We start from the raw sequence: 57,671 nt of genomic DNA on the forward strand, positions 1-57,671 counted from the left end.
CGGGGGTACGTCGCCGATATTACCCGAACCTATCCGGTCAATGGCCGTTTTAGTGATGCGCAAAAAGCAGTGTATGAAATTGTCCTGGCGGCGCAGGCGGCAGCAATGGAGCAGGTTTGTGTCGGCAACCACTGGGATCAGCCCCATGGTGCCAGTGTTGAGGTAATCACACGCGGCTTGCTGGACTTGGGGCTGTTGCAAGGAGACTTTCGTGAACTGATCGATTCGGGTGCCTATCAGCGTTTTTATATGCACCGTGTTGGGCACTGGTTGGGTATGGATGTCCACGATGTGGGCGACTATCGGGTACAGGGCGCTTGGCGGCAGTTGGAAGCGGGCATGGTGATGACTATAGAGCCCGGTATTTATATTCCGGCAAACGATGATCGCATACCTCTGGAATTTCGCGGTATGGGGATTCGTATTGAAGACGATGTCGCGCTCACTGCCGAAGGTGTGAGGGTTTTGTCTGAGGGTGCTCCAAAAGCCGTGGCAGACATTGAGTACACCATGCGCCATGGGCGGGATTTACTGACCCGCTAATTTAATTTGAGATTTTATTATTCAGTGGGCAGAGCTATTTAGACCACTGGGTAAGGGAGGTTTCCATGAATGAGCCGCTAGAGCGGGTAGATGTGGCCATTGTTGGTGGTGGTATGGCCGGTGCCAGTCTGGCACTGATGCTGGCACATTTCTGTCCTCACCTCAGCGTCCAGTTATTGGAGCAGAGGGCTCTGCCCAATGCCTCAGCGAGTGTGCAATTGCCCAGCTTTGATACCCGCGCCACAGCGATTGCTGCCGGCAGTCTGCAGCTGTTTGAGCAGCTGGGTCTCTGGCCGGCACTGCGGGAGTACAGTGCTCCAATCAAACGTATCCAGGTGAGTGATCGCGGCCATGCCTTTGGCGCGGCCCTCTCTGCAGGCGCACAGAAGCAGGCCAGTTTTGCTGGAATGCTGGGAGCAGTCATCGAAAATGCGGCGCTGGGGCCCATCCTGCACAATGCTCTAAATGACACTGCGGTCAGGCTAATCTCCCCAGCTCGGGTAACTTCGGTGCGCATGGATAGTGAGGGCGCTAACTTGCGTTGGACAGCCGTGGATGGCGGTTCGGAACAGGTATTGAAATGTGACCTGTTGGTTGTTGCTGACGGTGTCGATTCACCGCTGTGCAAGCAGCTGGGCATGGAAATTGACACAGTAAAGTACCAACAGAGGGCGTTGGTCACTACTGTTGCTCTACAACGGGACCACGATGGCGTTGCCTATGAGCGCTTCACTGCATCCGGCCCCATGGCGCTGTTGCCTCTACCTCGTCGTGAGGGAGTACACCGCGCCGCTGTGGTTTGGGCCTGTGCCGAAGAGGAGGCCGACGTAGTTTGTGCGCTGCCAGAGCAGCAGCGCTTGCAGCGCTTGCAACAGCAATTTGGGTGGCGAGCCGGTCGATTTATCAGAGCTGGGGCCCTACAAGGGTATCCTCTCAGTCTTTCTCTGGCTCGTGAGCAGTGGCGTCGCAACCTGGTTTTGTTGGGTAATTGTGCCCACTTCTTGCACCCGGTGGCGGGTCAGGGGTTTAACCTGACCCTGCGCGATTGTTATGCCCTGGCCCAGTCACTGGCGCGGTCGCAAGTGCAGAGTGGCGCAGTGGGGCAGCTGGAGTGGCTGGCGGCCTATGGGGAAAACCGAAGGCTCGACCAGCAGTTAACCGTAGGTTTCAGTGACCGAATCCCGGCATTGTTTTCCTCGGCTAACCCTTTCCAACAAGTAGTACGCCAACTGGGGATGCTTGGCCTTACACTGGTACCGCCACTGCGGCAGCAGTTTGCCGGGCAGGCGGCAGGATTTGGGCTTTAACCCCAAGCCAAAATGGCGGGGTTTCAAGCGTTGCACCGCGATGGGCGTTAAATTTGGCACAACAGTGGAATTGGCTAGATATGAATAGACACCGTTTGGACTTTGCCATTGTCGGCGCGGGAATGGTGGGTATGGCTCAGGCAGCACTGCTCGCTGTGCGCCACCCAAATATGCGCTTGGCGCTGTTGGAGGCTTCTCCAGAGACCACTGTGCAGCAATCCGATAGCTACGAGCCGCGGGTTGTGGCGCTTACCCAGGCGTCACGTGAGTTGCTCGAAGAGGTTGGAGCCTGGGAGGATATCTCCGCGCAACGGGCCTGCCCCTACGTGGAGATGCGCGTTTGGGATGCTGATGGCACTGGCTCGGTGCGCTTTAACAGCCGCGATGTGCAATTGCCCAATCTGGGGCATATCGTCGAGAACAATATTATCGTCGCCGCTTTACGCGCGCGGCTAGAGGCCCTGCCCAACGTTGAGCTGGTTAATGGCTTCCGCTTGGAGAGCTGGTGGCGCGACTGTGGACTCTGGCATTTACAGCCGCGGGGCGAGCAGTCTGATGATGGGGTCGAAGGTTTGCGCGAGCAGGCTGAGATAGTGCAAACACGCCTGCTGATCGGCGCTGATGGCGCTCGTTCCAAGGTCCGTGATTTATTGCGCATCCGCTGCCAGGAAACCGATTACCACCAGACCGCTCTGGTCTGTGTAGCCCGCTGTGAGAAATCCCACCGACACACCGCCTGGCAACGCTTCATGCAAAGCGGCCCCTTGGCCTTCTTGCCGATGGCCGGCCTCGGAGACGACAACCACTGTGCCGTGGTTTGGTCGGCGGATGATTCTCTCGCGCGTGAATTACTGATGCTGGATGATCAGGCGTTTGCCCTCAATCTTGAAAAGGCCATTGAGAGCCGCCTCGGTAAAGTGGAATCCGTCAGTGAGCGTTTCTCTTTCCCCCTGCGCGCGCGCCATGCAGAGCGCTACCACGGACCCGGTGCGGTGCTGGTTGGGGATGCCGCTCACAGTATTCACCCACTTGCGGGGCAGGGGGTTAACCTGGGCTTCCAGGACGTACGCGTACTCACCGATGAAATAGATCGCGCTTTGTCACGCGGCCTGGAGCCGGCACATACCTCGGTATTGGCGCGCTATGAACGCCGCCGCCGTGGAGATAATGCCTCGACATTAAAGGCTATGAGCGCCTTTAAATCCCTGTTTGGTGCTGGAGATTTGCACTGGCGCTGGCTGCGTAATACCGGCTTGAGTATGGTGGACGCCAGTCCCATGCTAAAGAAGCGTATTATCTTGCGGGCTATGGCGGTTTAAATCGGATCTGTCTTAAATTACCCATCGGCCAGACCAAAGCTGGCCGATGGGTATATCAATAAAACCGTTAGAGCAGCCTGCCTGCCAGCTGATAATTTACCTCCGTAGCACAAGCCGGAATTAAGGGTTTCCCGAATTGAGTCAGTGGATTTTTGTTTACAGTTTCCCCCTCTCCAAGGATCTTGGTGCGCTGGCGCGGTTTATCCAGCGCCACCAGTTACCTTTGCGTATCACCGAGGAAAAAAATCAGCAGTTACTACTCTGCCCGGATGCTGGTTTGGCAGAAATGCTTAAGCCTCTACTGCAGCGTTGGGATTCTGGTGAGCTGGATCTCGATCAGGTACAAATGCAGAGGGCAGAGGAGCGAGAGTCTGGCAGTGAAGAGGGGCAAACCTCTGCGGCTGAAACTGACAGCCAGCTTGGAAATACAGGGGATAATCCCGGTAAAAAACACAGTGATGCGGTCTCTGTCCTGCCAAGTTTTCCGTTGGACAGGACTCCACTCAGCCTTTTATTAATTGCGCTGTGTTTTTTTGGCTGGTTTTTACAGGTTAATAATTTATCCAGTGGCTTATTAATTTACCCCGATCCAAATGCTGCGGACTCTTTTTCACAATCCTCACTGGCCTGGCATTTGGAGCGGGGGCAGTGGTGGAGAATATTCACACCAGCAGTTGTGCACTTCTCTCTGCCCCACGCACTGTTTAATGCCCTGGGGATCTGGATTCTGGGCAGGCCAATAGAGGCCCGTGGTGGCAGTATTTTATTTGTTGTATTGGTGCTGCTCGGCGCCGCCACCTCCAATCTGGCCCAGTATTTTTGGCAGCCTGGGATTCTTTTTGGCGGTATGTCTGGCGTCGTTTATGCCTTGGTCGGTTTCGCCTTGGTTTTACAGCGTTTTCAGCCTTTGTGGCGGGATATACCTGCAGGAATTCTCACTGTAGCCCTGGTGTGGCTGCTATTGTGCGCTCTGGGTGTTGTGACTCTATTAACTGGCGTTGGGGTGGCTAACGCCGCTCATATCGGTGGGTTACTCAGTGGCTTAATAATTGCTCTTGTGTACAGCGCATTAAGAGGTCCGCGAAGATTTGCCTCCGTGTAGAGAGTTTAAATATAGGGAGGATGATAAGCCATTATCGCGTAGTGCGATCTCTTATGGTTATCGAAATGTCTTATAGGGATCGTTAATGTTTATCTGAATTCAGGCTCAGGATGGAAAAATTAACAAAAAGTACCCGATCTTTGTTCCAATGAATTGGTCTGATTCAGCCTTTATTTCCTTATTGATTGAGACGAGCTGAGTGGCCTGAGAGCTGGTCGGAATAGTGGGCCAGTGGATAATTGCGTACTCTATCTTCCCCAGGGTGCGTTTGACACAAAAGGCATAAAATATCTCTCTGCATTGTTACTCAGCATTAGGCATGGACTGTTAATGTTGAGATTAGGAGTCGGTATTTTCTCTCTCTCCGCCTTGTCCTAAGCGTTTCCCCGTATACCTCCGAAAATATCAATAAATCCAGGAAGGAACTCTTATGAGATGTATTTTCGTACTGATATCCTCGCTCTTACTAACAATGGCTGCTGGAGCTGAAGAGGCTCAGCGCTTGTCAGCCGAAGTGCTTTGGAAAATAAAGCGCGTGGGCACTCCAGTGATTTCTCCCTCTGGTAAACAGGTAGTAGCCCCTGTGACAACTTTTGATCTTGAAAAGGATAAGGGGGAAACCCGCCTGTGGTTGCTCTCTACTGATGGTGGTATCCAGAGGCCATTAACGGCTGTTGGGCTCAGTGTTTCGGAGCCGGTATTTTCCCCAGATGGTAAACATTTGGCTTTTATTGGCAAACGAAGTGATGACGATATCAAGCAAATTTTGATATTGCCTATGGCTGCTCCCGGAGAGGCGGTGCGTTTGAGTGAGGTACCGACTGGTGTCTCATCGATAAAGTGGGTGGGGGACCACCTTTATTTTATCTCGCGTATTTGGCCGGATAAAGCGCCGGAAGAAATGGCTGGCCGAGTTAAGGAAGAAAAAGAGAAAAAGGTGTCTGCCTATGTCTGGAATGCATTGCCTTTTTCTTTTTGGGATAACTGGATAGATGAGCAGCGGCAGGCGCATGTATTCCGAATCCCAGCCAAAGGCGGTGCGGTAGAAAATCTGACTTTGAGGACGGGTTTAAAGCTTCCCAACTGGATCCAGGGGGCAGAAAGTTATGACGTATCGCCCGACGAGTCACACCTCGCTATTGTGGCCGATTCCAAGAAAAGTGGTACTCGCCCAGACTTCGATGTGTTCCTGCTGGAGCCAGGTTCCCCTAAAGCCAGAAATTTGACCTTGGCCAATGAGGCGCCAGACTTCAATCCAAAGTTTTCACCGGATGGCCGTTTGTTAGCCTTTAATCGCCAGCTTATATCGGGTTTTTATGGTGATACGCGCCGCCTGGTGGTACACAGGTTGCGCTCTAGGCAGAACACTGTTTTACATGAGGAATGGGATAGATCCACGGATGGTATGGTTTGGGCACCCAGTGGGGGTGGTCTCTATGCCGCAGTCGACGACCAGGGCTCTCGGCGAATTTACTATCTGCCCGTCGGTAATGGCGACCCAAGAGTAATCACCGATTCGACCGACTTTAGTAATTTGTCTGTTGCCAGTGATGGCACTCTGGTAGGTATTAATCAGAGCTTTCTCTATCCGCCAAGGGTGGTCAGTATTGATGCAAGAAATGGGGGAGTGGAGCGGCTGGATAGCTTTAATGATGATTTATTTGCCAATGTCGATCTGGGAACTTACGAGTCGGTGACATTTACCGGAGCGGAAGGTGCCGATATACAGATGTGGGTGCATTATCCACCGGGCTTTGATCGGAATCAGAAGTATCCATTAATGCTGTTACTCCACGGTGGGCCACACAATGCCGTCACCGATACCTTTCATTTTCGCTGGAATGCGCAAACCTTTGCCTCTTGGGGCTATGTTACCGCCTGGTTTAATTTCCATGGCTCCTCCGGGTTTGGTCAGGCATTTGCAGATTCCATCAATCCAGACTGGCTCAGTCGGCCGTATACCGACACCATTGCTGCAGCCGATTGGTTTAAATCGCAGAGTTGGATAGACAAGGATCAATTAGTGGCAGCGGGAGGCAGTTACGGTGGCTATTTGGCGAGTATTCTATTGGGTCGCGAACATCCATTTAATGCCCTGGTAATTCATGCTCCGGTGTATAACCTCTACTCCATGCTGGCAGCAGATTATTCGGTACACGGGATTCGCTTTGGCGAATATTGGCAGAGCCCGGAGATTTACCCCTCAATTTCACCGCATACTTATGCGGCTCAATTCAAGACGCCGAGCTTGGTTATTCACGGTCAAAACGATCTAAGAGTGCCGGTTGGCCAATCCTTCGAGTTGTTTCGCACTTTGCAAGAGCGCGGTGTTGAATCGCGCCTGATTTACTATCCCGATGAAAACCATTGGGTACTAAAACCGAATAATTCGTTGCACTGGTACGGACAGGTGCGTGAGTGGGTTGAGCGCTTTGCCGCACCTAATAGGGGCACCGAAGCCTCTGCCAGTGTAACGAAGTAAAGCTCGTTGGCAACTGGAGAGAGTTGGCTTTCTCTCCACTTGGTTTGTCCTGGAGCCTCTGTCGGTAACGGCATGAGGCTCCAGGTATACGCAATAAGTCCTGGATAAAACGCTTTTCTGGCCAATGCCTTACTCTCAACGGAAGATTGGCCGGTTAAATTCATTTTTATTGCGGCTTTGATGCTTTCTGGGCTTGTTGTGTCACGGACAGTGCGCAAGAATTCAGCTCTAATTCTGCTGTAATCAGGGATATATGTTTCTCTTAATTACCTATATTTTTATCGCTCTCGGCTTTTCCTTTTTGTGCTCGATTGCCGAGTCGGTCATTCTCAGCGTCACCACGCCCTATGTGAGACTTCTTGAGAGGGAAGGGCACAAAGCGGGGCCTCTGTTGCGCAAGTTGAAAGGGGATATCAATGCGCCCCTGGCCGCGATCCTTACCCTGAACACTATTGCCCATACTGCTGGTGCCGCTGGTGCTGGTGCCCAGGCTGCAGCGGTTTTTGGCAACCAGTACCTGGGTATTGCCTCCGCAATCCTCACCTTGTTGATTCTGGTGTTCTCGGAAATTATTCCTAAAACCCTAGGGGCGGTTTACTGGCGTCAGCTGGCTCCATTTACTGCCTACGCGTTGCGCGGACTGGTGTGGTTGCTCTACCCCTTTGTGAAAATGTCCGAGTGGCTCACACGGGGCTTATCGCACGGACCCACCCTTACGGGCTTCAGCCGCGATGAGTTTGCGATTATGGCGGAGATCGGGGAGGCCGAGGGCCAGCTGGAGCAGCGTGAGTCCAGTATTCTGCGTAACCTGTTTTTTACCCTGCGCGACCATTCTGTACGCGAGGTGATGACGCCGCGCACTGTGGTATTTTCCCTGCCCGAGGACGCCACTCTGGCTGAGGTCTACGAGGAGGTGGAAAGGGGGCGCTTCTCCCGTATCCCGGTATATGAAAACCGCGATCAGGACTGTGTGGTGGGGTTTGTACTTAAACAGGAACTACTGCTCGCCTATGCCAAGGGTGAGGGCGAACGTAAATTGTCCGAGTTCCGCCGCGAAATGTTGATGCTGCCGGAAACCGCCACTATATATCAGGCCTTCCAGAAAATGCTGTCGCGCCGGGTGCAGATCAGTGCGGTATTGGATGAATACGGCAGCCTGGAAGGGGTGGTTACCCTTGAAGATCTTCTCGAGACTCTGCTCGGTGAAGAGATTGTCGATGAAGCGGATAAAACTCCGGATCGCCAGGAGCTGGCCAAGCGCCTGTGGCGCTGGCGCTCAAAGAGACACGGTCTCAAGGTGGATGAATCTGCGCAGCAGGAGCAGGATACTGAGGAGGCTGGTGAGGGTCGTGATGGCCGAGAGGGGCGCGATAGCTAATTTCTACATCTGATAGCTTGTGCTTTCCCTGCCGGTGGCCCCGACGGAATCTTTGACGGCCTCCGGCGGGCTCTACAGGTTTTGATTCCGATGGCTGCTAGGCTTCTGTGCAGATATGTCGCAGGCCATTGCCTGCTGGCAAGGTCTGTACCCAAGCCGCTAGAATACGCCGCTTCGGAACCTGACGGACTGAGATTTTAAAATGGGAAACAGAACGCCTCTGTATGACACACATGTCGCTATGGGCGGCAAAATAGTGGATTTCGGTGGATGGGATATGCCGCTGCACTACGGTTCGCAGTTGGATGAGCACAACAAGGTGCGCACCGATGCGGGAATGTTTGATGTCTCCCACATGACCGTGGTCGATGTCGATGGCGCTGACGCCCGCGACTACTTGCGCTACCTGCTGGCCAACGATGTGGCCAAGCTCGATGGCAATCCCGGCAAGGCACTTTACACCGGCATGCTGAATGAGAAGGGCGGCGTGATTGACGACCTGATCGTCTACCTGCGCGACCCCGGTTATCGCGTGGTGGTAAACTGCGCAACCCGCGAAAAAGACCTGGCTTGGATGAACAAGCAGGCGGAATCTTTTGAGGTCACTCTCACTGAGAGACCTCAGCTGGCGATGATCGCCATTCAGGGCCCTAACGCTCTCAGCAAGACGAAAGAAGTTTTGGGTATCGACTGGACTGCGGCGATTGATGCGCTGAAAGTGTTCCAGAGCGTGGCCCGCGGCGAGTGGTTTGTGGCGCGTACCGGCTATACCGGTGAAGATGGCCTGGAAATCATGCTGCCCGGCGAAGATGCCAGTGGTTTCTGGCGTGCTTTGGCCGAGGCTGGCGTTGCCCCCTGTGGCTTGGGTGCGCGGGATACTCTGCGCCTCGAAGCGGGTATGAACCTGTATGGCCATGAAATGGATGAGGAAACCTCTCCACTGATCGCCAATATGTCCTGGACCGTCGCCTGGGCGCCGGAGAGCCGCAATTTTATCGGCCGCGCAGTGCTGGAAGAGGAAAAGGCTAAGGGCATCGAACACAAGCTGGTCGGGCTGGTTCTCGAGGAACGCGGTGTTCTGCGTGGGGGTCAGTATGTGATGGTGGACGGTAGCGAAGAGCGCGGTATCATCACCAGCGGAACCTTCTCGCCTACCCTGGGTTACTCCATCGCCCTGGCGCGGGTGCCGGCCAGCGTCGGCGATACCGCTGAAGTGGAAATCCGCAAGAAACTGCAGCCGGTCAAGGTGGTTAAGCCCTGCTTTGTGCGCAACGGCAAATCGGTTATTTAAGCGCGGCACCACAGGTGTCAGCGCCATTCAGACAATATATACAGATGCTTAATCAAGGGATCACAGCATGAGCGAAATCCGCAATGAATTAAAATACCTCTCCAGCCATGAGTGGGCGCGATTGGAAGAGGATGGCACAGTTACTATCGGCATCAGTGACCATGCCCAGGACGCTCTGGGTGATGTGGTATATGTTGAAACCCCCGAAGTGGGCAGCACTCTGGCTGCCGGCGACGAGGCCGGTGTAGTTGAGTCTGTTAAGGCCGCTAGTGATATCTACTCTCCGGTATCCGGTGAGGTAGTAGAGGTGAATGAAACTCTGGAAGAGTCCCCGGAGACCGTAAACTCCTCTCCTTACGATGACGGTTGGTTTTTCCGTATCAAGCCCAGTGATGTGAAAGAGCTGGACAATATGCTGGATGCCGATACCTATCGCTCGGAGTCTGAGGACTAATTCCTCACGCTCACTGAGTGCAAAAACCGCTGCTATTGGCAGCGGTTTTTTGTTTATAGATGGTGTTTATTCGGTACTTGCCGGGTGAAGGATACCTTTCAGACCTATTTTATGTAGGAATGCGCCGACGGTGTGCTCGATTTCCTCAGCACAATCCATTTGGATCACTTGTTGCAGTAGTAACTTGGTATCTGCTTGGCGTACCGCGCGCAGAGTTGCCTTTACTCGCGGTAGATTGGTGGCGTTCATCGACAGCATGTCGTAGCCCATGGCCACCAACAATAGGGCGCCCCCGGGTTCTCCTGCTAATTCTCCGCAGATGCCGACTCTGGTGCCCTCAGCGTGCGCGGTGCTGACAATCTCTTGCAGAGCACGCAGCACTGCGGGGTGTAGGGCGTGGTAGATATTGGCAACGCGACTGTTATTGCGATCCACAGCCAGTAAGTACTGAGTCAGATCATTGCTGCCCACTGAGATGAAATCAGCGCGCTCGGCTAATTCGCGAATCTGATAGATCGCCGAGGGCACCTCCACCATGACCCCGAGCGGCGGCATCTCAATTTCATAATCTTCTTCCAGAAGTTCCCGGTAGGCTCGTTCGATCAGTTTGCGTGCGGCTTCGAGTTCATTGAGCCCACTGATCATGGGCAGCATGATACGCAGGTTGTTGAGCCCTTGGCTGGCCTTCATCATGGCGCGCACCTGCGCCAGGAAAATTTCCGGGTGGTCGAGGGTTACGCGAATGCCGCGCCACCCCAGGAATGGGTTGGTTTCTTCAATGGGAAAGTAGGCCAGTGCTTTGTCGCCGCCTACATCGAGGGTGCGCATGGTTACCGGCATGGGGGCAAAGGCTTCGAGTTGTTCCCGGTAGATTTCCCGCTGTTCCTCCTCGGAGGGAAAGCGGTCGCGCAGAAGGAAGGGGACCTCGGTGCGGAACAGGCCGACACCCTCGGCCCCGCGCTCTAGGGAGCGAGTGACATCAGCCATCAGGCCGGTGTTGACCAGCAAGTGAACCCGGTGTCCATCGGCAGTTTCAGCAGGTAGTTCTGCCAGGTGATCCAGACTGTGGGCGAGCTGTTGCTCTTCGGCGACGATCTCGTCGTAACGGCGTTTGAGCTCTACGCCAGGATGAATGTGCAGGTCGCCGCGGTAGCCATCCACCACCATATCCACATCGTCGATAGTTTCGTAGGGCAGGTCTTGCACGCCCATAATCGCCGGCAGCCCCATAGCGCGGGCAATGATGGCCATATGGCTGTTGGAGGAGCCTTTTACGGAAACAGCACCGATCAGCTTCTCCCGCGGCACTTCGGCCAGCACCGCGGCAGTGAGCTCTTCCCCAACCAGAATGGTGTTGTCTGGATAATCGCGCTCGCTCTGCTGTTGCTGGTGTAAGTGGGTGAGGACACGGGCTCCCAAGTCTCGCACGTCGGCGGCACGGTCGCGGAAATAGGAGTCGGACATGGCCTCAAAACGGCGCACGTGTTCGAGCATGACTTCGGCCCAGGCCCTGGGGGCGCTCAGCTGCTGTTGAATACGATCGCAAACCTCTACGGCGAGAGAATCGTCGTCGAGCATACTGATATAGGCATCGAAAAGTGCGCGCTCTTCGCGGTTGAGTTCGTCTTTGAGACGCTCTCCCACTTCGCGAATCTCCTCTCTGGCGGAGGTGAGCGCTTGCCGGAACAAAATTAATTCCTCTTCGATGTCCAGGCACAGGGAGTAGGGCACGGTGGCCAAGTTGGCCCTGGGGGTGACAATATGGGCACGACCTATGGCGACACCTGGCGAGGCGGGAATACCGGAGAAGTGGGTTTCCTGGCGCTGTCGGCGGATGGTAGCCAACATGCCAGTGGCTTCGGCGTGAGCAATCACTCCGGCAAGCTGGGCAGAGAGGGTGACGAGAAAAGCTTCTTCACCTTCATCGAAACGGCGCTGCTCTTCCTGCTGGACAACTAGGACACCGAGCACTGCGCGGTGGTGGATTATCGGTGTGCCCAGGAAAGCGCTAAATCGCTCCTCACCGGTCGAGGGAAAATATTGGTAGGCGGGATGTGCCTCGGCCTTTTCTAGATTGATGGGCTCTTCGCGGGTGACCACATTACCAACCAGGCCCTCATCGGGTGCTAATTGCACCTGGCCCACGGCACTTGGTAGCAGGCCATCGGTGGCCATCAGGACATAGTTGCCGGTTTCTTTGTCGCGAAGGTAAACAGAGCAGACACGGGTGTGCATCACTTCGCGCACTCGCCGCACAATGATTTCAAGCACTGCCGGCAGGTCCCTGGCGGAGTTAACTTCCTGAACGATACTGCGCAAAGATCCGAGCAATGGCCTTTCCTCGCCAGTCAACGGAGAATGAATTAGGCCCAGGAGAGCCTGGGCTTGGTGGTGCTGGAGTGCAGCTGATGCTGCGGAATTACTCGCCCCGCTCGCGCAACCAGCGCCTTTCCAGCTGAATTTGTTGTGGGGCCAGTTCGGCCAGCGCGCGCCGATAAACCTCGCGCTTGAAGGTCACCACTTTACTGAGTGGGTGCCAGTAGCTCACCCAGCGCCAGTGGTCAAATTCGGGCTTATAGCCGTTGTCGAAGCTGATGCAAGACTCTTCGGCTTCTAACTTCAGTAAGAACCACTTTTGTTTCTGGCCAATGCACAGGGGTTCAGAGCGCCGGCGGATCAGGCGCTGCGGCAGGCGATAGCGCAGCCAGCCGCGGGTGCAGGTGATAAGACTGACCTGATCGCGTGTAAGCCCTACTTCTTCGTATAGCTCCCTATATAGTGCCTGTTCGGGAGTTTCGCCCGGATTTATACCGCCCTGGGGAAATTGCCAGGCGTCCTTGCCACCTACCCGCCGAGCCCACAGTGCCTGACCGCGGGCATTCAGCACAATGATACCGACATTGGGGCGAAAGCCCTCTGAGTCTATATTGCTGCTGTTGTCGCCACCCTGTCCCCGGTTGCGATTGTTGCTACTGGGGTTGTCGCTGCGATTTGACTGCTTGGCAGGCTTACGGCGGTTTCTTCGCCCGGCAGGTGCCGGTTTGCCGTCGCCCAAAATACCGTCCTCAATACTTTTGTGTGCGGCCGTGCGCTGCACTTACTTGTCCCGCATTGTTCCACAGAGGTGGGTTTACAGCAATTCAGTGACGCAGTCCGTGTGATAGGGGCGAGTGCGCGGTAAAATCGACCGCCACTCTAGTGGTGGTTGCTTTACCCTGGCGGTGAAATAGCCTTTGCGAATCTATAGTTTACGGGGGAGTTGGCGATGCACTTGGCAATTTTTGATCTCGACAACACGCTGATCGGCGGAGACAGCGATCACGCCTGGGGTGAGTTTCTGGTGGAGCGCGAGCATGTGGATAGCGAACGCTATCGTTTGAGCAACGATCGCTTCTATCAGGACTACCAGCGGGGTGAGTTGGATATCTTTGCCTACCTGGAGTTTGCCTTGGAGCCGCTGTCACAAATTTCTCGGGGTCAACTGGAGAATCTGCAAAGTGAATTTATGCAGGAGGTGATCAGTGAGTTGTGGCTACCGGCAGCGCAAGAGCTAATCGGTGAACATCGTCGCAAAGGACACCACATCATGATTATTACCGCCACTAACCGCTTTGTGGTGGAGCCGATTGCCGCCCGCCTGGGGGTGGATACCCTGTTGGCGACTGAGCCTGAAGAGCACGAGGGTCACTTCACCGGCCGTGTCGTGGGAGAGCCCTGTTATCAGGCTGGCAAGGTGTTGCGCCTGCGCCAATGGCTGGCGCAAAACCCTGAATACGCGGGTAGGGAGAAATGGTTCTACAGCGATTCCATCAACGATTTGCCTCTGCTCACGGAAGTGGAGCATCCGGTGGCGGTTGACCCAGATGCCCAACTGCGAGCAGAGGCGCAAGTGCGTGGATGGCCAATTATTAGCTTGCGCGATCAGGGCTAAATGGCGATTTTGGCCAAGAGAAAAGTGCGGCCTTGGAAAACATGAAAAGAGGAAGTGAGTGAACGGATATTGCCTTCGGTCTCTGGCCACAGCCCTATTGCTGGGAGTACTGGTTATCGTAGTTGGCTGCGAACAGCGAACCTCTCAGCCTTTAAAGGAACAGAAGCGTGCCCCAGAGGCCCAACAGGTTGATGAAAAGGTGGCCTCGGATCTCTCGCTGGCAATCTGGCAGGCGGGACAGGCTCAGGTATTGCACGCTCATGCCTCCGTGGAAACGTTGCGGAGAGCTGTCGATGCCTTGCTTGCCCAGCCCGATGAGGAGCAATTGGAGGAGGCCAGGCTGGCCTGGCTGGATGCGCACCGCGAGTTTGCGGCAACTTTGCCCTATATCCAACTGGCTTTTTCGCCCTCGGACCTGCGCAGTCAAGGGCGCAAGCTCTTATTGGCACTCGATAGCTGGCCCGCCCAGCCCGGTTATCTGGATACTGTGCCGGGTTATTCCGATAGCGGCATCGTCAACGACACCGCTATCGAACTGACTTTGACAAACCTGCGCAAACAACATCGCCTCACAGCACACGAAGAGGCGAGCACCGGCTTTCACGCACTTGAGGTGATGCTCTGGGGCCCCACAAGTGAGCGCATGGCGGAAGACTTTGTGGCAGTTAGCGAAGGAGAGAGGCCGGAGGCTTTGGCGGTCAATCGTCGCCGTGAACTAACCAGTCTGATTGCCAAGGGGATTGAAGAAGATATGGCCGGGCTGGCACGTCGCTGGCCCACTTCGGCCAATAACCTATCCCGTGAGTACCTAGCCCTAGGACCGGTAGCGCGATTGCAGCAGATTCGCGCAGCACATACCCAGGTGATTGATGAGCAGCTTTTGCGCCGTCTCCCCGAGGGCTCGGAGAGTGATGTAGAAAGTGGCCGCGCGGCAGACTCGAAGCAGGCGCTACTGGCAATTATGGCGACCTTGCAGTCTAACTGGATCCCCTCCGGAGGTGGTGGTCTGGCCGAGGTGCTTCTTGACCGCCATCAGGTCAATGCTTTGGAGGAGGCCTTTTCAGATTTTGAGGCCCTATTGTTAAAGATGGAGGATCCATTCGAGTTGGCAGAGCTTGGGCAGCTGGCCAAAGCGCGCAAGTTGTTGGAGCGGATGGCAGGTTTGATGACTGGTACCACAGAGGTGCCAGTATCGGAGAAGGATGTGATGCCAGTGTCTTTACCGGCCGTTGAGGGCTAAAGGAAATAAAAACCCCCGGCAATAGCCGGGGTTTTTTGTGAGATGTCTATAAGCTTACCAGCGACGTACAGGGCCTGTGTCCACGTGCACGAAGTTACTCTTCGGGTAATAGCCGACACCACCTGCCTTTAGGTTCAGCGCCGCCTGCCTCAGTTTTGACAGGGGTACACCGGGCATGCGGATATCTAAGGCCATACCGCGGGTATGGTAGCTGCGCTTGGCCACGCCCCGACCCGCAGCGCGTAACTTCGCATTGGTCTTGGGCGAACGGTACCCGGAGATAATCTCGATGGTACCGGTGTAATTGAACTTTTCCTTCAGCTTATACACGATATCAAATAGTTTCGGGTCCATGCGGGTCACTTCGTTAGCTCGGTGGTCCCGCAGCAGCTTATTGAACTGTTTCAAACCACCGTTGCTGTAGTTTCCGTTGCTCCAGTAGGCGGCCTCCAGCTTCTCCCCTGTGTGCAGGTTGCGCATCTTCAGGGTGCGGGAGCTACCTACTTTCGCGAAAGTCGGTCCGGCGCTGACCGCCGCCGCAGTTGCGCAGGTCACTGCCAGGAATCGACGTCTGGATGGATTCTTCATAATTCCGCCTCGTCGTTAAATCTCTTCGGGGTGCCCTTGATTGAGCACATCCGGGTACGGCGGAAAATGTACAAAAAATAACCATTTGTTACAAATTGTGACCTGCTAATTAGGAAATATTTGAAGGCTTTCGTTGGTAAATTTTTTTACGGATGCTACTCCCTTTGCGTTCTCGTAGCTGCTGGCGGGGGAATTAGCATTAGAAACAGGAGACAGCGTTGTCATTCAGTGGGCAAGCTTAAAAAATCATTTTTTTTGCGACTATTTAGTTTTTTTCCTAAAGCAGGGGCACTTTTTGGGGGGCGCCTGGGGCATTGTCCTATTTATCCCTGTGATAAATATCCCGGCGGAATTGAGGGCGCCCTTCGGCGTCTATCCAAGCTGTCATATAAACGATAAAGAGTTTAGGGGCGGGTTTGATGGCTACTTTTAGAGGTTCGTCCCCGGTTGCAGCCTCGGCGATGCGGGTCCTGTCCCACCCCTGGGTTTCTAGCAGGTTATAGGCCAATTCCTCGGGTTGATGCAGGCGCACACAGCCGTGACTAAAAGCTCTATGGTGCTCTGTGAACAGGCTTTGCGCCTGGGTGTCGTGTAGGAATATGGCCTGCTTATTGGGAATAACGAACTTCACTTTACCTAGGGTGTTATCTGGCCCGCTGACCTGGCGCATGGTGGCGTGGCCACCTGCGGCCCTCTCCAAGCTCTCATCGGTGATCGGGGAAGTTTTGCCACCGCGATACTGGATGACCCGATAACCGCGGCGGTGCATGGCTGCAGGGTTGTGCCGTGCTTTGGGGAGTAACTCTGTGATGAGGATACTGCGCGGCACTGTCCAGGTGGGGTTGAATACCACACTGGTAATGCGGGTGTGTAAATTGGGTGTGCGGCTGCTGTTCTTGCCCACCACGGTTTTCATATCCAGCTTGATACGTCCATCTTCCACCAATTGCAGGCGGTAGTTGGGCACATTTACCAGCACATAGCGCCCTTCTTTCTGAGAGGGAAGCTTGTCCCAGCGTTGTGCATTTCTAACCATCTGTTCAGCTCTCTCGATGGGAGAAACCGACAGGGCCGTGAGGGTTTCTCCCTCGGCAACACCACTTGGCACCAAGCCGTGGCGGCGCTGGAAGCGCTCAAGTGCCGACTGCAATGCGCTGTCGAAGCGCATAGGGTCCTTCTGTGGAGATGATACCGGGCCGGGTTGTCCACGATAATCGCCGTATAGTTCGAGCAGTTTGCGCAATTGCAGCACCCTCTCGTTCTTATCTCCGGCTTGCAGGGGGCCACCCTGGGGTATAGGGCGCCAATGTTTGGCTAGGTTTCTGTAATGCAGGGCTTCGCTGCGCAGCTGGTCTCCCATAAGGGCAATATCCAGAGCTGCAGCACCCTTGGAAGACTGGCCGCCGCTTATCGAGGCAGCCGAGGCAATGGCCACTGTCAGGAGAGCAGCTAACCCTAGATGGCGGGGATACCAAGCCATAGTGAACTCCCACCAGATTGATGATACTCAGCCACGACTGGCTCCTTTTCCGGCTTTGTCCCGTTGATAGATATCCGGGCGGAACTGCAGTTGGCCGTTTTCATCCACCCAGGCAGTCCAGTAGGCGATGTATACCGGTAAAGGGTTTTTCAGCGCTACGCCATGGGTACGACCGCTCATCAGCGCTCGCTCAATGCGGGCGTTGTTCCAGCGATTTTGTTGGGCGAGCATCATGCGAGCAAACTTCAGGGGTTTTTCCAGGCGTATGCAGCCGTGGCTGAAAGCGCGTTGAGATTTCTTGAACAGGTGTTTGCTGTTGGTATCGTGAAGGTAAATGGCGTGACGGTTGGGTATCACAAATTTGACCCGTCCCAGCGCATTTCCCGGTCCTCCTTTTTGCTGCAGGGTTACCTGGCCCCGGCGCACTGCGGCGACATTTCCACGGGTGAAAGGTACCGCCCGGCCGCGATGATTGATTAAGCGGTAGCCCTTGGCACTCAGTGCCGAGCTGCCCTTTGGCAGAAGCTCCCGTAAGGCGATATTGGGGGGGACTCGCCAAACTGGATTAAATTCCAGGCGTGTCATGCGCGTGGTAAGTTGTGGGGTCTTGTGCTTGGGCTTGCCCACCACCACTTTCATACGGAATTGCTCGCGCTCGTCGTCGATCAAGCGCAAGTTGAACTCGGGAACATTAACGACGATATAACGGGGCCCTAAATCCTTTGGGAGGTTTTCCCAGCGTTTAATATTGGCTGCCAGAATCCGAACCAGCTTATCCGGGTTAGTGTTGAGGCGACTGCGGGTGCGCTCATCCACCAGGGCATCCCCTTTTAGGCCGTGGCGGCGCTGGAATCGGCGCACAGCCTCTTGGAGGGGCTTGTCGTAGACGTCACCTGTAAGTGTTTCTTTGGAGCCTTTGCTGGGAAAATCCCTGGGGCGGAAATCGCCGTAGAGCATTAACAAGCTGCGCAACTGAGCTACTCTCGGTCCCCGGCTTCCCGGAGTAATTGGCTGTCCGCCATCCAGCGGTTGCCAATGATCCCCCTCGGCCAATGTCTGGTAGCGAGCCAGCTCCTCACTGAGGAGAGTGTACTGTCTGCCATAGGGGGAAAAGGGATCTCTCCCTGGCACAGGCAGATCAAGGTCTGCCCCTGCGCTCGCCAAGGACGGGGAGCTATCAACCCCCAGCACAAGGGCCAATATAAAAGCCATGGTGCCACTGTGGATTGATTTGCTCTGCAAGGAGGAGAGATAGCCAGCACCCATAAGTCACCCCAGTAAGCGAAATCGGATCAGAGAGACTGATCACCCTGCTCACATTGGTAACTTGTGACTCCTGAGCCCTAAATAATTTTGAGGAATGGAACGGGGCTATGCGCCGAGGAAAAAGACTATGGGGGGTTATTATTGGAGGCTAAGGGACGGCCCCGAAGGCCGCCCCATACTTGCTCAAAATTGATTGTCGCTCAAACCATCCTTGCGATAGATATCGGGGCGAAAATTCAGCCGGCCCTTTCCGTCCACCCAGGCAGTCCAGTAGGTGATATAGACCTTAACCAAGCGGACTAAGTCGACCTCGGTGGTCTTCTCTCCGACAGTGAGCTGGTCGATGCGCCACTGGTCCCAGTCACCCTGAGGGCGCAGAAGGGCCTCAGCCAGGTGGCGGGGTTTTTCCAGGCGGATACAGCCGTGGCTGTAATCCCTGTCTGTGAGAGAGAAGAGAGTGCGGGCGCGAGTATCGTGCAGGTAAATATCGTGTTTATTGGGAATTTCGAATTTCACTCGCCCCAAAATATTTTCCTCTCCACCCATCTGGCGCATAAGGAAAGACCCAGCACCGGCGGCTGACAAGTTACTAGCGGTCAGCGGCAGGTGTTCCCCTCTGCCATTGACGACTCGGTAACCCATGTTCTCCATGCCCGCAGGGTTCTTGCGTGCCTTGGGCAGAATTTCATTCACCAGGATACTGCGTGGCACTGTCCAGGTGGGGTTGAATACCACCTTGCTGACCCGGGTGGTGATCTCGGGAGTAGCGTGTTTCTTCTTGCCCACGACCACATTCATGGCCAGTTTTACCCGGTTGTTCTCCACATACTGGAGGCGGTACGCGGGTATATTCACCTGGATAAAGCGATCCCCAAGGCTGGCAGGAAGCTCTTCCCTGCGCAGGATATTCATCTCAACAATTTTTGCTCGCGCTGAGGGTGATAAGTTGAGTCGCTTGCGTGTGCCGCGGCCCACAATTCCGTCTGGCTTGAGGCCGTGGCGCTTCTGGAAGCGCAATAGCGCTTCATGCAGGCCCCGGTCAAAGCGGTTGGGGTCCCCTCCGCCATAGCTATAGCGGCTCTGATAGTCCCCGTAGAGGGTGAGCAATTCTCTCAGGCGGGCCACATGGGGGTGGCGAGCACCCATCGTCATCACCGGCCCCGGAGGTATCGGGCGCCAGCGGCCACTGTCGGAGATTCTGCGCAGGCGTTCCAGCTCGTTTCGCAGGGCATAGACGTCGCTACCGTAAGGCGTGTTTTCTTCGAAATAGGGCCCCTCACTGTTCTCTGAGCGAGCTGCCCTGGTTCTTTCCTGGGGATGACTATTGCGGCCCTGATTGTAGTAAACCCTGCTGCCGCCCCTGGTCGCTCCAGAGGAACCACTGTCACTGGAGGTGTTGTAGCGCGTGCGATAGCGGCGAGTGTCGGAAGGCCTTGAAGAGCTGCGTTGGTTGTCAGTGTTGTAGTCGCGGGAGTAGTAGCGACTGCGTGGTTTACTGCCGATCATGCGCGCCCGATCATAGCCGCGAAAGTACTTGCGTCCGCTGGGCTCGTTGGATGCCTGCTGTGGGGCATTGCCGAAGGCTACCATGCGAAATCCTTGGTGCTCCCGCAGAACCGGTGTAATTCCTCGGCGCGGACGGCTTTTGGGGGTGATTCTGTCGAGCTGGGTATCTTGTGCGTAAGAGACGAAGGCGTCTGTTAGCAGAATATCCAGTACTGCGGCCATTTGCAGGCGCTGGGGAGTGTCCCGTAAGGTGCGGTCGAAGTACCCCAGGTGGTAACGATAATCCACCATGCTGCTTGGATTGCCAGAGCTGGCAGCTGTTAGCTGCTTGAGGAGATCATTGGCGCTGTCACTCAGGTTGTAATTATCAAACCACAGCAGACGATAATTAGTACGCTGGTAAATCCTGCGCACTGCCGCCGGGTTAAAAATGGGATCTTGGGCCGGCCATGCGTCAGGGTTTTCCTCCAGCCAGTGCACCAAATGTGGGCGTACTGCACTCTCCGGCAATACTGGCACCGTTTTCTGGTTAGCGGAAAAGGCGTAATAGAGGATGGAGACACAGAGACTGCCTAGCACCAGCAGGGGCAGTAGTGATTTGCGTTTGCGCTGCTCTGGGTTGAAGTAAGACATGGTACCTCAGCGATACTGCAGGGGCCCGGTGTTGTCTTGTGGATAATGCCGGACGCCAGATCGTTCATACCTTCCGAACCTGTGGCGAGCCCATCCAGAGACTGTTAGGTGTCTAGCGTTGACTCGCACTTGTCATGCGTCCCGCGCGACTTCCTCTAATGTAAGACCACAATTGGCGTCACGCTTGCGCGAAACTCAACCAATCTCAGCCTGTGAAACTAAGTATGGCAATAAATGCGGAATTTGCTTGGCGTTTCTTTCCTCTGAGGATAAGAGGCTTGGTAATCTGTGATGAAGGCACGCAAATCTTAGCCCTTACCGCGATATGGTTCTGTTATTGACAGAAATTTGTCTGCTATGGCTTCGGGGCTTGGGCGATTAGATACGGCCAATTTTTTCAATAACCCCTAAAAACCCTACAGATTTCAGGGGCTTGGGATAAAGGATTCAGGGGATGGAAAAGTGGCGAATTGGCCCATACGGATTGCCCTGGGAAAAGCTCTGTTCCCATAACTGGGTCTGGCCATCCCGGTGAACTGCTATGAGGGTGCTGGCACGTGTGCCATAGCCTTGCAGAGTGTCGCTTAAATCTTGCCCGCCTGGCAGTTGATTCTTTCTCTGGGATATCTGCACAAATATTGGCGACAGGGCGCGCTCCATTGACAAACTCACGCCGGTATCTGGCAGCTCCGCATCTGCAGCGGGGGCCCTGTCCTGCAGCAGGTTGAAGGCCGGTTCAATAAAGTTCTCCCGGCCAATGGGGCCTTCAATTTGCCGTGTAATTTGTGCCAGCCCCGCCTTGCCCTTTTCCACCTTGGGCCAGGGAGCATCGGGTGCGCCATTGGAGATACCGTGTACTCCGGCAGAGAAAGCGAAGGGCTTATGCCTATTGCCCGCGCAGTATAGGGGGGGGGCTTTATCCAGTGCGAATAGCAGCGCATTAAAGCCCCGATAGTGCTGTCCTTCGAGTTCCCCTGCGAACTGCTCGGGGGAATCATCGCCGGTTAGGAATTTATAAGGAATTTCCCCGCGAGATAGGACTTTTTCAGGCTCTGCCCTTCCGGGCTCGCGGATATTGGTCACTGCGGCCACCCGCCGCGCAGAGATCCCTGCCCAGGTTCCGCCAGCCTGCAGATCCCGCCCAGCGACTATTTGTCTCCCCTCTGGCCCATTCTTCCAGGGTTCGGCGGGGGCACTCTTCCTGACGTAAAATTCATCTCTATTGGCGATAAGTAGCAGCGGGTAGTCGGGATGGCAACGGTAGGCAAACAACAGTAGACACATAGTGTTTTCCTGAAGGTGGGCTTTTAGCGCGCCTCTTTCGCTGGGGGGCGCTTTGCGACCATAATACGCTCTTCGCCAACAATCTCGATTCCCCCATGCTGACTTATCCAGAAATCAATCCGGTGGCCATTGCTATAGGCCCTTTAAAAGTACATTGGTACGGGCTGATGTACCTGTTCGGTTTCGTTGCTGCCTGGTGGTTGGCACTGCGGCGTAGCACTCGGCCCTGGTCTCCAGTTATTAAATCGGAAGTGGAGGACTTGATTCTCTACTGCGCTATCGGTGTGGTGGTCGGTGGGCGCCTCGGCTACATGTTCTTCTACAACTTGCCGCAGTTGATGGAGAATCCGCTCTCTCTGTTCAAAGTCTGGGAAGGGGGCATGAGTTTCCATGGTGGTCTGGTTGGCGTAATGTTAGCCACCGTCATTTATGCCCGAAAAATTGGCTCAACTTTCCCCGCGCTGATTGATTTTGTCGCCCCACTGGTACCTATCGGCCTGGGACTGGGGCGTCTGGGTAACTTTATCGGTCAGGAGCTCTGGGGCCGCCCAACAGAAGGGCCCTGGGGAATGGTCTTTCCCAAGGACCCGGAGCTGTTGGCCAGGCATCCGTCGCAGTTATACCAGGCCTTCCTGGAAGGGCTAGTGCTCTTCGCGGTGCTCTGGTGGTTCTCCAGCAAGCCGCGCCCGCGCCTCGCCGTTGGCGGTATGTTTGTGTTGCTCTACGGTATTTTCCGTTTCCTGGTGGAATTTGTCAGGGAGCCAGATGGTCATATCGGCTTCGACTTGTTCGGCTGGATGACTCGCGGCCAGCTTTTGAGTCTGCCGATGATTATTGCCGGTATCGCTCTATTGGTCTGGAGCTATCGTACCCAGCCGCTGCCCGAAGGGCGAGGCAAGGGTGGAAACAAAGAAAACCGTTCTCAAGTAAATGGCGGAGCCTAGTTAGAAATGAAGCAGTACCTCGATCTAATGCGCCATGTGCGCGAAAACGGCACAGTAAAAGGGGATCGTACCGGCACCGGGACCCTGAGCGTATTTGGCCACCAGATGCGCTTTAACTTGGCAGAGGGTTTCCCCTTAATCACTACAAAGAAGTGTCATTTGCGCTCCATCATTCACGAGCTGCTGTGGTTTTTGCAGGGAGACACCAACATTCGCTACCTGCAGGAAAACAAGGTGCGAATCTGGGATGAATGGGCTACCGAAGATGGGGATTTGGGGCCAGTTTACGGCCACCAGTGGCGCTCTTGGCCCACGCCTGATGGTCGTAAAATTGACCAGGTGGAAGAGCTGGTGCAGCAGTTGAAAACCCGTCCAGATTCCCGCCGTCTGATAATCAGTGCCTGGAATCCGGCGGACCTGCCCGATGAGGGCGTCTCCCCGGCAGAAAATGCCCGTGAAGGGCGCATGGCGCTCGCCCCTTGCCACGCCTTGTTCCAGTTTTATGTGGCGGATGGCAAGTTATCCTGCCAGTTGTACCAGCGCAGTGCGGATATCTTCCTTGGTGTGCCTTTCAATATTGCCTCCTACAGCTTGCTAACGTTGATGCTGGCTCAAGTGTGTAATCTTGAGCCAGGTGAGTTTATTCATACTTTTGGCGATGCTCACCTCTACTCCAATCATCTGGAGCAGGTTGATCTGCAGCTGCAACGGGAACCACACCCCCTACCGACAATGCACCTCAATCCGGATGTCAAAGACCTGTTCGCCTTCCGTTTCGAGGATTTCGATCTGCAGGATTACCAGGCGTATCCACATATTCCGGCTCCAGTTGCGGTTTGAATAGGAGAGACACTGTGGATACCCCGATTGCCTTAATCGCGGCTGTGGCCCGTAACGGTGCCATTGGCAGAGATAACGAGTTGCCCTGGCGTCTTTCTGGCGACCTGCAGTTCTTCAAGCGCACTACTATGGGCAAGCCTGTGGTGATGGGACGTAAGACCTTTGAGTCGATTGGCCGCCCGCTACCTGGACGTGTCAATATCGTGATTACCCGCAACCCTGATTGGCAGGCCGACGGTGTTGAGGTGGCAAGCACCTTGGAAGCCGCACTGGAACTTGGCGATAAGCACGCACAGGAAGCAGGGGCCAGCGAGCTGATGGTGATCGGCGGGGCACAGATTTATTGCCTCAGTATGCCCTATGCCGCGCGGCTCTATGTTACCGAAGTAGATGCTGAAGTGGCGGGAGATGCATTTTTTCCTGAAGTTAATGACTCATGGGTCGAAGTTGCACGAGAGTGTTACCCTGCTTGCGACAAGAATGAGTATAACTACGCATTAGTTCAGTACGACAGATTTAAATAAAAACAATTTGATTAAAAGTTGATCAATCTGTTAAATTCTGCGACAGCCAACACAGGGAATAGCGCCGTCAATGTGTGCAAGCGACCCGGTCTTGTTACCCGGTTGTTACTTTGCTACCCACGCGGGCCGATGCTGGCAATCGGCATTTGAATAATCAAATCGGCTGTTTACAATGTGCGGCTCTTAGCTGTCTTCTAACCAATGTTTTTAAAACAAAAGGACACCGCGTTGTGGCAGCTATCTCATCGCGACCATGTTGTGAAATATTGAACCCACTGGGGGGTCTAATGAAAACCAAGCGATTCATGGCTGTGGCGCTGACCACTGCGCTGTCTGCCGGCGCGCTCTACGGCAGCGTAGCCACTGCGGATACTCTCGATAACGTACTCGCCGTCGGCCAGCAGAAAACCACTGCGGCCCAGGCATCGCAAAAACGCATCGACAAGATTGCCGAAGAAACCAGCAGCCTGCTGCAGGACTTCAAGGTGGTCAATAAAGAAATCGATGGTCTGCGAGTGTACAACCGTCAGCTGGAAAAGCAGCTGGCCAACCAGCTCGAAGTGATCAATGAGCTGGACGAGTCCATTGCCAACGTTACTGTAATCGAACGTCAGATCCAGCCGCTGATTTTGCGTATGCTGGACGGCCTGGAGCAGTTCATCGAACTGGACGCACCGTTCAAGCTGGACGAGCGTATGGCCAACCTCGAAGGCGTTAAGAACAATATGGATCGTTCCGATATTACTGTTGCGGAGAAATTCCGCCAGGTACTGGAGCTGTACAATTTCGAAGCGGAATACGCGCGTAAGATCGACACTTACGGCGATACCCTGAACGTAAATGGCCAAGAGCGCCAGGTGAACGTGCTGCAGATCGGCCGTATCGCCCTGCTGGCTCAGACCACCGACTCCTCGATCTCCCTCGCCTATGACAAAGGCCAGAAAGCCTGGGTTGAGATCGATGCTGGCGAATACCGCCGCGCTCTCATGAACGGTCTGAAAATCGCCAAGAAGCAGGCCACTATCGATATCATGACTATGCCGATCGCGGCTCCGGAGGCAGCGCAATGAAATCCTCTATCGCCAAACGCGTACTAGTTGCAGCAGCGGCTGGCCTGATCAGCTTCTCTGCTGTCGCCCAGGAAAAAGCAGCTTCTCTCGATGACCTGCTGAAAATGGTTCAACAGTCCAAGGTTGCTGAATCCAAAGAGCACAAGCAGCGTGAAGCTGAGTTCCGTCGCCAAAAGGCCAATCAGCAATCTTTGCTGAAAAAGGCTAAAGACACTCGCACTGCAGAAGAAAAGCGCTCTGCTGAACTGGAAAAGAAATACCAGGAGCAGGAAGTTGCTGTAGATCAGAAACGCCAGCAATTGGACGAGCGCCTGGGCTCTCTGAAAGAGCTGTTCGGCCATATGTCTTCCACTGCGGCAGATCTACGCTCGAACATTGGTTCCTCCCTGGTTTCCGCCCAGTACCCCAACCGTACCGAATTTATCGACGGTCTGCTGGCCAAGATGAACAGTGCTACCAAGCTGCCGACAATCGAGGAAATCGAGCGTCTGTGGTTTGAAGTTCAACGTGAAACCCTGGAATCCGGCAAAGTAGTTAAGTTCAACGCTACCGTGATCAAGCCCAACGGTGAGCAAGCTCAACAGGAAGTTGTCCGTGTTGGTAACTTCAACCTGGTTTCCAACGGTAAATACCTGGAAATGAATGACGCCTACCAGCTGGCCGAGCTGATTCGCCAGCCAGATGCCAGCTTCCAGAAGATGGCGGAAGGCTTACAGGCCTCCACCGCTGGCTTCAGTGCTTTCGGTGTTGACCCGACTGGTCCTACCGGCGGCTCCTACCTGAAAGCCATGATCAACAGCCCCGATATCGTTGAGCGTTGGCACCAGGGTGACATCGTTGGTTACATCATTACTGCTGTTGGTGTATTCGCAATGCTGCTGGCTATCTTCCGCCTGATCGTACTGACTGGCGTGAGTGCCAAGGTTAATGCTCAGCTGCGTTCTTCTACCCCGAACACCAATAACCCGCTGGGCCGTGTACTGGCTGTTGCGGAAGAGAACAAAGGTGTCGACGGTGAGACTCTCGAGCTGAAGATGGAAGAGGCGGTCCTGAAAGAGCGTCCGGCCATCGAGTCCGGTCTCAACCTGCTGAAGATTATTGCCATGGTAGCTCCGCTGCTGGGTCTGTTGGGTACCGTTACCGGTATGATCGTAACCTTCCAGGCAATTACCATCTTTGGTGCTGGTGATCCTAAAGCAATGGCTGGTGGTATTTCTTCTGCCTTGATCACCACCGTTCTCGGTCTGTGTGTGGCTATCCCCACTGTACTGATGCACACCATTGTTAATGCTCGTGCCAAGCGCGTTCTGCATATTCTTGAAGAGCAGAGCGCTGGTATCGTGGCGGAAAACGCCGAGCGTAAATAAGAGGAGGCGGCAACATGCACGCATTAATCGACGCATGGGCCGCCGTCAACGCCTTTATGGCGTCGGGCGGGCCAGTACTGTTCCTGATCGCCGGCCTGACCTTCTTTATGTGGACGCTGATTTTTGAACGTGTTTTCTACTTTAACAAAGCGTTAAAGAGTGACGTTCAGGGTGCGGTAGACCAGTGGGAAGAGCGCAGTGAGCGCAAATCCTGGGCCTCCCACCAGATCCGCTACGCGATGATCTCCCGGGTTTCCGAGAAGATTCAGGACAATATGGACATGATCCAGGCCTGTGTTGCCCTAGCGCCCCTGTTCGGGCTGCTGGGCACGGTTTGGGGCATGATCAACGTGTTCGATGTTCTCGCAATTACCGGTGGCGGTGACGCTAAGCAGATGGCCAGTGGTGTATCCATGGCAACTATCCCGACGATGGCGGGTATGGTTGCGGCCCTCTCCGGAGTATTCGCCAACACCTACCTCGCCCGTAAGGCCGAGCGTGAGACCCAGTTGTTGGAAGATCATCTGACCATGGATCACTAAGCACACATCAGCGAATAGGCCAGCTTATTTGCTGTGAAGGTTTAGCCAAGCCAGAAATTTTCGCCAGGGGCGCTCCCTGAGGGCCCCTGACGAGAAAGTTCGCTAAGAGAGTTGCTATGAGCAAAAGACAAAATACGGCAGAAGAAGAAGCCGGCGCTATTGACCTCACGCCCATGCTGGACGTGGTGTTCATCATGCTGATCTTCTTTATCGTCACTGCGACCTTTATTAAGGAACCGGGTGCTGATGTTGTTAAGCCGGAAGCGACAACCGCAGAACTCAAAGCCACCTCTATTCTGGTAGCGATCAACAATAGTGATGAGATCTGGATTGCCAAAGAGAAAGTTGATGAGCGCCAGGTAAGAATTGTCCTGGAGCGCCTCTACTCGGAAAACCCGAAAGGGTGGTTGGTGATTCAGCCCGATAAGGAAGCGAGTATTGAAAAGATCGCCCTGATTGCGGAAGCAGCCAGGAAGATTGGTATCAAGAAAGTTTCGGTCGCGACAGAAAAGAGTTAACAGCTATGAATCCGGTAAGACTTCTTGGGGCAGGTACGCTGGCAGTAGCCACAACCTTTGGCCTCATCTTCACCATGCATCAGCTGATTCAGGCAAATATGGGTGCTCCAGAGGAAAAGGAGCAGTTCAAAGTTGCCGATGTGGTGATGCCTGAGCAGAAGATCGAAACACAATACGACACGACCAAGCCGGTGAAACCGGAGGATCCTGAAACTCCGCCGCCGGAAATGCCTGAGCCGGAGTTTGAGGAGCCGGACATCGATGGCGGTATCAGTATCTCTGCGCCCAAGGCGTCTGGCGGTGTCAAGCTGTCTGGTTTTAGCTTTGGTGAGGGTGACTACCTGCCCATCGTTAAGGTTCAGCCCCAGTATCCACGCCGTGCACTTCAGCGGGGTATGGAAGGCTATGTAATCGTAGAGTATACGGTGACCACCAATGGTTCTGTGCGCGATCCTATTGTGATCGAAGCCTTTACCCTGGATGGCAAGCCCACCTCTGTTTTTAACAGGGCCGCACTCAAGTCCGCGCTGAAGTATAAATACAAGCCGCGGGTAGTTGATGGCAAGCCGACCGAAGTCCCGAATGTGCGGACTAAGATCAGCTTTAATATGGCTAAGGACTAAGGAGGAAGCACTATGAAGTTGACAAGCATTAGCAAAAGTTTGTCCAAGCTCGCGCTGCGCACCTCAGTAGCATTGCCCCTGGTCTTGGCACCAGCACTCAGTGTTACCGTGCTCGAAGCAGCGGGTGTTTCCGCACCTTTCGCCTCTGCCCAGGCCCAGGAGCAAAAAAAGCCCAGCAACCAGAAGAGCCGCAAAGTACCGGCTATGCGCGAAGCCGCGTATAAAAAGTTGGAGAAAGCCCAGGAAGCTGCTGATGCAGAAGATTGGGCGGGCGCTTTAGTTGCACTTCAAGAGATGGATGCGAGTAAGAAACGGTACAATGGCTATGAGATAGCTCAGATGTACAATTTCTTCGGTGTGGTTTACTACAGTACCGAGCGCTACAAAGAGGCCATCCCCTACTTTAAGAAAGTGCTGAACCAGGGCGAAAAAAACCTCCCGGTTGCACTTGAAGTGGGAACCTTGTTTACCCTCGCGCAGCTCTACTTTGTTACCGAGGATTACAAGCAGGCGATTAATTACCTGAATAAATGGTTCAAGGTCTCTGATCGTATAACTGCCGACTCTTATGCATTGCGTGCCCAGGCCTATAACCAGGTTGGTAATCAGAGCAAAGCGCTGGCGGATATCAATATTGCGGTATCCATGTATGAGAAAGAAGGCAAGGTGCCCAAGGAAGGTTGGTACGGTCTTCAGCAGTACGTGTACTTCGAGCGCAACGACTACAAAAAAGTAGCTGGTGTTCTTGAGAAGCTGGTACAGCACTATCCCAAGCCTGTGTACTACAAAACACTGGCGGCTATGTATGGCGAGCTGAAGCGCGATAAAGATCAGCTGCATATGATGGAAGCCGCTTATCTGGCAGGTGCGCTGGAGAAGGATCGGGACCTGTTGAATATGGGTTATCTCTTTATGGGGCACGAAATGCCTTATAAAGGTGCCAAGGTGATTGCCAAAGGTATCCAAGAGAAGAAGATCCCTCGTACAGCCAAGAACCTGGAAACGCTTGCTCAGGCGTATCAGATGGCTCAGGAGCTGCAAAAAGCGATTCCCCAGCTGGAAGCTGCAGCTCAATTGTCTGATAAGGGTGAAATCTACTCGCGCCTGGCCGGGATCTACCTGGACCTGGACCAGAATGAGAAGGCCGTTTCCATGGGCAAAAAAGCTCTGGCAAAGGGCAAGATCAAGCGTGTCGACACTCTACATATTGTGTTAGGTATGGCTAATGCCAACCTGAAGCGCTATGACGCGGCAATAAAAAGTCTTAGAGAAGCCTCGAAAGATGAGCGCTCTGAGAAGTTTGCCAAGCAGTGGATGGAATTTGTGAAGGGTGAGCAGGAGAGGGAAAAGCAATTGGCAATTTAACCGCTTAGTTACTTTTCAATCCCAGAAAAGCCGTACAGAGATGTGCGGCTTTTTTTATGCCCCAATTTCCTCTTTCAGTAATATTAAATGTTGCTATAACCTGTATTTACGAACTATTTGCATTTTTTCGTGAATTGGCTAATGATTAAAGTCAGCTGATCAGCTTTTTCCATTTCGGCATTCAGATGCCTTTTACGCGCCCTAATAACAATAGGAGAGGTGTTATGGATAGAGCTTGCACGCCATTTTCCAGCCCTGATTTTTTCCCTACCCATTTGCTTACTGGTTATGCCAAAGGCTTGGCTTACGCTGCTCTGATTACTCTTGGTTTGATTTTTGCAATGAGTCAGTTGATCTCCACAAATTTTGTGGAGCCGGTGGCCAAGCCGTTACCGACGATTCAACCTATAGATATGACCGACAAGAAAGTGGTTACCCAGCAAGAGTATCAGGCTCCGCCGAGCCCTCAGGATATTCCGCCACCGCTAGAGCGTACTGAGGTGATTAGAGAAGTGGAGACTATAAATACCATCCCAACGATTACTCCTCCGGTTACTGAAACTGGTAATAATCCAGCTATCGTATCGAGAGAGCCTGTGCCTGTTTATAAGGCTACACCGCGTTATCCGAGCACGGCTATACGCAGAGGTATAGAAGGTTATGTAGTTGTGGAGTTTACGATAAGCAAAACCGGTGCGGTGCGCGATGTGCGTGTTGTTGCTGGCTATGACAGCGCCGGCAATCCAACCAATGTATTTAATCGTTCGGCACAGGCTGCGGCAGAGCGGTTTAAATATCAGCCACAAGTGGAAGATGGCCACCCCGTCGAGCGGTATGGTGTTCGCAATCGGATCACCTATAAACTTGCACAATAAAAAAACGGCCCGTTTGGGCCGTTTTCTATTTTCTGTATATCTGCTTAATCAATTTCCCTTACCGCACCGCGATCAGCGCTGGTGGCGAGTAATGCATAGGCTTTTAGGGCCTTGCTGACTTTGCGGGGGCGCTCTTTTTGGGGTTTCCAGCCCTGCTGGCCTAGACTCTCCATTTCCTGGCGGCGATTCTCAAGTTCCTCTTCACTGAGGGCAATCTCAATTTTGCGCGCTGGTATATCGATTCGGATTGGATCGCCATCCTGTACCAGGGCGATATTCCCTCCAGATGCAGCCTCTGGAGAAACGTGGCCGATAGAGAGGCCAGAGGTGCCCCCGGAAAAACGTCCATCGGTAATCAGGGCACAGTGTTCCCCAAGGCCCTTGGATTTTAGGTAGCTGGTGGGGTACAGCATTTCCTGCATACCGGGCCCGCCTTTAGGGCCCTCATAGCGAACAATTACCGCCTGGCCTTTCTGTACTTTACCTTCGAGAATATGGGCAACCGCCTCTTCCTGGCTCTCGACAACATGGGCCGGGCCCTCAAATTGCCACAGTGTCTCGTCCACACCAGAGGTTTTTACTACACAGCCATTAGGGGCCAGGTTGCCGAATAAAACTGCCAGCCCGCCCTCAGCAGAATAAGCGTGCTCAGCTGAGCGAATGCACCCTTGCTGACGATCGGCATCCAGAGTTGGCCAGCGACAGGCCTGGCTAAATGCGGTCTGTGTGGGAATACCTGCGGGACCAGCCCGGTAGAAGTCATGCACCGATTGCTGATCGGTGCGAGAAATATCCCATTGCCTTAGTGCATCCGCTAATGAGCCACCGTAGGCGGTGGGCAGGGAGGCATCAATTAACCCAGCAGATTCCAATTCGCCGAGAATCGCCATTACCCCACCGGCTCGGTGGACGTCCTCCACATGGTACTTCTCTGTGTTAGGTGCGACTTTGCAGAGTTGCGGCACCTCGCGTGAGAGTCGATCGATATCCTGTAAGTTGAAGTCGATATCGCCCTCCTCGGCTGCGGCGAGTAGATGCAATATCGTGTTGGTCGAGCCGCCCATGGCGATATCGAGAGCCATGGCATTCATAAAGGCTGCGCGGTTGGCGATATTGCGAGGCAGGGCGCTCTCGTCATTTTCTTCGTAGTAACGCTTGGTCAGCGAGACGATTTCTCGTCCGGCGCGCAGGAACAATTCTTTGCGGTCCGCATGGGTGGCCAACAGGGTGCCGTTGCCTGGCAGTGAGAGGCCCAACGCCTCAGTCAGACAGTTCATGGAGTTGGCGGTGAACATGCCGGAGCAGGAACCGCAGGTGGGGCAGGCAGAGCGCTCGTACTCCGCAACCTCTTCGTCAGAGGCTGTATCTGTGGCGGCGATCACCATGGCATCCACCAGATCGAGCTTGTGGTCGGCCAGTTTGGTCTTGCCAGCCTCCATTGGTCCGCCGGATACAAAAATAACCGGGATATTCAGGCGCAGGGCAGCCATCAGCATGCCCGGAGTGATCTTGTCACAGTTGGATATACATACCAGGGCATCGGCGCAGTGGGCGTTGACCATGTATTCCACCGAGTCGGCGATAATCTCACGGCTGGGCAGGCTGTAGAGCATGCCATCGTGGCCCATGGCGATACCATCGTCTACGGCGATGGTATTGAATTCCTTGGCGACACCGCCGGCTCGCTCGATCTCCCTTGCCACCAGCTGCCCCATATCTTTGAGGTGTACGTGCCCGGGTACAAATTGAGTGAATGAATTGGCGATGGCGATAATCGGCTTGTGGAAATCCGCATCGGTCATACCTGTGGCACGCCACAGGGCTCGGGCGCCGGCCATATTGCGTCCGGCGGTGGAGGTACGGGAACGATATCTGGGCATGGTACAAGCATCCGGCTGTGTAAATTAGAGCGTCAGCTTAGCAAAAAAAGCCTATATCTGGGATGTTTTCGCGCAGTGCGGATCCACTGCGCTACTTACTAGGATAGGTATTGCGATAGGAGAGAGTTAAGACGTACCGTCCTGGCCGAGCTGTTTGCGCAGAATGCGTGAATTGCGCTGGATGTTGTACAGGGATTTACGTGAGGCTGGCAGATCACTCACCCCGACCTGATCAAACCCCTGTTCGATAAACCAGTGTTCGGTTTGGGTGGTGAGCACATAGAGCTCGCGGATATTGACCGCTCGGGCTTGGCGTTCGAGGTGGCGCATCAGCTTGGCGCCGCGCCCACCGCCACGAAAATCTGGGTGGCTTGCCACGCAGGCAATCTCTGCGGCAGAAGTATCGTCGCTGTCGTCTCCAATAGGGTAGAGTGCGGCACAGGCTACGGGTGTACCATCGACCTCCACCAGGGTGAAATGATCTATCTCGGCTTCGAGCTTTTCCCGTGAGCGTCTTACCAAAACGCCTTGCTTCTCCAGTGGGCGAATCAGACCGAGAATCCCCCCTACATCGGTGATTCGCGCCCGGCGTACCACTTCATAACTATCCCGGTAGATCATGGTACCGGCGCCCTCACGTCGAAAGAGCTCCTGGATCAGTGAACCATTCTGGCAGTAACTGAGTAGGTGGACCCGGGCTATACCTGAATTGCAGGCCTGAATGGCACACTGCAGGGTTTTGCTCTGTATTCGGGTGGCGGCTTGCTCGGCCTGCACAATACTGAGCTCGTTGATCGGATTACCATCAAGCATCAATTGCGCCGGCTCGCGGAACAGCACCAGTTTCTCGGCTCGCAGGACTCTAGCGGCCTCTGCGGCTAGGTCCAGGTAATTAATATTGAACAGTTCGCCGGTCAAAGAGGTCCCCAGGGGGGATAGTAGCACCAGTGCGCCCTGGTCTAGTGCCTGTTCAATAGTGTTGACTTCCATGCGCCTCACTGTGCCGGTCCAGCCCAGGTCGACACCATCCAGAACGCCGCATGGGCGTGCAGTAACCAGATTTCCAGAGATTACCTTCAGCGCTGAGCGCGCCATGGGGGAGTCGGGGAGCCCCTGGGAAAAGGCCGCTTCGATATCGAAGCGCAATCTGCCCACTGCGGCTTTTATCACTTCCAAGCTTTCCCGGTCGGTAACACGCTTGTTGCCGTGAAAACGGCCCTCAATGCCGCGCTCTTGCAGGGCGCGGTTGACTTGTGCACGGCAGCCATGCACCACTACCAGGCGGACTCCAAGGCTGGCCAGCAGCGCAAGATCGTGGACCAGGTTGCGAAAGTTGCTGTGTTCGAGCCCGTCGCCGGGAATGCCGACTACCAGAGTGCGACCGCGTAGGTCATTGATATAGGGCGCCGCATGGCGGAACCAATTGAGGGAGGCGTTCTCGTCGGTCACTAATACCTTTCCGTCTGTCGATATATTTGCTTGTGTAAGGGGCGGATAAAAATTTAACTGAAGCCAGGCTGGCCTGAATGGTTTAGAGGCAGAAGCGTCCGATCAGGTTGCGCAATATTTTTACCATCGGCTCTATACGATCGAGGTCCAGGTATTCATCCGGTTGGTGAGCCTGATCTATATCACCGGCGCCAAGCACGATAGTGTCAATATTCATGCTCTTCAAGTAGGGGGCTTCAGTGCCAAAGGCGACACTCTGGGCGCTGTAACCGGTGAGCTTTTCCGCAACCTTGACCAACTCAGAATTAGGATCCTGTTCGAAGGGTTCGGTACCGGGAAACAGAGAAACCATATCGAGATGAATTCTACTGTTGTCGATACATGCCTGCAGCCTTGTATTTAACTCACGGCGCAATTCCAGCAGTGACATACCGGGTAGTGGGCGTACGTCAAACTGTAATTCCGCATGGCCGCAAATTCGGTTGGGGTTGTCACCACCGTGGATGCAGCCAAGGTTGAGGGTAGGTACGGGGACGACAAATCCGGGGTTATTGTACTTTTCCTGCCACTCCCCGCGCAGACGTAATAACTCCCCAATAACCAAGTGCATAGCCTCCAGGGCGTTGGCACCGAGGCTAGGATTGGAGGAGTGCCCCGATTGTCCTGTGATACGGACGGCCTCCATCATCACACCCTTGTGCATGCGAACCGGGCGCAAGCCAGTCGGCTCGCCAATTACCGCGTAGCGTCCTTGCGGTCGCCCTGCTTTGACCAGCTCTCTGGCGCCGGTCATTGAGGTCTCTTCATCGGCGGTAGCGAGAATGGTCAGGGGCTGGCGCAGAGGTTTATCGATAAAGCTACGGGCGGCTTCGATGGCCAGTGGGAAAAAGCTTTTCATATCACTGGTGCCCAAGCCATAGAGGCGATTGTCGCGCTCCTGCAGGATGAACGGGTCTGAATGCCAGCGCCCATCGTCGAAGGGAACCGTGTCGGTGTGTCCGGAAAGGATCAGGCCGCCTTCAGCGCCCTCATGTGCGCCGAGGGTGGCAATCAAGTTGGCTTTATTCGTGCTGTCTGGCAGGGGCATCAATTCCACGGTGAACCCTAGTGTATCGAGCCAGTCTGCGAGTTTTTCCACCACCGGGCGGTTGCCCATGTCCAGCGCTGGATCGGTGGCGCTGACACTGGGGCAGGCGATTAATTGTCGAAGCTGGGTCTTTAACTCAGGTACTGCGATAGGCGCCATGGGAATTGTCCCCTATTTTGTTGCGTCGCTCGTTGAGGATAACCGCCAGTGCGATTGCGCATCCACCCAGAGCGAGTCTGGGAATATCCGCATCGCGGTTCCAGATTAACAGGTTTACCAGTAGGCCGGCGGGTACCAGGGCATTGTTCATAGCTGCGAGAGTCGCCGCGGAGACTAGGGTGGCGCCCTTATTCCATAGGAAATAACCGAGGCCGGAGGCCACAAGGCCGAGCCACAACAATACTCCCCATTGGGTTAGGGTTTGTGGATACCTGGGCTCGCCCAAAAAAGCCCATGCGCATACCGTAATGACTGCCGCACCTAGAAAAAACCAGCCAAATGTCTGCCTGGGCGGGAGAGATTGATCCTGCTGCATAAATTGCTTGTAAGCAACCTGGCCGACGGCAAAACACAGGTTGGCCCCCTGAACCACGGCAAAGCCTAACCAGTAATCGCCACTGGGGGAGTCCCAGCGGATAATGGCCGCCCCGCAGACTGCCAGCAGTGCGATGGCCAAATTCCACAGTGATAGGCGTCGCTCAATCAGATCATAAAGCAGTGCAATGTATAGAGGGGTAAATATGGTAAACAGCAGCACCTCAGGCACACTCAGCAGCAGGAATGACTGATAGTAAAAAAGGTACATGGCCCCCAGCTGTACGGCACCAATGGCCATTAGAACAATGGCGTCGCGAGCACTAGAGCGTCGCCACTGTAACAGGGGCAGAAATACCAGAGCGGCCAATAAAACCCGAGTCATCGCTGAGAAATAACTGTCGACCTGACCGGCGAGGTAAACTCCGATCAGGCTGAAAGAAAAGGCCCAGAGCAGGGTGACAAGGATCAATAAAGGCATGGGAATGCTTTCTCGGGAACGGATGATATGCGGCAAATAGCTAGTGGCTGGTGAGTATTGCGCGGGCGAACAATAAATGGAAGTGGTTGCCACTTACTGCGATGAGTAGCGTTCAATGAAGCTTGCTCAATCGAAAATGGGGGACAAAAACATTGCCCTCACCGTTTGGAGTGCTGTCATATACTACGATGCGCCCGGCTGTTATTGCGGGCAACTTGGTTGCCCCAACGCAGTAAGTTTACATTGCAGTCGTTGCGGTCGATCAGCACTTCGATCAGGCACAGGCCACTACGCTTCTTGGCTTCGGTGATTGCCTGATCCAGCTCGCCCTGGGTGGTGACCCTACACCCCCAGGCGTTGCCTTCCCCTGCACTAAAAGTCTCGATCAGCTTGGCGTAATCCCAATTCTTAATCGTGTTATAGGGGCCATCGTGGATCTCCACCTCAATGGTATAACCACCATTGTTGATCAGGAAAATAATTGGGTTAACCCCGTAGCGAATCATGGTGGATATTTCCTGGGCAGTGAGCTGGAAGGAGCCGTCGCCAATGCAGGAGATCAGGCGCCCTTTGCTCATTCCGAGGGCGTAGCCGAGGCTGGCTCCCACAGACCAGCCGATGCTTCCATATTGCATCTGAATCTCAAACTGTGCTCCCTCGGGCAATGAAAGCTCCATACCGTTAAACCAGGAGTCCCCAGTCTCCACCAGCAAGGTACTTTTGCGATCGAGCAGCTTCTGTATTCGTGCGAACAGTTGTCTACTGGTGAGTGGTGTGTCAGGTTTACCGGGTTTGGGGATATGTTTAGGGCTGCTCACCCTGTGGTAGGCCTTCAAGGCCCCATCGTTTGCACTTAGTTGTCCTACAAGGGCATTTAGCAGATCCCTCATATGCACATTGCTGTAGCAGGTGTCCCCCAGTTGAACAGAAGTAGGTTGCACCAGGATGGCTTTATCACCCTGAAAGCACAGTTGATGGCCGGTTGTTGTGTAATCGGTAAACAGGGGACCGGCAAATAATAGAGCATCTGCTGTATCCACAATCTCACTGCAGCCAGGGGTGCTCACAGGGCCCCAATAGATACCCATAAAGCTCTCAAGGGTCTCGGGAAGTAGGCCTTTGGCATCGGGCATAGAGGCGAGGCCATATTTACAGCTATGGGCCAGATCGCACAGGGCTTTTTGCGCACTGGCTGCACGCACCCTGCTGCCAGCAATTAAAACCGGGCGCTCGGCACCATTTAAGAAATCGACGATATGTTTCACAGCGGCGGCGAGGGAATCGGGGTCGCTGGTAGGGCGCCGGGCAAAGCCGCGCGGAATTGGCGCTGAGGTTGGGGCATTGGCGACATTGGCGGCGACCTCTATATACACTGGTTTGCGCCGCAACATGGCGGTATCCAGTGCGCGATCTATAGCGGCCGGTGCCAATTTGGGGTGGTGGATAATTACGGTCTCGGCGGTAACGTAAGAGTACATCTCGCGCTGATAGCTGTAGTTCACTTCGCCCAGAGTGTGGTGCAGGTACTCCCACTCGGCTTCCGAATTGGTATTCGGGCCCCCGGAAATGGCAATCATAGGGAGATCCTCCGCATAGGCCCCTGCGACTGCGTTGATCATGCTGAGCCCGCCAACAGAAAATGTGACCACGGCTGCGGCGGGTCCCTGGGTTGCCCGAGCGTAGCCGTCAGCGGCATAACCTGCATTCAGCTCATTGCAGCAACTAATCATCTTTAGGTCAGGCTCCAGCAGTAGCTGGTCGAGCAACACCAGATTGTAATCGCCAGGCAGGGCAAAATAGTGGCGGATACCCACATCCTTCAAGCGCTGTGCCAGGTAGGTGCCAACGGTCCAATGTGTAGTGTCACGTGTCGTCATGTGGCGATATTCATTCTCAGCCGGTGATCGCTACTCGGCGGGCGGGACGGTTTCGGGTAGATCTGGGACAGCTTAGTTCAGTTTTTGAGAGGGTGATGAGGAGGGCTCTGGCTAGGTAGCAGGACAAGAGCGGTTCGCTTGAAATAAAAAAGGGAAGCTGAGCTTCCCTTTTTTGATGGATATTGCGCAGCCGCAATTAGCCAAACAATCCCTTAAAGAAGTAGAAGAACAGGATTGCAATACCAGCGCCAGCGGGCAGGGTAACTACCCAGGAAGCGGCGATGGTGGTAATCATACGCAGGTTCAGCGCACCGATACCGCGGGCCAGGCCAACACCCAGTACCGCGCCCACCAGGGTATGGGTGGTGGAGATGGGCAGGCCGGTGCCGGAGGCCATAACTACGGTAGCAGCGGCGCCGAGCTCTGCAGCAAAGCCGCGGCTGGGCGTTAGCTCGGTAATTTTACGGCCAATAGTCGCCATTACTTTAAAGCCATAGGTGGCGAGGCCCACCACAATACCCAGGCCCCCAAGTAACAGAATCCATGAAGGCATAGTTGCCTTGGCGGTTACTGCACCCACTTGGATGGTATTGACTACCGCCGCCAGTGGACCAACGGCATTGGCCACGTCGTTAGAACCATGGGCGAAGGCCATGGCACAGGCGGTGAAAATCATCAGGATCGCGAAGACACGCTCCACATTGGCAAAGCGGTTTTCTGCTTCGATGGAGGTGTCACGCTTGATACGCTTGAGCATGGTGACGCCAACGCCTGCGACCAACAGTCCCACAATCGCGGCAATACCGGCGTCCTGCAGGAAGCTGAGCTTGATATCTGCGTCTTTGAGAACGTGCTTCAGACCCTTGGTCAGGGTCACCATGGCGATCATCCAGCCCACGGCGAACATATAAAAAGGAATGTAGCGCTTGGCGTTGGCAAATGGATCCTCGGTATCGAGGATCAGGCGTTGCACGCTGCGGAACAGCAGGAAGGAAATAGTACCTGCCAGCAGAGGGGAGACTACCCAGCTCGCTACAATGCTACCCACCTTGCCCCAGGCCACCGCATCGGGGGAGATACCCACTGCGGAAAAACCGACAATAGCGCCGACAATGGAGTGGGTGGTGGATACCGGCCAGCCGAGGATACTGGCCACCAGTAGCCAGGTGCCGGCGGCGAGCAGGGCGGACAACATGCCGTAGACGAGCAGCTCGGGCTGCGAGGCAAAGATATCAGAATCGATAATGCCTTTGCGGATTGTGGCGGTTACCTCACCACCGGCTAAATAGGCGCCTGCAAACTCGAAAATCATGGCGATAACAATCGCCTGTTTGATAGTCAGTGCTCGCGAGCCGACTGAAGTGCCCATGGCGTTGGCGACATCGTTGGCACCAACACCCCAGGCCATAAAAAAGCCCGCGACACAGGCCAATATCAACAGAATATGGCCATATTGACTAAGAATTTCCACGTTGAACCCCCTAACGTGCCAACAACAACTGCAAACGGTTACCCACGCTGTGGGCGCGATCGGCCAGTTCGCCGATCCATTCAATCACCCGGTAGAGGAACATCACATCCACCGGCGGTAGGTCTTTTTCGATAGTGAACAGGGAGGCGCGAATTTCGACTTCCAATTTATCCGACTTGCGCTCCAGTTCATCCAGCTCTTCGGTCATACGCTTGGCGATGGTCACCTCGCGCCCGGCAAAGCCGCTCTCCAGCAACTCATCCAGTTCATTGATCGCGCGCAGGGCCTGGGCGGAAGTGGCCACGGCGCTCTCTACAAAAGTGGTCATCAGAGACTGCAGACTCTCAGGGACCTGCATTTTTCTACCGACCGCCAGCCCGGCAATATCCTGCGCTGTGTTGGCCACTTCGTCTTGGGCGTGCAGCAGCTCCAGCAGGTCGGAGCGGGAGACAGGCATAAACAGGCTGTCTGGCAGGTGCAGACGCAGGTCTCTCTTGATGTCATCGGCGCGATTCTCTGCTGCAGAGATACGCAATTGAATCTGCTCCGCTTCTTTCAGGTCGCCTTTGATGAGGGCGTCGAAGAAGGGGATCAGGTCGGCTGAAGCCTCGTGGGCCGTAGCCATATGCTTCTCGATCGGCTTGATCGGTGAGCGGCCAAACAAATTGGCAATATTCGACAGGGCCATGGTTAGCTCCATTGCTCAGGGTGCGAAACGGCGGCATGGTACCCCAATCGGAGCCACTTCGGTATTAGTGCGTTAACGATGCACTGTCGGCTTCGATTGATAGGGCTACAATGCGTCGTCATATGAGAATAAGGGGGCATGCCAATGACAGAAATCAGAGCAGCGGACAGGTTACTGGATTTGCGTGGAATACTGGAGGACCTCGTTGCCCAGGGCTACGTGAGCAGGCTCGATGCCAACCGAATTGTGGGTACTCCGCGCACTGCGGAGCAGGCACAGATGCATCCGCTCAGCTATATCGCCAGTTGCGATCTAGCCAGCCAGAAGAGCCCAGGCACTTTACTGGGCGACGAGCTACTCAGTGCCTGGCTGGCGGAGAGCGCGGACCACCCCCTCTATCATATTGACCCGCTCAAAGTGAATGTGAGCGCGGTAACCGAGGTAATGAGTTTCCAGTTCGCCAAGCGCCACCAGATTTTATGTGTCGAGGCTGGTGCAGAAGAGTTAACCGTTGCCACGGCCCAGCCTTTCACCCACGGTTGGGAGGAGCAGCTGGAACATACCAGTGGGCGTCGGGTGCGGCGGGTGGTGGCAGACCCCGCAGATATCAAGCGTTACTGTGTGGAGTTTTACTCCCTGGCGAATTCCATTTCCGGCGCCAGTGGACTGCAGGGTACCTCTGCAGCGAATAATTTTGAGCAGCTGCTGGAGTTGGGCAGCCTTAAAGACCCGGAGGCCAATGACCAGCATATCGTTAATATCGTCGACTGGTTGTTACAGCACGCTTTCGATCAGCGCGCCAGTGATATTCACATCGAGCCGCGGCGTCAGGTGGGGCGTATTCGTTTTCGTATCGATGGGGTACTTCATCCGATCCATGAACTGCCCGATCAGGTCAATGCGGCGGTAACCAGTCGTCTAAAAATCCTTGGACGAATGAATGTGGCGGAGAAGCGCAAACCTCAGGACGGCCGCATAAAAACCAAGCGGCCCGATGGCAGTGAGGTGGAACTGCGCCTCTCCACTCTGCCTACCGCCTTTGGCGAGAAGCTGGTGATGCGTATTTTCGATCCCGAGGTACTGGCGCGCTCCTACAGTGACCTGGGGCTCTCCGGCACTGATTTGGCCCGCTGGCAGACGATGCTGGCGCGGCCCAACGGCATTGTGCTGGTTACGGGCCCTACCGGCTCGGGTAAGACCACTACCCTATATACCGGCCTCAAGCAGCTCGCCACCAGTGCAGTGAATGTCTCTACCGTGGAAGATCCTATCGAGATGGTGGAGGAGAGTTTTAATCAGACTCAGGTCCACCATTCTATCGGCTTCGATTTTGCCGCGGGCATCCGTACCCTGATGCGCCAGGACCCGGATATCATCATGGTGGGGGAGATTCGCGATCTGGAAACCGCGCAGATGGCGGTACAGGCAGCGCTCACCGGCCATTTGGTGATCTCCACTCTACACACCAACGATGCTCCCACGGCGGTTACTCGTCTGTTAGATTTGGGATTGCCTCACTACCTGCTTAAGTCCACCATCCTCGGTGTTATGGCCCAGCGCCTGGTGCGGACTCTCTGTCCTTCGTGCAAACGTGAAGACACCATCAATGAGGCAGACTGGCATTCTCTGGTTCGCCCCTGGAAAGCGCCTCTACCCGAAAAAGTGTATGCCCCCGAGGGCTGCCTGGAATGTCGTAACACTGGCTACAAGGGCCGCCAGGGGATCTATGAAATCCTACCGTTTAGCGAAGCGGTGCAGACCATTGTCACCCCCGATTGCGACCTACAACAGCTGCGTCGCCAGGCTATGCGCGAGGGTATGAACAGTCTGCGTCTGTCGGGGGCCAAGAAAGTGGCCGCTGGCCTGACTACGGTGGCGGAAGTATTGCGTGTGGCACCGCCGCCGGATATCGCTTTTTAATTGGGCCCAACTTTCCCAAGGTAGTTTGAGTTTAAAAATTGTGGGGCGGGAGAGCTGCCCCTGCAGAATTCCACATTTGGAAATAAGGATCGATTTCCCATGATTGATAGCGCCATCTGCCCCGAACCCCTGCGCCCGCAACTGCAGAGTCTGTGGCAAGACTGGCGCGAGGCGGCGGGCCCGGCATTGGCGGCTGAGGCAGAGGCGTTGCTACAAGAGAAAGCGCTTGGGTTGGCACTGGCACGCAGTTTTATCGGTTCTGAGTTCTTTTATCGACAGTGCTGCCGCCAACCGGATTTCCTCTTGGAACTACTGCAACAGGATGATCTGGGCCTGCAATTGCCTTGCTTTGATAGCGATGAAACTTTAGATCTGGCCCTGCGTCAGCTGCGCAACCGAGCGACCGCCGAGGTTATTTTCCGCGATTTTGCCGGTCAGTGGGATATTCCCAAAGCCTGTCTGCGTCTCAGCGAGCTGGCAGAGCTCGCTATTAGCACGGCTTTGCAGTGGCACCACCGCCAGCTGGCACAGCGTTATGGTGAGCCCCGGGATAAAAGTGGGAGGGCGCAGTCTTTGGTGGTGCTGGGTATGGGTAAGCTGGGCGCGCGCGAGCTAAATCTCTCCTCGGATATCGATCTGATCTTCGCCTATCCCGACCCCGGTCATACCGATGGCGATCAATGTGTGGAAAACCAGAAGTTTTTCCAGCGCTTGGGCCAGCGTCTGATTAAATCCCTGGATGCCATCACGGCGGAGGGCTTCGTGTTTCGCGTGGATATGCGCTTGCGCCCTTACGGTGACAGCGGTCCATTGGTGAGCCATTTTGCCGCTCTGGAAGATTATTATCAGACCCAGGGGCGCGAGTGGGAGCGTTACGCCATGGTCAAGGCGCGTCCGGTGGCCGGCGATCAAAGCGTTGCCGCCGAGTTGATGGAGCTGTTGCGGCCATTCACTTACCGTCGCTATATTGATTTCAGTGCTATTGATGCCTTGCGCGAGATGAAAGCGCTGATTCAGCGACAGGTACGCGCCCGTGGGTTGATTGACAATATCAAGCTGGGGCGCGGAGGTATTCGCGAACTGGAGTTTATCGTGCAGGCTTTCCAGTTGATCCGCGGTGGACGTGTGCCGGCGTTGCGAGAGCGCAATTTGTTAACAATCCTGCCTTTGCTGGAAGCTGACGGCCATGTGGAACCTGGTGTCGCCGATGAGTTGGGCAACTGCTACCTGCTGCTGCGTCGGGTGGAGCACGCCTTGCAGGCTTATAAAGACCAGCAGACCCAAGCGCTGCCGCAGGACCCAGCAGAACGCGAGCGGCTCGCATTCGCCCTAGGTCGCGACAACTGGGATCAGTTGTCCAGGGAATTGGCTGCCGTTCGCAATGTGGTGGAGCGAGAGTTCGACACGGTTATTGCACCGCCGGAGGAGATTGCCGAGCCCCATGTGGCGGAAGAGTGGCAGGGATTGTGGAGTAGCTGTGGCGATGAGAGTAGTGAAGAGATCAATCTGCAGACCCTGGAGAATGCAGGTTTCAGTCCGGCGCCGGAGGCTCTGGAGTTGCTGCGGGATCTCAATCACTCTCCAATGGTAGTGGCACTGCCAGCATCTTCGCGTGAGCGCCTGGATCACTTTATGCCCTTGTTGCTGGCCGCAGCCAGTTTGCAGGAAAGACCATTGTTGGTGCTCGGTCGAGTACTCCCCCTGGTGCGCTCAGTGTTGCGCCGCAGCGCTTACCTGGTGCTTATCAATGAGAACCCCCCAGTACTCAGCCAGCTGGTACAACTGTGCAGTGCCAGCCCACGAATCGCCGAGCAGCTGGCGCGTCACCCCATCCTGTTGGATGAACTACTGGATTCTCGCCGTCTGCTGGCACCGGCCACGGCTGAAGATATTGCCGATGAGCTTCGCCGCGAACTGCTGCGTGTCGATCCAGCAGATCTGGAGCTGCAGATGGAAACACTGCGCTATTTCAAGCAGAGCCAGAGTCTGCGTATTGCCGCTCAAGAGGTCAGCGGGGCATTACCGCTGATGAAGGTAAGCGACTCTCTCACCTGGCTTGCGGAAGGCATATTGCAGCAGTCACTTAGCCTAGCCTGGGCGCAAATGGTGGATAAATATGGACAGCCGGCCGGCGCCACAGCCGAAGATATGCACTTTGCCATTGTCGCCTACGGTAAGCTTGGGGGGCTGGAATTATCCCACGGCTCCGATTTGGATATTGTTTTTGTGCATGATGCGGACCCCCAGCTTGCTACCGACGGCGCAACCAGTATCGACAATTTGCGCTTCTATACCCGCCTTGCGCAGCGCCTGATTCATATCCTGCAAACCCGTACCCTGAGCGGACCACTGTATGAGGTAGATACCCGTTTGCGCCCTTCGGGCAATTCGGGCCTGTTGGTCACCTCTATGAAAGCCTTTGAAAAATACCAGCGCGAGAGTGCCTGGACCTGGGAGCATCAAGCGTTGGTGCGCGCCCGCCCGGTTGCGGGTAGCGAACAGCTCTGCAAGGACTTTGAGGCCCTACGCCTGAAATTGCTTTGCGAGCCCAGAAATGAGGGGAAATTGCGCGAGGAAGTGGTTGGGATGCGCGATAAAATGCGCTCTCACCTGGATAAAAGCAATGATCAAAATTTCGACCTCAAGCACGGCCCGGGCGGTATTGTCGATATTGAATTTTTGGTTCAATATGCTGCTCTGGCCTGGGCGCAAACTGCGCCCTCGATCGTGCGATACACCGATAACATTCGCATTCTCGAAAGTCTGAATGACGCGGGCCTGATGCCGGCCAAACAGGTCGAGCATCTGATCGACGCCTACAAAGCCTACCGATCTGAAGGTCATCGCCTGGCACTACAACAACTGCCAGGGACAGTGAGCGATGACCGTTTCACAGCGGAAAGAAAGACCGTTCTAACAAACTGGCAGCAATTACTCGGTTAAAACCGGCTTGGTCCTGCTGCCCGATTAAACTGTTTTTCAGGATTAGTGGGAGTTGCCCTATGTCTTTTGCCGACCGTGATGGCGTTATCTGGTTTGACGGTGAGTTGGTTCCCTGGCGCGATGCGCGCGTGCACGTCCTAACCCATACCCTGCACTACGGCATGGGTGTTTTTGAGGGGGTGCGGGCTTATGAGACCGATCGCGGAGCCAGTATCTTTCGCCTGCAGGATCATACCCGTCGTTTATTTCGCTCCGCGAAGATCATGAATATCCCTATGCCCTATGAAGCGGATGAGCTGAATGAGGCTCAGCGTCTTGTAGTCAGGGAAAATAATCTCCAGCACGCCTATTTGCGCCCAATGGTATTTTACGGCTCTGAGGGGATGGGGTTGCGTGCAGAGGGCCTTAGTACCCACGTAATCGTCGCCTCCTGGGAGTGGCCCAGCTATATGAGCCCAGAGGCATTGGAGCGTGGCATCAAGGTCAATACGTCCTCTTATACTCGTCACCACGTCAACATCAGCATGTGCAAGGCGAAGGCCAACGGTAATTACATCAACTCAATGCTGGCCCTGCAGGAGGCGATTCGCAACGGTTGCGAAGAGGCGTTATTGCTCGATCCAGAGGGCTATGTGGCCGAGGGCAGTGGGGAAAACTTTTTCATCGTCAGGGATGGGATTATTTATACCCCGGAGCTGACCTCCTGCCTGGATGGCATTACCCGGGATACGGTGATTGAATTGGCTAGGGAGTGTGGCTACAGGCTGGTGGAGAAGCGTATCACTCGCGATGAGGTTTATATCGCCGATGAGGCCTTTTTTACAGGTACTGCCGCAGAGGTGCTGCCTATCAGTATGCTCGATGGCCGCTCCATCGGTAGTGGTCGCCGCGGCCCAATCACCGGTCGCTTGCAGGGACTTTATTTTGATGTAGTGCATGGTCGCAGTACCGCACACCGAGGTTGGCTGAGTGATGTAGATGACACCGGCCTTCATGACACAAGCCATATTGCTGTAGCCTAACTCACCAGATTTGGGCTAAGTTCAGATCCTCCCAATTTCAGGTGGAGGGCACTTTAGAGTGCCCTCCCTGACCACTCTTCAGGGGAAAGTAGTACCCTGCCTGTTGTTCTCGTAGAATGCTCAAGTAAATTATCCCTCTGTACTCAATAGGTGTCTGCCCATTGCAGACTTGGTGTGAATCGAAAGCGTTGCATAGCGAATTCAATCTTTACCCCTGTTTAATGGGGTGCTGGTAAATAAGTCATTAAGGGCTGTGGGAGTTATTGGTGTTACCAATTAAAAACCTTGCGAAGGATTGGAAAGGCATTTTTGCTCAATTTTGGCAGCGCAATGAGCTGATCGATGTATCTACAAACTTGCAAATGCTAGGAGGCGCTCTGCTGCTTTTATATGCAGCACTATTTCCTTTGGGGAGCGATTTTGCAGATACCGCTAAAACTCTATTTATTGTTCTTACTTTTTGGGTACTTTTTACCCGTGGAAGAAACTGGCTCAATTCACCAGTCGGATGGTTCTTCGCTGCTGCTTTATTAGTTCAGATGTTGTCCTGGGTTGGTATGTTAATGGCATACCCAGAATGGGCCGAGTCTTCCCCGAAATTTCACCGCCTGGGGCAGTGGTTTGTATTCGCTGCCATAGCCTGCTGGTTGGGCGGCAGTACTCGCAATACTTTAACTCTCTGGTTGACGGCACTACTTGCTCTGCTTTTGGCACCCTGGGTAACGGGTGGGGGATTTGCTGAGTGGATAGATGGGGCTAGGGGGCAGCGAGTCGAATTTGGTTTCCATAATGCCCAGCATACCGCCATTCTTTTTGGTGTTGCACTGTTGGGCCTAGCCGTTTTCTCTCGTCGCTTATTTAGATATACAGGACTGTTATCCATATCGAGCTTAGCCTGGGTTATTGCTGTTGGTATATGTGCTCTGGCCGTGCTTTATTCACAGACTCGTGCAATTTGGTTTGCTTTAGCGGTATCTCTATTCACTCTCTTAATCGTTTGTGTGTTTATAGTTCTTCGCAAGCAGGGTAAGGGAGTTTGGTTGCGTTTAATAGCTTGGGGGACGGTCATCGGTGTGGCCATGGTCGCCCTTTGGGTGAAAGTTGGGGATGTGGTGAGCAAGCGCCTCGGGCTCGAGAGGAACACCGTTGATGCTTTGCTTTCAGGTAATCTTGATTCGATTCCCTATTCTAGTATCGGTGTCAGGATCCATAGCTGGCATGCTGCGATGAATTGGATAGCTGAGCGCCCATTGCTTGGCTGGGGCGGTAAAGGTCGACGTCTCGTTATTCAAAATCTGCAAGGTATGCCATCGGAGTTCAAAAATACTATTGGGCATCTACACAATAGTTATCTTGATTTACTGGTGAACTATGGAGTTCTGGGCGCGTTGGTATGGGGAGTCCTCAATTGCTGGGTATTCATATTGGCTTATAAAAGCTGGCGCCGGGGTGTTTTACCTGGCGACTTCTTCTTATTTTATATCGGTTTTATGATTCTCTGGCTGATTGCGAATTGCTTTGAATCCTATCTTTTTTACTCCAGTGGCCATTTTATTTTTGGCATAGTGGTTGCTGGTATTGCTACCCATATTTTTCGCTGCAGGAGTGAATTTAGGCCTGAACCTGGCCGGAATCTCTAAGAGAGAACCTGAGGGGCTAAGCCCCTCAATGTCTTGTAGGGCACTTATACTTTCGGGCGCCCCACACAATAATAGTCCATGCCGCTCTCAGCCATGTGTTGGGGTTCATAGAGGTTACGGCCATCAAAAATAACCGGATTAGTTAACGCCTTGGTAACGGCCTTAGCATCAATGGCCTTAAATTGCTGCCACTCGGTAGCGATAATCAGGGCATCTGCCCCAGATAACGCAACTTCCTTAGTGCCACAGAGTTGCATGTCTTCGCGCACACCGTATATCCGTTGGCACTCCTCCATTGCCTGAGGATCAAAGGCTTGAACCTTTGCACCGAGCTGCCAGAGTTGTTCCATCAAGGTACGGCTTGGCGCTTCGCGCATGTCATCGGTATTGGGTTTAAAGGCAAGCCCCCACAAAGCAAAGGTTTTTCCTTTCAGGTCCTCGCCAAAATGCTCTGTGATTTTTTGTAGCAGGTAGCTTTTCTGGGTTTGGTTACGCTCCTCCACAGCATTCAAAATACCTGGGGATACCCCCATTTGAGTTGCTGTAGAAATTAATGCTTTCACATCTTTCGGAAAGCATGAACCACCGTAACCGATACCAGCGTAGATAAACTGGTAGCCAATGCGGGGGTCAGAGCCAATACCCTGGCGTACCTGCTCGATGTCTGCGCCCACATGATCGGCGATTTGTGCCATCTCATTCATAAAACTGATTTTGGTGGCCAGCATGCAGTTAGCGGCGTATTTGGCCAGCTCCGCACTGCGAACATCCATGGTGATGATTTTTTCATGGTTTCGGTTAAATGGCGCATAGAGCTGACGCAGTGCATTCTCTGCGGAGGTGCTGCGAGTACCAATAATGATGCGATCTGGTCGCATGCAATCGCTCACTGCAGAGCCTTCTTTAAGGAATTCTGGGTTTGAAACGACTTCGAAAGGGATATCTTCGGCATTACGTGTAGCCAGTCGATCAGCAATGGCCCTACTAACTAAATCTGCAGTACCCACGGGAACTGTAGATTTATTGACGATCACCTTGGTTTCGCTCATATAAGTGGCGATAGATTCGGCCACTGCCAGCACATGGCGAAGGTCGGCTGAGCCGTCTTCGTCAGGAGGAGTTCCGACGGCGATAAAGATGACTTCCCCGTGCTCTACGCCCTGTGACGCATCAGTGCTGAAATTCAGCGTTCTATTTTTTAAGTTGCGCTCAATCAGCGGGGATAGGCCAGGTTCATAGATGGGGATGATCCCTTTTTTCAGATCTTCGACTTTCTTCTCATCGATATCAATGCACAAAATATTGTGGCCAACTTCAGCCAAAACTGCGGCCTGAACCAAGCCGACGTAACCGCTGCCAAATACCGTTACATTCATGAGTATCCCATTACCTGTCACTGGAGGGGCTGTGCCGCCCAAAAATATGCGCGCTAGTGTACCAGATATTGCCCCTAGGCCTTGGGGCGCAATTGGCATATCCCGTGCTCTCATATTCGCCGACAAGTGGGCAATAAGCTATGCTTGCCGCCTTTTACTGGCAGGGGTTCATTGGCTTTGCAGCTGAAGGTATGGCGTTTTCTCGATGGTAACCGGGCGCATGAGAAACAGAGTGCGGCGCTGGTTTGTGGCCTGGGTAAAAGTTTTGCTGGGCAGGTACAGAGTTTTGATATCCCTGCAGAGTTGAGCGCTTCGCGCATTTTCTTGGGGCGGGCACAACAACTCGATCAGCTGCCTAAACCGGATTTCCTAATTGGAACCGGCCGCAAGAGCCGTATGCCGATGTTGGCCGCGCGCCGACGTTACGGTGGTCGCGCAGTGTCGATAAATCGTCCGCAGCTACCTTTTAGCTGGTTTGATTTTGCGATTGTGCCGGAGCACGATCGGCCACCACCTCTGGAGAACATTATCCTAAGCCAGGGTGCCCTAACGGAGCCTCTACCCGATATTGGTCCTCAGGCTGGAAAGGGGTTAATATTGCTCGGTGGACCGAGTAAACACTACTCCTGGGATCTTCAGGCTATCCGGGCACAGATAGAGCCACTGATAAGACAACCCCTTGATTGGCAGATTTCCAATAGCCGCCGAACGCCAGGGGGTACATTGGAAGCCTTGTCCGAGGGCAATGCCCGCTTTATCGATTGGCGCTCATGTCCTCCCGGTTGGATTCAGGAGCAGATGGCCACGACTGAGCAGATTTGGGTGAGCGAAGATAGTGTTTCCATGCTGTTTGAGTCCTTACAGAGCCGCGCGAGGGTGGGGGTAATTCGGGTTCCCGGCCGGGATAAGTCCAATAAGGTCCGAGCTGCGGTGCAGAGGTTGATCGATCAGGGGGTCGTCAGTGAACACCTGGAAGAAGTGTTAGCACAGCCGCCTCGCCAGCCTCTGGATCAGTATCTTTTATGTGCCAGGGCACTATTGCGCCGTTGTAGACTATTGGCCAATTAGCCTTTCAGGCCGCGCGCCTCGAATTTTCGCCAGGGTATCTTCTTGTCGGAGACTTCCCATTCCACGCGCAACCACATACGTTGGATACGGCGGTGGATATAACGCCTGGCAAAGAAACTGGAAAATTTCGGTAGTGGCAGGAACGAGGCGCAGCCCAAGCCATCGATTAGGTAAATCTGCAAACGCCCGTTTTCTCGGCGTAAGACTAGGTTATGCGCGATCAGGTTTTTGGTCAGTACACCGTATTCCAAGAGCCAGCTGGCAAACTCTTGTAGTGCAATACGCACCTCTTCATCCAGGCCGTGTTTGTTTAAATATTGGCGTAGGGTAGGTGCCGGAGTTCCACTCTCCTCTAAGATCATATCGGTCACTGCGGCGGGGCCGAGGCTGGTCTGCTGGATTCCATACCAGCGGGGTAGGTGCTGCCACAGTCCGGCGCTATCCCGTTGAAGGGCACTTTGGCTATAGCCCTCCTGCTCACGCAAGTTATCGTCAAAGCTATCCAAGCCGCGTCCACGCTTATACCAGGGGGCCCTATCCAATAGTATTTGAGTGCGCCCTGGGCGCATCACTTTGACGCACAAGTGAGGCTCCTGCGGATGCTGATAGCAAAAGCGATTGCCTCCACTGGCGAAGGGTTCACGATTGTTCAAATCTATCATGGCGCCATATTTCTCTTATTGTTGTTAAGCATAGTGCGATAGATTTCCATGGTGTGGGCGGCTTGTCGCTCTAAGGTAAAGGCTTCTGTGAGTTGGGGTCTTTGTTGAGGAGTGTCTAGTAACTCCAGGGTCTTCTTGAGGAGCATTTGCCTGTCCCCTTTATTGACCAGACCCTGTGGGAAGCAGGCCTGCAGGGATTCCGCCGGGCCGCCGATATCATAACCAATAATCGGTGTGCCTATTGCGGCGGCCTCGATAACGGTGCGGCCAAATGGCTCCGGGCGTTGTGAGAGATTGAAAACCAAATCGGACTGCTTGTACCAGTAGCGAATATCAGAGCGATGCCCAACAAAGCTGACACGATCCTCTATCCCCAGATTTCGTACTTTTTCTTTTAGTTCTTCTTCGTAATGGGCTTTATTCGCTTCGCTGCCACCGAGGATTACTCCATGAATATGGGGGGCTAAGGGGGCGAGTTTAGCAATTAGCTCAATAAAATCTTCCTGACCTTTCCAGCGGGTCAAGCGTCCCGGCAATAACAACCAGCGTTTCCCTTGGAGCTGTGGAAACTCCATACAAGTCCGCTCCACCCATCCAGCTGGGAGACAAATTTGTGAGTGAAACTCTTTGGTATCGACCCCGCGATAGACAATTTGAGGGGGCCTCTGTAGGTCATTAGGGTAGTTCTCCAGCAGGTAATCGTTTACGCACTGTGAGATAGCGATAACCTGCTCGGTTTTTGCCATGATCGCACTGTAGCGGTTGGTCGAGTAGAGCCCGTGCGCTGTGCTCAGCAGCCGGGGACGTTTGTCCACGGGCATTTTTTTCCAGGCCAGGTAAGTAAGCCAGGCGGGCACCCGGGAGCGAACGTGCAAGATATCTGCATTTAATTTCTGCAGCAGATTACGCAAAGGGCGCACTTGTAGCAGGCTGGTGAGGGACTTTTTATGGATTGGCAGGGTGATATGCTGTGAGCCTTCATGCTGTAGCTGCTCCACCATACGGCCGCCACTGGAAATGACAATGGATTCATGGCCGGCATGGACCAGTGCACGGGCAAAATCCAGGGTTCCCCGCTCAACTCCGCCCGAGTTTAAGGCGGGCAGTAGTTGCACAACTTTCAAGTGACCAGCTCCGAGTGACCAAGAAGAAAATGTTCTGCCAATGATATGATGGCCAGGTTTTGGCTTCCTGGCAGGGAACTCATTATATGCAGTGAAGCCTGACCCAGTACAGCTGGCGGGTACGCCTTGCCAGTATTTGTTTTCCTCTGTGAAGCACTTTTGTTGATGCGAGTTCTGTATAACGTTATTTTTCGAGCGGCGATGCCACTTATTCTGCTGCGTCTGTGGTGGCGCGGCCGCAGCCAGCCCGAGTATCGGCGGCGCCTCGCTGAACGATTGGGGAAAGTGCCGAAGCGCCTTAGTTCTGCGCCTTTACTCTGGGTGCACTCAGTGTCCGTGGGGGAAACGTTGGCGGCGATACCGGTGATTACCCGGCTGGCGGCTCGCTACCCTCAGTGGCAGTGGCTGGTGACTACGAGCACACCCACAGGTTCTGAGCGGGTGACTGAGGCGCTGCGCCCTATCCTTGGCGGCCGTTTACTGCATTACTACCTGCCTTACGACCTGCCAGAGTGTCTGAAGCCATTCCTGCAGGCTTTGCGTCCGAATATGCTTGTCATTGTGGAAACTGAATTGTGGCCGAATCTCCTGCACTTTTGCAGAAAGCGCAATATACCGACGCTGCTGGCCAACGCGCGGCTCAGCGAGAAATCTGCGCGCGGCTATGGAAAGTTTCCAAGATTTACCCGATCGATGTTGGCAAATCTGGATAAGGTCGTCGCTCAGTATGATGCGGATGCTCAACGCTTTTTAGAGTTGGGCTTGCCGGCGCCGCGGGTGCTGGCCAGTGGCAATATCAAGTTCGATCTGGATATCGGTTTAGGATTGGTTAGTGAGGCCCAGGCCCTGGCTCACCAGTGGCGTGGGCCTGAGGGGCGCAAGGTGTGGCTGGCTGCAAGTACCCATGCCGGTGAGGATGAAATTATTCTGGATGCCTATCGGGCATTGCAAAAGAACAGTGAAAATTTACTGCTGGTGTTGGTTCCCCGGCACCCACAGCGCTTTGAAAGTGTTGCACGGCTCTGTCAGGAAAGAGGCTTCCAGGTGGTTAGGCGCAGTGAAGGGCGGGCGCCATCTGTCTGTGATCAAATACTCTTGGGGGATACGATGGGAGAGCTGCTGCGCTTCTTTGGCGCGAGTGATATGGCCTTTGTGGGTGGCAGCCTGGTTCCTGTGGGCGGGCACAACATGATCGAGCCTGCAGCCTGGGGGATCCCGGTGGTATGCGGGCCTTTCCTGCATAACTTTTCCACCGTTGCCCAATTGCTAAAGGATGCTGGCGGCATGGTGATTGCCGAAGATGCAGCGAGCATAGCTGAACAGCTGGGTCTCTGGTTGAAAAATGATCGCCAACGTATGGCTGCAGGACAGAATGCCAGAGTGGTGGCACAGGAAAATAGTGGCGCTTTGCAACGTCTGCTGGATGAAATTGAGAGTCTGATGCCTTTGAAAGATCAGTGAGTGTCATAGAGTCCACTCACTGATAGAGGTACTACTAATAAATAGGCGCTTACTTAGAAGGCGCTGGTGTGCCGGGAGGACTGGACTCGCCCACACGGAACACATTGTGCGCCGGATTCAGCATACTATCCAATTCTTGCAGATCCTTTGGTGACAATAGCCCCGCCACCTGTTTGAGATTCAGGGTGTTGATGATGTAGTCGTAGAGGGCGTTGGCATAATCTGTCTGTGACTGAAACAGGGTCCGCTGGGCCAATAACACATCGACGATATTACGTGTGCCTACCTCGTAACCCGCCTGGGTAGCATCCAGTGCACTCTTGGCGGAGACTACCGCCTGTTGCCGCGCCGCCACCCGGGAAACATCGGTCACTACTGCACGGTGCAGGGTGCGGGTCGACTGGATAGTGTTACGCTCGGTCAGGTTGCGCAGGTCCTGGGCCTGGAAGGACAGGTTGCGCGCCTCGCGGCGATTGGCGCTCAGCAGGCCACCGGTATAGATGGGAATATCTAAGGTAATTGCTACGGTAGTGTCGCGGTTGTCTAAATCGCGAGGAAATGTCGTACTTCGGTTTCGGGTTCGAAATTCTCCATCAAAAATTGCCCTTCTGGTTTGGTCACCTTCTGAGGTGAATTTATTGTAAGAGACTGAGCCAGTCAGCGTGGGCAGGTGCTCACTGGCAGCCGAGCGGGCGTTGTAGCGAGCTGCCTCGGCATTCAATCGCGCAGCCTTGAGATCGAAATTGTTAGCGAGGGCAAAGTCGACCCAGTCGGCACGATCCGCCGGGACCGGCGGCGCCACCTGGAAACTCTCTATTAACGGAGCTACCTCATCGTGATAGCCGCCGGTTAATACCGAGAGGGCGTCAAAGGAAGAGAGTAAGTTATCCTGTTCCGTTAAGCGGCGGGCAACCGAGCTATCGAAAGCCGCTTGGGAATCATAGACGTCGGTGATTGCGGTCAGTCCCACCTCGAAGCGCTGCTGGGTCTGTTCCAGCTGCTTGGCCAGAGCCTTTTCTTCAGAGACGGCCGCTTCCAGCACATCATAGGCGCGCAATACATCGAAGTAGGCAGTCGCTACGCGGATCATCATAGCCTGCTGGTTGGCGCTGTACTCTGCGGTGGCCCGTTCAGTTAGTTTCTTACCTTGCTGATAGCCAAACCAGGCGGGGGCATCAAATATCGCCTGGCTCAGGGTGGCATTGTAAATCCTGTCGTCAAAGGTGCCTGTGTCTCTTTGAAGAAAATCAATGAGTTCAACATTCTCAACGTCATCTACATCGTCATTAACGGGTTCTGCTTGACCTGATTGATAATACTCGTGATTTCTCAGAGCCTGGATTTGAGCGTTCACCTGTGGCAACAAAGGTGCACGCAGCTGGTTTTTTGCCTCAATTCCAGCGTGGTAACCCGCGCGGTCTGCAGCCAGCTGGGGGTCGTTATCCAGCGCCTGCATATAAATATCCCACAGGGTGTCGGCCTGGGCCTGCATGGCGCCGAAGCCCAGCAGGGTAGCGGCGATTAGTTTCTTCAGTGGACGCAACTGGCGGCCTTTCGGCGCTTTGCGGTTACTTCTTTTCATCTGTTTCAACTTCCTGTGGCGGGTGCGGTCTTCAAGCTTCTGTCAGTTCTCTGGAGCGGCACTCGAGTTCTGGTTCTCGGTGGGTTCCCTTGGCTCGCATGGTCCGGTGGTGCTGCCAGTCTCCCCAATTAGCAGTCGCGAGAGTGTACCCGCGGCCAGTCTAAGCGTCGAGGCGACGCTTTCGGCTTTTTGGTATATCTTCGTTAAACCGACGCGAATGTGCGTTTACCGGTATCTGCCTGGCAGTATCAGGGCAACATTGAATAGGGCAATGCCCCTACATTGCAATAGACGCGCCATCGAAGTATTTGGATGCGGCAAAAATTGTGCAGAATAAGGCAAGGACCTCTGGCACATGGATCAGCTGCGCATCAAAGAGCCGATACCCTGGCAGCGTGCCTGCCACGAGTGCGACCTGCTATTGACCGGCAGCTTGGCACCGCCGGGTCAAAAGCTGGTTTGCCCCCGGTGTCGCTGCACGCTGCACCGCAATAGCAATCACAGTGTCTATTACACCATTGCCCTGAGTCTCACCGGGCTGTTGTTATTTATTCCCTCTGCCAGCCTGCCACTACTCAAATTCTCAATTTTCTCTTTTGGTGCCGATAATACCCTATTGAACGGGGTTCACTCCCTCTACAAAGCAGGATTTATCTGGCTGGCGTCTCTGGTTTTGTTTTGCAGTGTGCTGGCGCCCCTGGGCAAATTTCTATTGTTGTTATTTATTTGTTGTGGCAGTGCCTGGAGGCTTTTGGATCGAGCGGTTGCCTTTGCCGTACGCTGGTATCAACACATCAAAGAGTGGGGCATGCTGGATGTCTATATGCTGGGTATTCTGGTGGCATTAATTAAATTGAGAGACCTGGGCAAAATGGATGTGGAGCCGGGGCTCTACTGCTTTGGTGCCATGATGTTAGTGGCAAACCTCTCCTCTCTTAGTTTCGACCAAAATGCCATTTGGCAGCGAATTGCGCTGCGGCGTGTCCTGCGTGAGGCGGCCACATGAGTGCCCCGCAGAAAGCCCTCCAAAATGGAATGAGCAGTTGTTTGAGCTGTCATCAGCTGATTATTTTACCGGCCCGGGGAGGGCGTTGCCGCTGCCCTCGTTGTGGTGCGAGTGTTTATGGACGCATTGATGGCAGTTTGATGCTTACTTGGGCACTGACAATCACCGGTGCCTTGTTGTTACTGCCAGCAAATATCCTGCCGATTATGAGTGTTGTTTACCTTGGCGCCGGTGAACCCAGCACAATTATCAGCGGTGTTATGCAACTGTATAACAGCGGTATGTGGGGCATCGCTCTCATTGTTTTTGTGGCCAGTATCGCCGTGCCGGTAATGAAACTACTGGGATTGGTACTGCTCTTGGTACAGATCCAATTGCGATTGCATTTTGTGCCCTCTCAAGCGATGAAAATATATCGAGTGGTTTCCGGGATCGGGCGTTGGTCGCTGCTTGACCTGTTTATGATTTCTATTCTGGCGGCGCTGGTGGACATGGGGTTTATCGCCCGAGTGGAAGCAGGGCCGGGCAGTACCGCTTTTGCCTCGGTGGTGGTGGTCACCATGATGGCGGCGCGTTCTTTCGATCCGCGCCTAATATGGGATGCCCATGATGGCGATCTGTATGCAACCGCAGTAGAGCCGGAAACGGCTCACAGGAGTGCGGCAGAGAATGGCTGACAATACGCCAGTGGATAATGACACCATAGAACCCAGCGCTTATGAAGGCCCTCAGCGGGGACAAGTGCGCAGGAGTCACGGCCTGCCGCTTGTGTGGATATTGCCACTGGTAGCGGGTTTGATTGCCGCCTGGTTACTTTACCAGGATATGGCTGAGGGGGATGTGCACGCGAGCATCCTATTTCACTCCGGCGATGGTCTGGTGAAAGGCAAAACGGTGGTGAAATATTCCGGTGTGGATATCGGCATAGTGCAGGATGTGCGCCTGGTACCCAATGCCAAAGAATTAAATGGTGCCGACGGTGTTTTGGCCGAAGTCAGTCTTAACCGCAGTGCCGAGTACCTGTTGGTTGAAGGCACCGAGTTTTGGGTGGTGAAGCCGGAGCTCTCCATTACTGGTATCAGCGGATTGGAGACTTTGCTATCGGGTAATTACATTGCGGTGGAGTCCGGCAGTGGCAAGCGTAAGCGGGAGTTTGTCGCTCTGGATCGTCCACCGGCATTTATACGCGGCGACGGTTTACGCGTGGTACTGAAATCCCGCCGGCTCGGCTCCCTCAGCCGGGGCTCACCGGTGTACTACCGTCAATTACGTGTGGGGCAGGTGGCCGATTACAGTCTCGACGAAAATGGTAGAGAAGTCAGTATCGAATTATTTATCCGGCGCGAGTACGGCTATTTGGTGCATCGTGGCAGTCGCTTTTGGAACAGCTCCGGGATTTCGATTGAAGGAGGGATCAGCGGTATTAGTATCAACCTGGAATCTCTCGCCGCTCTTTTTGCCGGTGGTGTCAGTTTTTACACGCCGGAATCCCAGCGCCAGTCGCCATTGGCGGTCAATGGCACAGAATTTAAGTTATATAAAAACTTCGCTGCCGCAGATGCGGGTATTGCCGTCACTTTAAATTTTGACCGAGGTGTCGATGTGACACCCGGTAGTACCAAAGTGTATTACCAGGGCATCAAAGTGGGTGAAGTCAGTCGCGCTAAAGCCAACAAGAGTATGAATGGAATGGAAGTGCGTGTCCTGATGGACCCGGCGACCGATGACCTGCTCAGTGAAAATACTCGCTTCTGGTTGGCGCCGCCCACTTTTGATTTTAGCGGCGGCTTGAATGAATTAATTCAGGGTAACCGTATCGAGGTAGATCTGCGTCGGGGGAAGCGTTCTCAGCGCACTTTTTCCGCGCGGGCTGCGGCACCACAAATGGACCCTAGGGTCCCTGGACTGCATTTACGCCTCACCTCCCG

At 54.3% G+C, this 57,671-nt stretch carries 47 protein-coding genes (2 of these 47 only partly in view); 29 read left to right on the forward strand and 18 right to left on the reverse strand.

Features of this window, described 5'->3' with window-relative positions; translation table 11 throughout:
• The 8 genes from ACJJIT_RS00785 to gcvH all read left to right on the forward strand — a co-directional run.
• A protein-coding gene (locus ACJJIT_RS00785; protein WP_444899633.1) for an aminopeptidase P N-terminal domain-containing protein crosses the window boundary here: on the forward strand, window positions 1-543 show its end. The gene continues 813 nt to the left of window position 1, outside the view; 543 of the gene's 1,356 nt are visible here — the last part of the coding sequence; the start codon falls outside the window, past its left edge; the stop codon is at window positions 541-543.
• A gap of 65 nt (window positions 544-608) precedes the next feature.
• On the forward strand, window positions 609-1,850 hold the full coding sequence (gene ubiH, locus ACJJIT_RS00790; protein WP_444899634.1) for a 2-octaprenyl-6-methoxyphenyl hydroxylase: 1,242 nt from the start codon (window positions 609-611) through the stop codon (window positions 1,848-1,850).
• 80 nt (window positions 1,851-1,930) lie between these two features.
• The gene (locus tag ACJJIT_RS00795; protein ID WP_444899635.1) at window positions 1,931-3,169 is read left to right on the forward strand and encodes a UbiH/UbiF/VisC/COQ6 family ubiquinone biosynthesis hydroxylase; all 1,239 of its coding nucleotides are present in this window, start codon (window positions 1,931-1,933) and stop codon (window positions 3,167-3,169) included.
• 136 nt (window positions 3,170-3,305) lie between these two features.
• Window positions 3,306-4,271 carry a rhomboid family intramembrane serine protease gene (locus ACJJIT_RS00800; protein WP_444899636.1) on the forward strand — a complete coding sequence of 322 codons (966 nt, stop codon included), beginning with the start codon at window positions 3,306-3,308 and terminating at the stop codon, window positions 4,269-4,271.
• 430 nt (window positions 4,272-4,701) lie between these two features.
• Window positions 4,702-6,753, forward strand: coding sequence for a prolyl oligopeptidase family serine peptidase (locus tag ACJJIT_RS00805; RefSeq protein WP_444899637.1), 2,052 nt, complete (start codon window positions 4,702-4,704; stop codon window positions 6,751-6,753).
• Between the two features lie 253 nt (window positions 6,754-7,006).
• A complete protein-coding gene (locus ACJJIT_RS00810) occupies window positions 7,007-8,131 on the forward strand; it encodes a CNNM domain-containing protein (protein WP_252083587.1) in 1,125 nt (374 codons plus the stop codon).
• Between the two features lie 202 nt (window positions 8,132-8,333).
• On the forward strand, window positions 8,334-9,422 hold the full coding sequence (gcvT, locus tag ACJJIT_RS00815) for a glycine cleavage system aminomethyltransferase GcvT (RefSeq protein ID WP_252083586.1): 1,089 nt from the start codon (window positions 8,334-8,336) through the stop codon (window positions 9,420-9,422).
• Window positions 9,423-9,489: 67 nt separating this feature from the next.
• The gene (gene gcvH, locus ACJJIT_RS00820) at window positions 9,490-9,876 is read left to right on the forward strand and encodes a glycine cleavage system protein GcvH (RefSeq protein WP_252083585.1); all 387 of its coding nucleotides are present in this window, start codon (window positions 9,490-9,492) and stop codon (window positions 9,874-9,876) included.
• A gap of 66 nt (window positions 9,877-9,942) precedes the next feature.
• Here gcvH and ptsP read toward each other — a convergent pair whose 3' ends face one another.
• Both ptsP and ACJJIT_RS00830 read right to left on the reverse strand, forming a co-directional pair.
• On the reverse strand, window positions 9,943-12,207 hold the full coding sequence (gene ptsP / locus ACJJIT_RS00825) for a phosphoenolpyruvate--protein phosphotransferase (protein ID WP_444882988.1): 2,265 nt from the start codon (window positions 12,205-12,207) through the stop codon (window positions 9,943-9,945).
• 88 nt (window positions 12,208-12,295) lie between these two features.
• Entirely contained in the window at window positions 12,296-12,802 is a 507-nt protein-coding gene (locus tag ACJJIT_RS00830; RefSeq protein ID WP_252086035.1) for an RNA pyrophosphohydrolase, read from the reverse strand.
• A 339-nt stretch (window positions 12,803-13,141) separates the two neighbouring features.
• Here ACJJIT_RS00830 and ACJJIT_RS00835 point away from each other — a divergent pair, with 339 nt between their 5' ends.
• Together ACJJIT_RS00835 and ACJJIT_RS00840 are read left to right on the forward strand one after the other, a co-directional pair.
• Window positions 13,142-13,807, forward strand: coding sequence for an HAD family hydrolase (locus ACJJIT_RS00835; RefSeq protein WP_444882987.1), 666 nt, complete (start codon window positions 13,142-13,144; stop codon window positions 13,805-13,807).
• Between the two features lie 58 nt (window positions 13,808-13,865).
• A complete protein-coding gene (locus tag ACJJIT_RS00840) occupies window positions 13,866-15,047 on the forward strand; it encodes an imelysin family protein (protein WP_444887398.1) in 1,182 nt (393 codons plus the stop codon).
• 54 nt (window positions 15,048-15,101) lie between these two features.
• Here ACJJIT_RS00840 and ACJJIT_RS00845 read toward each other — a convergent pair whose 3' ends face one another.
• The 5 genes from ACJJIT_RS00845 to ACJJIT_RS00865 all read right to left on the reverse strand — a co-directional run bounded on the left by ACJJIT_RS00845 (window position 15,102) and on the right by ACJJIT_RS00865 (window position 21,804).
• Window positions 15,102-15,635, reverse strand: coding sequence for a DUF882 domain-containing protein (locus tag ACJJIT_RS00845; protein ID WP_252083581.1), 534 nt, complete (start codon window positions 15,633-15,635; stop codon window positions 15,102-15,104).
• 319 nt (window positions 15,636-15,954) lie between these two features.
• The gene (locus tag ACJJIT_RS00850) at window positions 15,955-17,115 is read right to left on the reverse strand and encodes a L,D-transpeptidase family protein (protein ID WP_444899638.1); all 1,161 of its coding nucleotides are present in this window, start codon (window positions 17,113-17,115) and stop codon (window positions 15,955-15,957) included.
• 27 nt (window positions 17,116-17,142) lie between these two features.
• Window positions 17,143-18,381, reverse strand: a complete 1,239-nt coding sequence (locus tag ACJJIT_RS00855) for a L,D-transpeptidase family protein (RefSeq protein WP_444899639.1) — start codon at window positions 18,379-18,381, stop codon at window positions 17,143-17,145.
• A 183-nt stretch (window positions 18,382-18,564) separates the two neighbouring features.
• Window positions 18,565-20,520, reverse strand: a complete 1,956-nt coding sequence (locus tag ACJJIT_RS00860; protein ID WP_444899640.1) for a L,D-transpeptidase family protein — start codon at window positions 20,518-20,520, stop codon at window positions 18,565-18,567.
• Window positions 20,521-20,967: 447 nt separating this feature from the next.
• On the reverse strand, window positions 20,968-21,804 hold the full coding sequence (locus ACJJIT_RS00865; RefSeq protein WP_444899641.1) for an NRDE family protein: 837 nt from the start codon (window positions 21,802-21,804) through the stop codon (window positions 20,968-20,970).
• A gap of 95 nt (window positions 21,805-21,899) precedes the next feature.
• Here ACJJIT_RS00865 and lgt point away from each other — a divergent pair, with 95 nt between their 5' ends.
• The 10 genes from lgt to ACJJIT_RS00915 all read left to right on the forward strand — a co-directional run bounded on the left by lgt (window position 21,900) and on the right by ACJJIT_RS00915 (window position 30,472).
• Window positions 21,900-22,748 (forward strand): prolipoprotein diacylglyceryl transferase, encoded by an 849-nt coding sequence (lgt, locus tag ACJJIT_RS00870; protein WP_252083576.1) that lies wholly within the window; start codon window positions 21,900-21,902, stop codon window positions 22,746-22,748.
• A gap of 6 nt (window positions 22,749-22,754) precedes the next feature.
• Entirely contained in the window at window positions 22,755-23,588 is an 834-nt protein-coding gene (locus tag ACJJIT_RS00875; RefSeq protein ID WP_444882983.1) for a thymidylate synthase, read from the forward strand.
• Between the two features lie 14 nt (window positions 23,589-23,602).
• Window positions 23,603-24,112, forward strand: coding sequence for a dihydrofolate reductase (locus ACJJIT_RS00880; protein WP_444899642.1), 510 nt, complete (start codon window positions 23,603-23,605; stop codon window positions 24,110-24,112).
• Between the two features lie 287 nt (window positions 24,113-24,399).
• Window positions 24,400-25,182, forward strand: coding sequence for a DUF3450 domain-containing protein (locus ACJJIT_RS00885; protein ID WP_252083573.1), 783 nt, complete (start codon window positions 24,400-24,402; stop codon window positions 25,180-25,182).
• Window positions 25,179-26,549, forward strand: coding sequence for a MotA/TolQ/ExbB proton channel family protein (locus tag ACJJIT_RS00890; protein WP_252083572.1), 1,371 nt, complete (start codon window positions 25,179-25,181; stop codon window positions 26,547-26,549). Before ACJJIT_RS00885 ends, ACJJIT_RS00890 begins: the two co-directional genes overlap by 4 nt.
• A 14-nt stretch (window positions 26,550-26,563) precedes the next feature.
• Window positions 26,564-27,091 (forward strand): MotA/TolQ/ExbB proton channel family protein, encoded by a 528-nt coding sequence (locus tag ACJJIT_RS00895; protein ID WP_152455321.1) that lies wholly within the window; start codon window positions 26,564-26,566, stop codon window positions 27,089-27,091.
• Between the two features lie 116 nt (window positions 27,092-27,207).
• Complete coding sequence (locus ACJJIT_RS00900; RefSeq protein ID WP_444887391.1) at window positions 27,208-27,609, forward strand: ExbD/TolR family protein; 402 nt, start codon at window positions 27,208-27,210, stop codon at window positions 27,607-27,609.
• Between the two features lie 5 nt (window positions 27,610-27,614).
• Entirely contained in the window at window positions 27,615-28,232 is a 618-nt protein-coding gene (locus tag ACJJIT_RS00905; protein WP_252083570.1) for an energy transducer TonB, read from the forward strand.
• Between the two features lie 12 nt (window positions 28,233-28,244).
• Window positions 28,245-29,597 (forward strand): tetratricopeptide repeat protein, encoded by a 1,353-nt coding sequence (locus ACJJIT_RS00910; RefSeq protein ID WP_252083569.1) that lies wholly within the window; start codon window positions 28,245-28,247, stop codon window positions 29,595-29,597.
• Window positions 29,598-29,821: 224 nt separating this feature from the next.
• Window positions 29,822-30,472 carry an energy transducer TonB gene (locus tag ACJJIT_RS00915; RefSeq protein ID WP_444899643.1) on the forward strand — a complete coding sequence of 217 codons (651 nt, stop codon included), beginning with the start codon at window positions 29,822-29,824 and terminating at the stop codon, window positions 30,470-30,472.
• A gap of 44 nt (window positions 30,473-30,516) precedes the next feature.
• Here ACJJIT_RS00915 and ilvD read toward each other — a convergent pair whose 3' ends face one another.
• The 7 genes from ilvD to ACJJIT_RS00950 form a co-directional block, all read right to left on the reverse strand.
• Entirely contained in the window at window positions 30,517-32,352 is a 1,836-nt protein-coding gene (gene ilvD, locus ACJJIT_RS00920) for a dihydroxy-acid dehydratase (RefSeq protein WP_444899644.1), read from the reverse strand.
• A gap of 126 nt (window positions 32,353-32,478) precedes the next feature.
• Window positions 32,479-33,801 carry an amino-acid N-acetyltransferase gene (gene argA, locus ACJJIT_RS00925; RefSeq protein ID WP_444899645.1) on the reverse strand — a complete coding sequence of 441 codons (1,323 nt, stop codon included), beginning with the start codon at window positions 33,799-33,801 and terminating at the stop codon, window positions 32,479-32,481.
• 82 nt (window positions 33,802-33,883) lie between these two features.
• On the reverse strand, window positions 33,884-35,047 hold the full coding sequence (gene argE / locus ACJJIT_RS00930) for an acetylornithine deacetylase (RefSeq protein WP_444899646.1): 1,164 nt from the start codon (window positions 35,045-35,047) through the stop codon (window positions 33,884-33,886).
• Window positions 35,025-35,903 (reverse strand): carboxylate/amino acid/amine transporter, encoded by an 879-nt coding sequence (locus tag ACJJIT_RS00935; RefSeq protein ID WP_444899647.1) that lies wholly within the window; start codon window positions 35,901-35,903, stop codon window positions 35,025-35,027. Before ACJJIT_RS00935 ends, argE begins: the two co-directional genes overlap by 23 nt.
• 176 nt (window positions 35,904-36,079) lie before the next feature.
• Window positions 36,080-37,780, reverse strand: coding sequence for a thiamine pyrophosphate-binding protein (locus tag ACJJIT_RS00940; RefSeq protein WP_444899648.1), 1,701 nt, complete (start codon window positions 37,778-37,780; stop codon window positions 36,080-36,082).
• A 196-nt stretch (window positions 37,781-37,976) separates the two neighbouring features.
• The gene (locus ACJJIT_RS00945; protein ID WP_444882974.1) at window positions 37,977-39,251 is read right to left on the reverse strand and encodes an inorganic phosphate transporter; all 1,275 of its coding nucleotides are present in this window, start codon (window positions 39,249-39,251) and stop codon (window positions 37,977-37,979) included.
• Between the two features lie 10 nt (window positions 39,252-39,261).
• On the reverse strand, window positions 39,262-39,939 hold the full coding sequence (locus tag ACJJIT_RS00950) for a TIGR00153 family protein (RefSeq protein ID WP_444887384.1): 678 nt from the start codon (window positions 39,937-39,939) through the stop codon (window positions 39,262-39,264).
• Between the two features lie 144 nt (window positions 39,940-40,083).
• Between ACJJIT_RS00950 and ACJJIT_RS00955 the strand changes: the two genes are divergently transcribed.
• The 4 genes from ACJJIT_RS00955 (at window position 40,084) to ACJJIT_RS00970 (ending at window position 47,464) form a co-directional block, all read left to right on the forward strand.
• On the forward strand, window positions 40,084-41,859 hold the full coding sequence (locus ACJJIT_RS00955) for a GspE/PulE family protein (RefSeq protein ID WP_444899649.1): 1,776 nt from the start codon (window positions 40,084-40,086) through the stop codon (window positions 41,857-41,859).
• A gap of 99 nt (window positions 41,860-41,958) precedes the next feature.
• Complete coding sequence (glnE, locus tag ACJJIT_RS00960; RefSeq protein WP_444899650.1) at window positions 41,959-44,802, forward strand: bifunctional [glutamate--ammonia ligase]-adenylyl-L-tyrosine phosphorylase/[glutamate--ammonia-ligase] adenylyltransferase; 2,844 nt, start codon at window positions 41,959-41,961, stop codon at window positions 44,800-44,802.
• 59 nt (window positions 44,803-44,861) lie between these two features.
• Window positions 44,862-45,824, forward strand: a complete 963-nt coding sequence (locus ACJJIT_RS00965) for a branched-chain amino acid transaminase (protein WP_444899651.1) — start codon at window positions 44,862-44,864, stop codon at window positions 45,822-45,824.
• A 266-nt stretch (window positions 45,825-46,090) separates the two neighbouring features.
• The gene (locus ACJJIT_RS00970; protein WP_444899652.1) at window positions 46,091-47,464 is read left to right on the forward strand and encodes an O-antigen ligase family protein; all 1,374 of its coding nucleotides are present in this window, start codon (window positions 46,091-46,093) and stop codon (window positions 47,462-47,464) included.
• 44 nt (window positions 47,465-47,508) lie between these two features.
• Here ACJJIT_RS00970 and ACJJIT_RS00975 read toward each other — a convergent pair whose 3' ends face one another.
• Window positions 47,509-48,840 (reverse strand): UDP-glucose dehydrogenase family protein, encoded by a 1,332-nt coding sequence (locus tag ACJJIT_RS00975; RefSeq protein ID WP_444882970.1) that lies wholly within the window; start codon window positions 48,838-48,840, stop codon window positions 47,509-47,511.
• 177 nt (window positions 48,841-49,017) lie between these two features.
• Here ACJJIT_RS00975 and ACJJIT_RS00980 point away from each other — a divergent pair, with 177 nt between their 5' ends.
• On the forward strand, window positions 49,018-49,908 hold the full coding sequence (locus tag ACJJIT_RS00980) for an ELM1/GtrOC1 family putative glycosyltransferase (RefSeq protein ID WP_444899653.1): 891 nt from the start codon (window positions 49,018-49,020) through the stop codon (window positions 49,906-49,908).
• Here the strand turns inward: ACJJIT_RS00980 and ACJJIT_RS00985 are convergent.
• Window positions 49,905-50,570 (reverse strand): YrbL family protein, encoded by a 666-nt coding sequence (locus tag ACJJIT_RS00985; protein WP_444899654.1) that lies wholly within the window; start codon window positions 50,568-50,570, stop codon window positions 49,905-49,907. The two genes, ACJJIT_RS00980 and ACJJIT_RS00985, sit on opposite strands and share 4 nt — an antisense overlap.
• Window positions 50,567-51,685: a glycosyltransferase family 4 protein gene (locus tag ACJJIT_RS00990; protein WP_444900881.1), complete on the reverse strand. Its 1,119-nt coding sequence runs from the start codon at window positions 51,683-51,685 to the stop codon at window positions 50,567-50,569. The genes ACJJIT_RS00985 and ACJJIT_RS00990 overlap by 4 nt, the downstream gene beginning before the upstream one ends.
• Window positions 51,686-51,859: 174 nt before the next feature.
• Between ACJJIT_RS00990 and waaA the strand changes: the two genes are divergently transcribed.
• Window positions 51,860-53,155, forward strand: a complete 1,296-nt coding sequence (gene waaA, locus ACJJIT_RS00995) for a lipid IV(A) 3-deoxy-D-manno-octulosonic acid transferase (RefSeq protein ID WP_444900882.1) — start codon at window positions 51,860-51,862, stop codon at window positions 53,153-53,155.
• A 49-nt stretch (window positions 53,156-53,204) separates the two neighbouring features.
• Here waaA and ACJJIT_RS01000 read toward each other — a convergent pair whose 3' ends face one another.
• Window positions 53,205-54,737 (reverse strand): TolC family outer membrane protein, encoded by a 1,533-nt coding sequence (locus ACJJIT_RS01000; protein ID WP_444899655.1) that lies wholly within the window; start codon window positions 54,735-54,737, stop codon window positions 53,205-53,207.
• Between the two features lie 355 nt (window positions 54,738-55,092).
• Here ACJJIT_RS01000 and ACJJIT_RS01005 point away from each other — a divergent pair, with 355 nt between their 5' ends.
• The 3 genes in view from ACJJIT_RS01005 to ACJJIT_RS01015 are tightly spaced (each overlapping or abutting the next) and all read left to right on the forward strand, a layout consistent with a single transcriptional unit that may run on beyond the window.
• Window positions 55,093-55,743, forward strand: a complete 651-nt coding sequence (locus ACJJIT_RS01005; protein ID WP_444899656.1) for a paraquat-inducible protein A — start codon at window positions 55,093-55,095, stop codon at window positions 55,741-55,743.
• A complete protein-coding gene (locus ACJJIT_RS01010) occupies window positions 55,740-56,420 on the forward strand; it encodes a paraquat-inducible protein A (RefSeq protein ID WP_252083550.1) in 681 nt (226 codons plus the stop codon). Before ACJJIT_RS01005 ends, ACJJIT_RS01010 begins: the two co-directional genes overlap by 4 nt.
• A protein-coding gene (locus ACJJIT_RS01015) for an MlaD family protein (protein ID WP_444899657.1) crosses the window boundary here: on the forward strand, window positions 56,413-57,671 show its 5' portion. The gene runs 1,126 nt beyond the window's last position; the window shows 1,259 of its 2,385 coding nt (coding positions 1-1,259); its start codon is at window positions 56,413-56,415; the stop codon falls past the right edge of the window. Before ACJJIT_RS01010 ends, ACJJIT_RS01015 begins: the two co-directional genes overlap by 8 nt.

This window comes from Microbulbifer mixtoriginis (SeqCode) (genome assembly GCF_052467515.1).

What these genes read in the sequence shown, in the direction of transcription:
- ubiH (WP_444899634.1), top strand. Translation starts at nt 609, where the DNA reads ATGAATGAGCCGCTAGAGCGGGTAGATGTGGCCATTGTTGGTGGTGGT.
- ACJJIT_RS00795 (WP_444899635.1), top strand. Translation starts at nt 1,931, where the DNA reads ATGAATAGACACCGTTTGGACTTTGCCATTGTCGGCGCGGGAATGGTG.
- ACJJIT_RS00805 (WP_444899637.1), top strand. Translation starts at nt 4,702, where the DNA reads ATGAGATGTATTTTCGTACTGATATCCTCGCTCTTACTAACAATGGCT.
- ACJJIT_RS00810 (WP_252083587.1), top strand. Translation starts at nt 7,007, where the DNA reads ATGTTTCTCTTAATTACCTATATTTTTATCGCTCTCGGCTTTTCCTTT.
- gcvT (WP_252083586.1), top strand. Translation starts at nt 8,334, where the DNA reads ATGGGAAACAGAACGCCTCTGTATGACACACATGTCGCTATGGGCGGC.
- gcvH (WP_252083585.1), top strand. Translation starts at nt 9,490, where the DNA reads ATGAGCGAAATCCGCAATGAATTAAAATACCTCTCCAGCCATGAGTGG.
- ACJJIT_RS00835 (WP_444882987.1), top strand. Translation starts at nt 13,142, where the DNA reads ATGCACTTGGCAATTTTTGATCTCGACAACACGCTGATCGGCGGAGAC.
- ACJJIT_RS00845 (WP_252083581.1), bottom strand. Translation starts at nt 15,635, where the DNA reads ATGAAGAATCCATCCAGACGTCGATTCCTGGCAGTGACCTGCGCAACT.
- ACJJIT_RS00850 (WP_444899638.1), bottom strand. Translation starts at nt 17,115, where the DNA reads ATGGCTTGGTATCCCCGCCATCTAGGGTTAGCTGCTCTCCTGACAGTG.
- ACJJIT_RS00855 (WP_444899639.1), bottom strand. Translation starts at nt 18,381, where the DNA reads ATGGGTGCTGGCTATCTCTCCTCCTTGCAGAGCAAATCAATCCACAGT.
- ACJJIT_RS00860 (WP_444899640.1), bottom strand. Translation starts at nt 20,520, where the DNA reads ATGTCTTACTTCAACCCAGAGCAGCGCAAACGCAAATCACTACTGCCC.
- ACJJIT_RS00865 (WP_444899641.1), bottom strand. Translation starts at nt 21,804, where the DNA reads ATGTGTCTACTGTTGTTTGCCTACCGTTGCCATCCCGACTACCCGCTG.
- lgt (WP_252083576.1), top strand. Translation starts at nt 21,900, where the DNA reads ATGCTGACTTATCCAGAAATCAATCCGGTGGCCATTGCTATAGGCCCT.
- ACJJIT_RS00875 (WP_444882983.1), top strand. Translation starts at nt 22,755, where the DNA reads ATGAAGCAGTACCTCGATCTAATGCGCCATGTGCGCGAAAACGGCACA.
- ACJJIT_RS00885 (WP_252083573.1), top strand. Translation starts at nt 24,400, where the DNA reads ATGAAAACCAAGCGATTCATGGCTGTGGCGCTGACCACTGCGCTGTCT.
- ACJJIT_RS00890 (WP_252083572.1), top strand. Translation starts at nt 25,179, where the DNA reads ATGAAATCCTCTATCGCCAAACGCGTACTAGTTGCAGCAGCGGCTGGC.
- ACJJIT_RS00895 (WP_152455321.1), top strand. Translation starts at nt 26,564, where the DNA reads ATGCACGCATTAATCGACGCATGGGCCGCCGTCAACGCCTTTATGGCG.
- ACJJIT_RS00900 (WP_444887391.1), top strand. Translation starts at nt 27,208, where the DNA reads ATGAGCAAAAGACAAAATACGGCAGAAGAAGAAGCCGGCGCTATTGAC.
- ACJJIT_RS00905 (WP_252083570.1), top strand. Translation starts at nt 27,615, where the DNA reads ATGAATCCGGTAAGACTTCTTGGGGCAGGTACGCTGGCAGTAGCCACA.
- ACJJIT_RS00910 (WP_252083569.1), top strand. Translation starts at nt 28,245, where the DNA reads ATGAAGTTGACAAGCATTAGCAAAAGTTTGTCCAAGCTCGCGCTGCGC.
- ACJJIT_RS00915 (WP_444899643.1), top strand. Translation starts at nt 29,822, where the DNA reads ATGGATAGAGCTTGCACGCCATTTTCCAGCCCTGATTTTTTCCCTACC.
- ilvD (WP_444899644.1), bottom strand. Translation starts at nt 32,352, where the DNA reads ATGCCCAGATATCGTTCCCGTACCTCCACCGCCGGACGCAATATGGCC.
- argE (WP_444899646.1), bottom strand. Translation starts at nt 35,047, where the DNA reads ATGGCGCCTATCGCAGTACCTGAGTTAAAGACCCAGCTTCGACAATTA.
- ACJJIT_RS00935 (WP_444899647.1), bottom strand. Translation starts at nt 35,903, where the DNA reads ATGCCTTTATTGATCCTTGTCACCCTGCTCTGGGCCTTTTCTTTCAGC.
- ACJJIT_RS00940 (WP_444899648.1), bottom strand. Translation starts at nt 37,780, where the DNA reads ATGACGACACGTGACACTACACATTGGACCGTTGGCACCTACCTGGCA.
- ACJJIT_RS00950 (WP_444887384.1), bottom strand. Translation starts at nt 39,939, where the DNA reads ATGGCCCTGTCGAATATTGCCAATTTGTTTGGCCGCTCACCGATCAAG.
- ACJJIT_RS00955 (WP_444899649.1), top strand. Translation starts at nt 40,084, where the DNA reads ATGACAGAAATCAGAGCAGCGGACAGGTTACTGGATTTGCGTGGAATA.
- glnE (WP_444899650.1), top strand. Translation starts at nt 41,959, where the DNA reads ATGATTGATAGCGCCATCTGCCCCGAACCCCTGCGCCCGCAACTGCAG.
- ACJJIT_RS00965 (WP_444899651.1), top strand. Translation starts at nt 44,862, where the DNA reads ATGTCTTTTGCCGACCGTGATGGCGTTATCTGGTTTGACGGTGAGTTG.
- ACJJIT_RS00975 (WP_444882970.1), bottom strand. Translation starts at nt 48,840, where the DNA reads ATGAATGTAACGGTATTTGGCAGCGGTTACGTCGGCTTGGTTCAGGCC.
- ACJJIT_RS00985 (WP_444899654.1), bottom strand. Translation starts at nt 50,570, where the DNA reads ATGATAGATTTGAACAATCGTGAACCCTTCGCCAGTGGAGGCAATCGC.
- waaA (WP_444900882.1), top strand. Translation starts at nt 51,860, where the DNA reads ATGCGAGTTCTGTATAACGTTATTTTTCGAGCGGCGATGCCACTTATT.
- ACJJIT_RS01000 (WP_444899655.1), bottom strand. Translation starts at nt 54,737, where the DNA reads ATGAAAAGAAGTAACCGCAAAGCGCCGAAAGGCCGCCAGTTGCGTCCA.
- ACJJIT_RS01005 (WP_444899656.1), top strand. Translation starts at nt 55,093, where the DNA reads ATGGATCAGCTGCGCATCAAAGAGCCGATACCCTGGCAGCGTGCCTGC.
- ACJJIT_RS01010 (WP_252083550.1), top strand. Translation starts at nt 55,740, where the DNA reads ATGAGTGCCCCGCAGAAAGCCCTCCAAAATGGAATGAGCAGTTGTTTG.